56 protein-coding genes (2 of these 56 running past the window's edge) are annotated in these 55,266 nt (G+C 70.2%); 37 read left to right on the top strand and 19 right to left on the bottom strand.

The annotated features are described in order from the left end of the window. From ABMA10_RS07785 to ABMA10_RS07810, 6 genes are all read right to left on the bottom strand, one after another. Positions 1 to 996, bottom strand: the 5' portion of a protein-coding gene (locus ABMA10_RS07785; protein WP_347870188.1) for a FecCD family ABC transporter permease. Its footprint begins 69 nt before the window's first position; the window shows 996 of its 1,065 coding nt (coding positions 1-996); it begins with the start codon at positions 994 to 996; its stop codon lies off the left edge, out of view. Further along, on the bottom strand, positions 993 to 2,060 hold the full coding sequence (locus ABMA10_RS07790) for a FecCD family ABC transporter permease (protein ID WP_347870189.1): 1,068 nt from the start codon (positions 2,058 to 2,060) through the stop codon (positions 993 to 995). Before ABMA10_RS07790 ends, ABMA10_RS07785 begins: the two co-directional genes overlap by 4 nt. After that, positions 2,057 to 3,004, bottom strand: coding sequence for an iron-siderophore ABC transporter substrate-binding protein (locus tag ABMA10_RS07795; RefSeq protein WP_347870190.1), 948 nt, complete (start codon positions 3,002 to 3,004; stop codon positions 2,057 to 2,059). The genes ABMA10_RS07790 and ABMA10_RS07795 overlap by 4 nt, the downstream gene beginning before the upstream one ends. A 69-nt stretch (positions 3,005 to 3,073) precedes the next feature. Then, positions 3,074 to 3,931, bottom strand: a complete 858-nt coding sequence (locus ABMA10_RS07800; RefSeq protein ID WP_347870191.1) for a siderophore-interacting protein — start codon at positions 3,929 to 3,931, stop codon at positions 3,074 to 3,076. A 128-nt stretch (positions 3,932 to 4,059) separates the two neighbouring features. Beyond that, positions 4,060 to 4,443, bottom strand: coding sequence for an MmcQ/YjbR family DNA-binding protein (locus ABMA10_RS07805; protein WP_347870192.1), 384 nt, complete (start codon positions 4,441 to 4,443; stop codon positions 4,060 to 4,062). Between the two features lie 92 nt (positions 4,444 to 4,535). Then, the gene (locus ABMA10_RS07810; protein WP_431031402.1) at positions 4,536 to 5,732 is read right to left on the bottom strand and encodes an MFS transporter; all 1,197 of its coding nucleotides are present in this window, start codon (positions 5,730 to 5,732) and stop codon (positions 4,536 to 4,538) included. A gap of 122 nt (positions 5,733 to 5,854) precedes the next feature. Here ABMA10_RS07810 and ABMA10_RS07815 point away from each other — a divergent pair, with 122 nt between their 5' ends. The 4 genes from ABMA10_RS07815 (at position 5,855) to ABMA10_RS07830 (ending at position 8,658) form a co-directional block, all read left to right on the top strand. Next, the gene (locus tag ABMA10_RS07815) at positions 5,855 to 6,241 is read left to right on the top strand and encodes a MerR family transcriptional regulator (RefSeq protein WP_347870194.1); all 387 of its coding nucleotides are present in this window, start codon (positions 5,855 to 5,857) and stop codon (positions 6,239 to 6,241) included. Positions 6,242 to 6,361: 120 nt separating this feature from the next. Continuing rightward, on the top strand, positions 6,362 to 6,988 hold the full coding sequence (locus ABMA10_RS07820) for a TetR/AcrR family transcriptional regulator (RefSeq protein WP_347870195.1): 627 nt from the start codon (positions 6,362 to 6,364) through the stop codon (positions 6,986 to 6,988). A gap of 19 nt (positions 6,989 to 7,007) precedes the next feature. Further along, positions 7,008 to 7,841 (top strand): hypothetical protein, encoded by an 834-nt coding sequence (locus tag ABMA10_RS07825; protein WP_347870196.1) that lies wholly within the window; start codon positions 7,008 to 7,010, stop codon positions 7,839 to 7,841. Between the two features lie 16 nt (positions 7,842 to 7,857). Further along, positions 7,858 to 8,658: an SDR family NAD(P)-dependent oxidoreductase gene (locus ABMA10_RS07830; RefSeq protein ID WP_431031403.1), complete on the top strand. Its 801-nt coding sequence runs from the start codon at positions 7,858 to 7,860 to the stop codon at positions 8,656 to 8,658. A gap of 15 nt (positions 8,659 to 8,673) precedes the next feature. Here the strand turns inward: ABMA10_RS07830 and ABMA10_RS07835 are convergent, their stop codons facing one another. After that, complete coding sequence (locus tag ABMA10_RS07835; RefSeq protein ID WP_347870198.1) at positions 8,674 to 9,159, bottom strand: VOC family protein; 486 nt, start codon at positions 9,157 to 9,159, stop codon at positions 8,674 to 8,676. Between the two features lie 108 nt (positions 9,160 to 9,267). On the opposite strand from ABMA10_RS07835, the gene ABMA10_RS07840 reads away from it, so the two are divergent. Together ABMA10_RS07840 and ABMA10_RS07845 are read left to right on the top strand one after the other, a co-directional pair. Further along, positions 9,268 to 10,230, top strand: coding sequence for an alpha/beta hydrolase fold domain-containing protein (locus tag ABMA10_RS07840; RefSeq protein WP_347870199.1), 963 nt, complete (start codon positions 9,268 to 9,270; stop codon positions 10,228 to 10,230). A gap of 150 nt (positions 10,231 to 10,380) precedes the next feature. Next, positions 10,381 to 12,192, top strand: a complete 1,812-nt coding sequence (locus ABMA10_RS07845) for a glycoside hydrolase family 3 protein (protein WP_347870200.1) — start codon at positions 10,381 to 10,383, stop codon at positions 12,190 to 12,192. Between the two features lie 39 nt (positions 12,193 to 12,231). Here the strand turns inward: ABMA10_RS07845 and ABMA10_RS07850 are convergent, their stop codons facing one another. Then, positions 12,232 to 12,537, bottom strand: a complete 306-nt coding sequence (locus ABMA10_RS07850; RefSeq protein ID WP_347870201.1) for an ArsR/SmtB family transcription factor — start codon at positions 12,535 to 12,537, stop codon at positions 12,232 to 12,234. A 69-nt stretch (positions 12,538 to 12,606) separates the two neighbouring features. Between ABMA10_RS07850 and ABMA10_RS07855 the strand changes: the two genes are divergently transcribed. The 3 genes from ABMA10_RS07855 (at position 12,607) to ABMA10_RS07865 (ending at position 13,944) form a co-directional block, all read left to right on the top strand. Then, positions 12,607 to 12,921 carry a putative quinol monooxygenase gene (locus ABMA10_RS07855; protein ID WP_347870202.1) on the top strand — a complete coding sequence of 105 codons (315 nt, stop codon included), beginning with the start codon at positions 12,607 to 12,609 and terminating at the stop codon, positions 12,919 to 12,921. Between the two features lie 62 nt (positions 12,922 to 12,983). Next, positions 12,984 to 13,310, top strand: coding sequence for a hypothetical protein (locus ABMA10_RS07860; protein WP_347870203.1), 327 nt, complete (start codon positions 12,984 to 12,986; stop codon positions 13,308 to 13,310). Between the two features lie 109 nt (positions 13,311 to 13,419). Further along, positions 13,420 to 13,944, top strand: a complete 525-nt coding sequence (locus ABMA10_RS07865) for a hypothetical protein (RefSeq protein WP_347870204.1) — start codon at positions 13,420 to 13,422, stop codon at positions 13,942 to 13,944. Positions 13,945 to 13,947: 3 nt separating this feature from the next. On the opposite strand, the gene ABMA10_RS07870 is transcribed toward ABMA10_RS07865, so the two are convergent. Together ABMA10_RS07870 and ABMA10_RS07875 are read right to left on the bottom strand one after the other, a co-directional pair. Beyond that, entirely contained in the window at positions 13,948 to 14,991 is a 1,044-nt protein-coding gene (locus ABMA10_RS07870) for a LacI family DNA-binding transcriptional regulator (RefSeq protein WP_347870205.1), read from the bottom strand. A 109-nt stretch (positions 14,992 to 15,100) separates the two neighbouring features. Further along, entirely contained in the window at positions 15,101 to 16,180 is a 1,080-nt protein-coding gene (locus tag ABMA10_RS07875) for a carbohydrate kinase family protein (protein ID WP_347870206.1), read from the bottom strand. Positions 16,181 to 16,311: 131 nt separating this feature from the next. On the opposite strand from ABMA10_RS07875, the gene ABMA10_RS07880 reads away from it, so the two are divergent. Both ABMA10_RS07880 and ABMA10_RS07885 read left to right on the top strand, forming a co-directional pair. Further along, complete coding sequence (locus tag ABMA10_RS07880; RefSeq protein ID WP_431031404.1) at positions 16,312 to 17,154, top strand: class I fructose-bisphosphate aldolase; 843 nt, start codon at positions 16,312 to 16,314, stop codon at positions 17,152 to 17,154. Further along, positions 17,151 to 18,326, top strand: a complete 1,176-nt coding sequence (locus ABMA10_RS07885) for a Gfo/Idh/MocA family protein (RefSeq protein WP_347870208.1) — start codon at positions 17,151 to 17,153, stop codon at positions 18,324 to 18,326. The genes ABMA10_RS07880 and ABMA10_RS07885 overlap by 4 nt, the downstream gene beginning before the upstream one ends. On the opposite strand, the gene ABMA10_RS07890 is transcribed toward ABMA10_RS07885, so the two are convergent. Next, positions 18,262 to 18,525: a GIY-YIG nuclease family protein gene (locus tag ABMA10_RS07890; RefSeq protein ID WP_347870209.1), complete on the bottom strand. Its 264-nt coding sequence runs from the start codon at positions 18,523 to 18,525 to the stop codon at positions 18,262 to 18,264. The genes ABMA10_RS07885 and ABMA10_RS07890 overlap by 65 nt on opposite strands. Before the next feature lie 290 nt (positions 18,526 to 18,815). Here ABMA10_RS07890 and ABMA10_RS07895 point away from each other — a divergent pair, with 290 nt between their 5' ends. Further along, a complete protein-coding gene (locus ABMA10_RS07895; RefSeq protein ID WP_347870210.1) occupies positions 18,816 to 19,367 on the top strand; it encodes a GIY-YIG nuclease family protein in 552 nt (183 codons plus the stop codon). Between the two features lie 79 nt (positions 19,368 to 19,446). Here the strand turns inward: ABMA10_RS07895 and ABMA10_RS07900 are convergent, their stop codons facing one another. Together ABMA10_RS07900 and ABMA10_RS07905 are read right to left on the bottom strand one after the other, a co-directional pair. After that, entirely contained in the window at positions 19,447 to 20,454 is a 1,008-nt protein-coding gene (locus tag ABMA10_RS07900; protein WP_347870211.1) for a LacI family DNA-binding transcriptional regulator, read from the bottom strand. A 24-nt stretch (positions 20,455 to 20,478) separates the two neighbouring features. Further along, positions 20,479 to 21,207 carry an SDR family oxidoreductase gene (locus ABMA10_RS07905; protein WP_347870212.1) on the bottom strand — a complete coding sequence of 243 codons (729 nt, stop codon included), beginning with the start codon at positions 21,205 to 21,207 and terminating at the stop codon, positions 20,479 to 20,481. A gap of 220 nt (positions 21,208 to 21,427) precedes the next feature. Here ABMA10_RS07905 and ABMA10_RS07910 point away from each other — a divergent pair, with 220 nt between their 5' ends. Both ABMA10_RS07910 and ABMA10_RS07915 read left to right on the top strand, forming a co-directional pair. Then, the gene (locus tag ABMA10_RS07910) at positions 21,428 to 22,129 is read left to right on the top strand and encodes a nucleoside/nucleotide kinase family protein (protein ID WP_431031405.1); all 702 of its coding nucleotides are present in this window, start codon (positions 21,428 to 21,430) and stop codon (positions 22,127 to 22,129) included. A gap of 83 nt (positions 22,130 to 22,212) precedes the next feature. Beyond that, entirely contained in the window at positions 22,213 to 23,706 is a 1,494-nt protein-coding gene (locus ABMA10_RS07915; protein ID WP_347870214.1) for a mannitol dehydrogenase family protein, read from the top strand. Between the two features lie 125 nt (positions 23,707 to 23,831). Here ABMA10_RS07915 and ABMA10_RS07920 read toward each other — a convergent pair whose 3' ends face one another. Beyond that, complete coding sequence (locus ABMA10_RS07920) at positions 23,832 to 25,040, bottom strand: HAD-IA family hydrolase (protein ID WP_347870215.1); 1,209 nt, start codon at positions 25,038 to 25,040, stop codon at positions 23,832 to 23,834. Positions 25,041 to 25,387: 347 nt separating this feature from the next. Here ABMA10_RS07920 and ABMA10_RS07925 point away from each other — a divergent pair, with 347 nt between their 5' ends. From ABMA10_RS07925 to ABMA10_RS07950, 6 genes are all read left to right on the top strand, one after another. Beyond that, positions 25,388 to 26,404, top strand: coding sequence for a LacI family DNA-binding transcriptional regulator (locus ABMA10_RS07925; RefSeq protein ID WP_347870216.1), 1,017 nt, complete (start codon positions 25,388 to 25,390; stop codon positions 26,402 to 26,404). Further along, positions 26,401 to 27,486: a class I mannose-6-phosphate isomerase gene (locus tag ABMA10_RS07930; protein ID WP_347870217.1), complete on the top strand. Its 1,086-nt coding sequence runs from the start codon at positions 26,401 to 26,403 to the stop codon at positions 27,484 to 27,486. Before ABMA10_RS07925 ends, ABMA10_RS07930 begins: the two co-directional genes overlap by 4 nt. A gap of 154 nt (positions 27,487 to 27,640) precedes the next feature. Next, complete coding sequence (locus tag ABMA10_RS07935) at positions 27,641 to 28,402, top strand: ATP-binding cassette domain-containing protein (RefSeq protein ID WP_347870218.1); 762 nt, start codon at positions 27,641 to 27,643, stop codon at positions 28,400 to 28,402. Further along, positions 28,399 to 29,484, top strand: a complete 1,086-nt coding sequence (locus ABMA10_RS07940; protein ID WP_347870219.1) for an ABC transporter permease — start codon at positions 28,399 to 28,401, stop codon at positions 29,482 to 29,484. The genes ABMA10_RS07935 and ABMA10_RS07940 overlap by 4 nt, the downstream gene beginning before the upstream one ends. A 72-nt stretch (positions 29,485 to 29,556) precedes the next feature. Next, positions 29,557 to 30,549: an ABC transporter substrate-binding protein gene (locus tag ABMA10_RS07945; protein ID WP_347870220.1), complete on the top strand. Its 993-nt coding sequence runs from the start codon at positions 29,557 to 29,559 to the stop codon at positions 30,547 to 30,549. A gap of 248 nt (positions 30,550 to 30,797) precedes the next feature. Continuing rightward, positions 30,798 to 31,463: a DUF402 domain-containing protein gene (locus ABMA10_RS07950; protein WP_347870221.1), complete on the top strand. Its 666-nt coding sequence runs from the start codon at positions 30,798 to 30,800 to the stop codon at positions 31,461 to 31,463. A 103-nt stretch (positions 31,464 to 31,566) separates the two neighbouring features. Here the strand turns inward: ABMA10_RS07950 and ABMA10_RS07955 are convergent, their stop codons facing one another. Together ABMA10_RS07955 and ABMA10_RS07960 are read right to left on the bottom strand one after the other, a co-directional pair. Further along, the gene (locus ABMA10_RS07955) at positions 31,567 to 32,385 is read right to left on the bottom strand and encodes a class II fructose-bisphosphate aldolase (RefSeq protein WP_347870222.1); all 819 of its coding nucleotides are present in this window, start codon (positions 32,383 to 32,385) and stop codon (positions 31,567 to 31,569) included. A gap of 137 nt (positions 32,386 to 32,522) precedes the next feature. Continuing rightward, positions 32,523 to 33,302, bottom strand: coding sequence for a DeoR/GlpR family DNA-binding transcription regulator (locus ABMA10_RS07960; RefSeq protein WP_347870223.1), 780 nt, complete (start codon positions 33,300 to 33,302; stop codon positions 32,523 to 32,525). Between the two features lie 147 nt (positions 33,303 to 33,449). Between ABMA10_RS07960 and ABMA10_RS07965 the strand changes: the two genes are divergently transcribed. Genes ABMA10_RS07965 through ABMA10_RS07975 form a run of 3 tightly spaced genes read left to right on the top strand, consistent with a single transcriptional unit; the run spans position 33,450 to position 36,873 of the window. Next, positions 33,450 to 35,102, top strand: a complete 1,653-nt coding sequence (locus ABMA10_RS07965) for an FGGY-family carbohydrate kinase (RefSeq protein ID WP_347870224.1) — start codon at positions 33,450 to 33,452, stop codon at positions 35,100 to 35,102. Further along, complete coding sequence (locus ABMA10_RS07970) at positions 35,099 to 35,896, top strand: DeoR/GlpR family DNA-binding transcription regulator (protein ID WP_347870225.1); 798 nt, start codon at positions 35,099 to 35,101, stop codon at positions 35,894 to 35,896. Before ABMA10_RS07965 ends, ABMA10_RS07970 begins: the two co-directional genes overlap by 4 nt. After that, the gene (locus tag ABMA10_RS07975) at positions 35,893 to 36,873 is read left to right on the top strand and encodes a 1-phosphofructokinase family hexose kinase (RefSeq protein WP_347870226.1); all 981 of its coding nucleotides are present in this window, start codon (positions 35,893 to 35,895) and stop codon (positions 36,871 to 36,873) included. The genes ABMA10_RS07970 and ABMA10_RS07975 overlap by 4 nt, the downstream gene beginning before the upstream one ends. Before the next feature lie 38 nt (positions 36,874 to 36,911). On the opposite strand, the gene ABMA10_RS07980 is transcribed toward ABMA10_RS07975, so the two are convergent. Beyond that, complete coding sequence (locus tag ABMA10_RS07980; RefSeq protein ID WP_347870227.1) at positions 36,912 to 37,709, bottom strand: DeoR/GlpR family DNA-binding transcription regulator; 798 nt, start codon at positions 37,707 to 37,709, stop codon at positions 36,912 to 36,914. Between the two features lie 175 nt (positions 37,710 to 37,884). Between ABMA10_RS07980 and ABMA10_RS07985 the strand changes: the two genes are divergently transcribed. The 10 genes from ABMA10_RS07985 to ABMA10_RS08030 all read left to right on the top strand — a co-directional run bounded on the left by ABMA10_RS07985 (position 37,885) and on the right by ABMA10_RS08030 (position 49,645). Further along, positions 37,885 to 39,462: a rhamnulokinase gene (locus tag ABMA10_RS07985; RefSeq protein ID WP_347870228.1), complete on the top strand. Its 1,578-nt coding sequence runs from the start codon at positions 37,885 to 37,887 to the stop codon at positions 39,460 to 39,462. Then, positions 39,459 to 40,319 (top strand): class II aldolase/adducin family protein, encoded by an 861-nt coding sequence (locus tag ABMA10_RS07990; RefSeq protein ID WP_347870229.1) that lies wholly within the window; start codon positions 39,459 to 39,461, stop codon positions 40,317 to 40,319. Before ABMA10_RS07985 ends, ABMA10_RS07990 begins: the two co-directional genes overlap by 4 nt. Further along, the gene (locus tag ABMA10_RS07995) at positions 40,316 to 41,116 is read left to right on the top strand and encodes an SDR family oxidoreductase (protein WP_347870230.1); all 801 of its coding nucleotides are present in this window, start codon (positions 40,316 to 40,318) and stop codon (positions 41,114 to 41,116) included. The genes ABMA10_RS07990 and ABMA10_RS07995 overlap by 4 nt, the downstream gene beginning before the upstream one ends. Positions 41,117 to 41,167: 51 nt before the next feature. Then, entirely contained in the window at positions 41,168 to 41,935 is a 768-nt protein-coding gene (locus tag ABMA10_RS08000; RefSeq protein WP_347870231.1) for an SDR family oxidoreductase, read from the top strand. A 120-nt stretch (positions 41,936 to 42,055) separates the two neighbouring features. Next, positions 42,056 to 43,108, top strand: coding sequence for a DUF4432 family protein (locus ABMA10_RS08005; RefSeq protein WP_347870232.1), 1,053 nt, complete (start codon positions 42,056 to 42,058; stop codon positions 43,106 to 43,108). Between the two features lie 179 nt (positions 43,109 to 43,287). Next, the gene (locus ABMA10_RS08010) at positions 43,288 to 44,703 is read left to right on the top strand and encodes an FGGY-family carbohydrate kinase (RefSeq protein ID WP_347870233.1); all 1,416 of its coding nucleotides are present in this window, start codon (positions 43,288 to 43,290) and stop codon (positions 44,701 to 44,703) included. 114 nt (positions 44,704 to 44,817) lie between these two features. Then, a complete protein-coding gene (locus tag ABMA10_RS08015) occupies positions 44,818 to 45,738 on the top strand; it encodes a hypothetical protein (protein ID WP_347870234.1) in 921 nt (306 codons plus the stop codon). Between the two features lie 76 nt (positions 45,739 to 45,814). Further along, positions 45,815 to 46,807, top strand: a complete 993-nt coding sequence (locus ABMA10_RS08020; RefSeq protein ID WP_431031406.1) for a LacI family DNA-binding transcriptional regulator — start codon at positions 45,815 to 45,817, stop codon at positions 46,805 to 46,807. 597 nt (positions 46,808 to 47,404) lie between these two features. Next, on the top strand, positions 47,405 to 48,013 hold the full coding sequence (locus ABMA10_RS08025) for a lysostaphin resistance A-like protein (RefSeq protein ID WP_431031407.1): 609 nt from the start codon (positions 47,405 to 47,407) through the stop codon (positions 48,011 to 48,013). Positions 48,014 to 48,184: 171 nt separating this feature from the next. After that, a complete protein-coding gene (locus ABMA10_RS08030; RefSeq protein WP_347870237.1) occupies positions 48,185 to 49,645 on the top strand; it encodes an LCP family protein in 1,461 nt (486 codons plus the stop codon). Here the strand turns inward: ABMA10_RS08030 and ABMA10_RS08035 are convergent. After that, positions 49,642 to 50,562, bottom strand: coding sequence for a LysR family transcriptional regulator (locus ABMA10_RS08035; protein ID WP_347870238.1), 921 nt, complete (start codon positions 50,560 to 50,562; stop codon positions 49,642 to 49,644). The two genes, ABMA10_RS08030 and ABMA10_RS08035, sit on opposite strands and share 4 nt — an antisense overlap. An 87-nt stretch (positions 50,563 to 50,649) precedes the next feature. After that, a complete protein-coding gene (locus tag ABMA10_RS08040) occupies positions 50,650 to 51,513 on the bottom strand; it encodes an endo alpha-1,4 polygalactosaminidase (RefSeq protein WP_347870239.1) in 864 nt (287 codons plus the stop codon). A 164-nt stretch (positions 51,514 to 51,677) separates the two neighbouring features. Here ABMA10_RS08040 and ABMA10_RS08045 point away from each other — a divergent pair, with 164 nt between their 5' ends. The 4 genes from ABMA10_RS08045 to ABMA10_RS08060 form a co-directional block, all read left to right on the top strand. Continuing rightward, entirely contained in the window at positions 51,678 to 52,517 is an 840-nt protein-coding gene (locus tag ABMA10_RS08045) for a MurR/RpiR family transcriptional regulator (RefSeq protein WP_347870240.1), read from the top strand. Between the two features lie 256 nt (positions 52,518 to 52,773). After that, positions 52,774 to 53,502: a tyrosine-protein phosphatase gene (locus ABMA10_RS08050; protein WP_347870241.1), complete on the top strand. Its 729-nt coding sequence runs from the start codon at positions 52,774 to 52,776 to the stop codon at positions 53,500 to 53,502. Next, entirely contained in the window at positions 53,499 to 54,311 is an 813-nt protein-coding gene (locus ABMA10_RS08055) for a metallophosphoesterase (RefSeq protein ID WP_347870242.1), read from the top strand. The genes ABMA10_RS08050 and ABMA10_RS08055 overlap by 4 nt, the downstream gene beginning before the upstream one ends. A 60-nt stretch (positions 54,312 to 54,371) precedes the next feature. After that, positions 54,372 to 55,266, top strand: the 5' portion of a protein-coding gene (locus ABMA10_RS08060; protein WP_347870243.1) for an ABC transporter substrate-binding protein. Its footprint extends 143 nt past the window's final position; only the first 895 of its 1,038 coding nucleotides appear in the window; it begins with the start codon at positions 54,372 to 54,374; its stop codon lies beyond the right edge, outside the window.

The following is a 55,266-nucleotide window of genomic DNA, read 5'->3' on the forward strand; positions in this document are numbered from 1 at the left end:
CACGACGCCGACCGGCACCGTGAGCGGAATGAGGTGCTGTGCGACGAGATCGGACGCGAGGAGGAGGAATCCGCCGATGAGGGCCGTCAACGTCAGTGGGATGCCGGGAGCCGCTGCCAGCCGTCTGGCGATCTGCGGAGCCGCCAGCGCGATGAACGCGATCGGCCCGGCGACCGCGGTCACGGCACTCACCAATGCGACGGCGAGCCCGATGAGCAGCGCACGCTCCCGGGTGAGCCGGACGCCGGTCGATGCGGCGACGTCGTCGCCGAGTTCGAGCTGCCGGAGTGGCCGAGCGGCGAATGGCGTCAGCGCGAACAGCACCACGAGGCAACCGAGTGCCGGCCAGACGACGGTCGCCGTCGCCGTGTTGAGCGTGCCTGCGCCCCACGCCGCGGCGAACAGTGCCACGTCGAGATCGGCGCGCAGCAGCAGCCAGCTGTTGCCGGCTGCGAGCATGGCCGAGACGCCGATGCCGACGACGATGAAGCGGAACCCGGACAGTCCCTGTCGCAGGGCGAGGAGGAAGATCGCGACCGCGGCAACGAGCCCGCCGAGGAGTGATCCTGCCATGAGCGCCGGCCAGCTGCCCCCGAGGACGAGCAATGCGACGAGCATGCCGGTGAACGAACCGTTCGCGAGACCGATGATGTCGGGGCTCGCGAGTGGGTTCCTCGTGAGGGTCTGGAAGATCGCACCGGACACCGCGAGCGCGGCGCCGAAGCCGATCGCGGCGAGGATGCGGGGAAGCCGCCAGTCGAGTACGACGGTGCGCGCCAGCCCGTCGGCCCTGCCGGTGAGCACTGCCAGCACCTCGTCGATGGTGAGCGGGAAGTCGCCGAGTGCGAGCCCAGCGAGCGCGGCGACGACGATCCCGAGCACGGCTGCGGTGCCGACGGCGAGCATCCGCGGCGTCGGTCGACGCCGTGGAGCGCTCGTCCTCAGGGATCGCGCGAGCTTGCCGACCGCTCCCGCTCCTGGTCGCGTCCCGCTCACAGCCCCGACGCCGTCCTGCGCCGTGCGAGCATGATGAGCACGGGCGCGCCGACGAACGCGGTGACGAGGCCGACCGGCATCTCGCCCGGGAGCACCGCGACACGTCCGATCACGTCCGAGCAGATGACGAGGATGCAGCCTGCCAGCACCGAACCGGCGAGGATCCGCCGCTGATCACTGCCCACACACCAGCGCACGACGTGCGGGACCACGAGCCCCACGAACGCGATCGGGCCGGCTACGGCGGTCGCCCCGCCGGCGAGGAGCGTCACCGCTGCAAGGACGAGGAGGCGGTTCCGCGTGATGCTGACGCCCTGCGAGCGGGCGACGTCGGGTCCGAGGGCGATCGCATTGAGGCTCCGCGCGCTGGCCGCTGCCAGGAGTAGGCCGACCGCCACCATGGGCAGCACCGGGGCGACGACGCTGAGGTCTCGTTCGAGCAGACTGCCCGCGTTCCATCCGCGCATGCGGTCGAAGGTGTCCGGGTGGGTGAGTGCGATGCCCGTGGTGAGTCCGGCGAGCACTGCGCCGAACGCGACGCCGGTCACCGTGAGCCGCGCGTTGGACGACTGCTCATGTCCGCCGGAGCCGATCGCAGAGACCACGAGGGTCACGACGAGCGCACCGCCGCATGCGAGCCAGGCGGTGTCGGCTGGTGAGGTGACGCCCAGGAAGGCCATGCCTGCGGCCACCGCGAAGCCTGCGCCGGCGTTCACCCCGAGGATGCCGGGGTCGGCGAGCGGGTTGCGCGTGAACGCCTGCATGAGTGCTCCGGCGACACCGAGAGCCGCGCCGACGACGATGGCTGCGATCGTCCGCGGCACGCGCTGACCCCAGACGACGTATCGGGCCTCGTCGGTGCCTGCGCCGGCGAGCACCGCGCGGATCGCCTCGGGGGAGAGCGGATTCGCGCCGACGAGGAGTGACACCCCGATGGCCAGGACGAGCGCGACCATCGCGGCGACGAGCGGGAGGAGGAGTCGATGCCGACTCGTCGGCCGCTTCACACGTTGCGATGTCGCTGACGCACCGGGCGCGCCACGGGACGCGGTACCGGTTGTCACGACCCGTCGGAGAGCAGCCGGTCGAGGTCGTCGAGCACCGCCATGCCGCCGAGCGGTCCGACCCCGGTGATCCAGAACGACTGGTCGACGAGGTGCGGTCCGGGGAACGCTGCGGCATTCGCCGTCAGCGACGCCGGCATCGTCGATGCGTCGTCGACGTCGACGGTCGTGACGAACACCTGATCCGCTCTCGCCTCGAGGACGCGCTCTGGGGAGAGGTCCAGCGAGATGTCCTCCCACGGCTGATCGGGGGTGGTGAAGCCGGCGCATTCGAGCGTGCTGCCCGCGAAGGAGGTGGGTCCGTAGAGGGTCAGGATGCCGTCGCGCGGTCGGATGAGCTGGGCGGTCTTCCCCGCGGTGTCATGCTCCTCGGCGATCTCAGCGCAGCGCGCGTCGTAGGCGTCGAGCAGATCATCCGCGCCGACTGGATCGCCGAGCGCCTCCGCGACGAAGCGTACGTTGTCGCGCCAGGGGTCGGTCTGGGTCGCCATGAACACGGTCGGCGCGATCTCGGAGAGCTGGTCGTACAGGGCGGAGTGCCGTGATTCGGTGCCGATGATGAGGTCGGGTCTCGCCGCAGCGATCAACTGGACGTTGGGCTCGGCGACGGTGCCCACCGTCGCGATCTCGGCGGCGTCCGCACCCAGGTAGGCCGGAACGCCGGCGGTCTCATTGAGCACTGCCGCGCCGACGGGGATGACGCCCATCGCGACCGTCGTGTCGAGCTGTACCGGTTCGAGGACGACGACGCGCTCCGCGGCGCTCGGGATCGTGGTCTCGCCGTGTGCGTGCTCCATCACCCTCGTGTCAGCGCTGCCGGTTGCGGCATCCGATGCCGTCGGGGCGCTCCCGCCGCTGCAGGCGCTGAGGGCGAGGGCGGCGACCGAGAACGCGGCGACCGCGATGAGGCGCGAGCGACGGCGAAGCGTGAGGGGGAGGGGCACGTGCGACCTTTCGACAGGATCGCAGCGAGCGATCGGGTAAGGCAAGCATAACCTTCCTCACTCAGGTGGTCAGAGCCGCGGCTCTTGGACTGGCCGCGGCCGGGCGTTCCAGTAGCCCTGCGCATGCACCCGGTCCGGATCGATCCCGTACCTCGCGGTCGCCTCCCGGAGCGCCGGGATCCGGGAGCTCTCGGTCACGAGCCACGCCGCGAAGCCCTCGGCACGATCCGCCGCTGCGGACCCGTGCACGGCGAGCCACCGTTCGACGGCATCGACGAGTGCCGGAGCGCCCGTGCGCTCCGACCGGACGACGATCTCGCACGCGTGTCCGGAGAGGACCGGTCCGAGGAGGACGGTGTCTGCGGGGTCACCGACCTCGAGGAGCACCGTCGCCTCGACGCCGACGTCCAGCGAGTTCAGGATGCCGAGCACCGCCGGGAAGGCGGTCTCGTCGGCAGCGAGCAGGACGGACGTCGCGGAGCTCCCCTCCCACTGGATGCCGTGCATCGGGTCTCCTCGCCGGACGTCGGGGCCGGAGACGAGCAGGGGGTCACCGGGAACGGCGGACAGCGCCCACCGGCTCGCCGGTCCGGCCGGTTGGTGCACGAAGACGTCGAGGTCGAGAGCGCACTCGTCGGGCCGGACACGGTGTGCCGTGTAACTCCGCATCACTGGCCGCGACGAGACCGGGAGGTCTCGCCAGGCACGACGCCACTCGTGCTCCGGCATGCCGCCGTGCAGAGCGACCGGGGCGGACGCGCCGGGCGGGATCAGGATCTTGATGCGTTGATCTCGCTCGTAGGGTGCGAAGAAGGCGAGGGAGTCGGCGACGAGCGTGATGCGGAGAAAGCCGGGCGAGAGCCGCTCGGTGCGACCGACGACCGTGTCGAACAGGACGTTCGGTGAGCGCAGGAACGGGACGGGCATCGCTCCGAGCGTACCTGGTGCGATCGAGCCGATCTGGGATGGAGCGGAACATCACGGCAGTGGCTGGAGTCGGCCGCTCGGACGCGAGAGCCCGGACGTGACTGCTCGGAAGGATCGTTCGCCTGGGTTCAGGCGTTCCGGGGGACTCCTGGGCGCTTGGCCTTCGGCATGAGTTCGACGACGAGTTCGTAGGCGTTCGTCACGATCTCCGTGACGAGCTCCTCGGTGATGCCCGGCCCGACACCGATCGAGATCCAGTGCTGCTTGTTCATGTGGTACCCGGGCGTGATCGTCGGGTACTCCTCGCGCAGCGCCAGGCCGAACGGCGGTTCGCATTTCACGGTGACGATCGGCTCGCCGGCGCGCTCGCCGCCGTGCGTCCCGCAGACCATGAAGACGCGGTCGACGACCTTGCAGACGTCGGTCTCGGGACCGAACGGGAAACCGTGCGTGACGACCGGCAGCGCGAGCGCCGTCCGCAATGCGACCTCGTGGAGCGTTCGTTCGTCCATGCGTCCTGTTCCTGTCCTCGCCGGTCGGTTCGAGCCTAGACGGGACCGCCGACGGAACCGGCCGAGTGAACCGTCCGCTTGCTCGCCGTGGATCAGTGTCGGTGACGGACGCTGCGGGCGATGAGGACGCAGAGTGGGATGGCGACGACGCTCACGAGCGAGGCCACGGGGAAGAGGCTTCCGGCGCCCCAAGTGCCGAGGATGAGTCCACCGGTTGCGCCACCGACGGCGATCGAGGTGTTCCACACGGTCACGAGCGCGGACTGGGCGGCGTCGGCAGCATCGCCGGCCACCCGGGCGATGGCGATCTGGAACAGCACCGAGTACGCGCCGAAGGCCAGCCCCCACCCGGCCGCGGCGAGCAGGAGCGCCCAGACCGGTGGGGCGGAGCCGACGACGGCCAGACCTGCCGTGCCGAGGAGGGCCGCGGCGACGACTGTCGCGCCGAGCCGCGCGTTGGCGAGTCGGCCGGCACCGAGGGTGCCGACCACCGAGGCTATGCCGAAGATCGCGAGCACCAAGCCGAGGGGGACCGCGGTCCCCCGGAAGATCAACACCGGTGCGAGGTAGGTGTACGCGATGTTCTGGCCGATGATGCAGGCGGCGAGGGCGATCAGGATCGTCATGACCGTCGGGATCCTGAGCGCCGTCAACATCCGTGCCGACCGAGCTGGTGCGGCTCCGGCCACACGTGGAGCGACGGCTGCCGCGATGACGCCGAGCACCAGCGTGAGTCCAGCGACGATGCCGAACACCGTCCGCCAACCGAGCTGCTCGCCGACGATCGTGCCGACCGGGACGCCGAGTGCGAAGCCGAGCGTCGCGCCCGACAGGACGACGCCGAGGGTGGAGCCGAACCGCTCCGAGTCGGTGAACCCTCGCGTGTAGCCGGGGAGCATGGCCCAGACCAGCCCGGCGACGAGCCCGGCGAGGAAACGTGTGGCGAGGTGCGACACGAGCTCGGGAGCGACGGCGGTTCCCGCGTTCGCGAGCGCGGAGACGATGAGGGCGATGAGGATCACCGTGCGACGGTCGAATCGAGCGAACGCCCGGGAGAGTGGGATCGCCGCGACGATGCAGCCGAGCGCGAAGACGGCCACGCTCTGGCCGGCGAGCGACTCCGAGACGCCCAGGTCGGCAGCCATGGCCGGAAGGACGCCGGCCGGGAGGACCTCGGTCAGGAGGGTGACGAACCCGACTGCGGCGAGGAGCAGTGCGGCGGGGAGCGGGGATCGGAGACGCACCGACGGTGGGTCCTGCCGGCGCGTGTTGCGGGTCTCAATGGTCATGAGGGTGAGTGTGAGCGCCTGCCACTAGTGGCATGGTCAAATCAACGTCTCGACAGCGGGAATATCCGGCCCCGGTCCATGGCTGCTGAGAGAGTACACGGTCCGGACGGAAGGAGCCTCGCGTGCGCATCGGCGAGTTGGCGGCGGCGACGGGGAGCACTCCGCGACTGTTGCGGTACTACGAGGAGCAGGGCCTGCTCCGACCGACCCGCGGTCCGAACGGCTACCGCGAGTACGGAGATCACCTGGTCGCCAAGGTGCAGCGCATCCGCGAACTCCTCGCCGTCGGGATGACGAGTTCGCTCATCCTCGCGATCCTGCCGTGCTTCGAGGACGACGACACGATCTACCAGGTCACGCCCTCGCCGGAGGTGCTGGAACGGTTGCTCGAGCACCGCGCGCGGCTCGATGCGAAGGTCAGTTGCCTCCAGTCGAGCCGTGACGCGATCGACACCTATCTGGGCCGGGTCGGCGTCGGTTCGATTGTCAGCGGCGAGGCCGTGGTCTGACGGTTTCGATGACCACTGGGGTTTCAGAACCGGCCTCGAAAGATAGTTGCCCGTATTGCTTTGACGCGCGCTATTCTCGGTTCACCCGATCCCACTCCGGAACGAGAGAGAATGGCACTCATGGCCGAGGATCACACATCGCCGACCGGGCGCGTACCGCAGCAGCGCTCCATCGCCACGCGGAGCGCGCTCCTCGAAGCCGCGGGCCGCGTCTTCTCGAAGCGGTCCTTCGCTGAAGCCCGCCTGCGGGACATCTCCGCTGAAGCCGGCATCAGCCAGGGTTCGCTCTACTTCCACTTCGGGAACAAGGAGGACATCGCCGCGGCGGTCCTCGCCGCGCAGCAGGAACGCATGGCGGGTCCGCTCGAAGCGGTGCTCTCCAGCGAGCTGACGGGCCTTGAGAAGATCCTCGGCTTGAGCGACGGCCTCGCCGCGATCATGTCCTCGGACACCATCGTGCAGGGTGGCATCAAGCTCGCAACACAACCTGGCACCGGGTTCGAGGCGGCTGCCCGCGAGCCGTACTTCGAGTGGATCCAGACGGCGAAGATGCTCATCGAGCTCGGCATCGGCGATGGTTCGATCGATCCCGGCGTCGATCCGCAGGGTGCCGCCGAATTCGTCAACCAGCTGTTCGTCGGTGTGCAGGTGCTGTCGGAGATCGACGACTCCTGGAAGTCGATGCCCGGCCGGATGAAGGGCGCCCAGCCCTACCTCATCGCCATCCTCGCACCGCACCAGCACTGATGCAGGACCGGTCCATGACATGGACGACGACTGGCGGATCGTTCCCGAGAGCGCGCACAAACGTGATGCGGGACACCTCTGGCTCGGCACAGCCCATGAGGACCACGACGCCCTGACGGCGACCTTCCGCACGCCGGCGGTGCGCGACGGTGGGGTGTTCGCTGAACTCATGGAGGTGCAGCGGCAGGCGGGCATCGTCTATGCGCATCGTGCGCTCGCCGTCCCCGCCGATGCGGTGTTCATGCTGACCTCGATCTCCCTCGACCTGCGACCCTCGATTGCGGGCGCCCTCGAGCATCCGGTGCAGGGAACGGTCCGCGTGACGCGCGCGGCAGAGGCCGGAGCAGTACGGATGGCCCGGGCCGCCGCCCTCAGGTTCGTCCTCGAAGCGCCCGGTGCCCGGCTCGGCAGTGGTGCCGCGAGCGTGAAGTTCCTGCCCATCGCCCTGTACGACCGGGTGAGGCACGGGGTCGCCATCGCGCCAGATGTGCGGGGCACTGACGAGACCTCGGCCGCGATCCTGCGCCGCGCCGCGCGCTCTGATCCGGCGCGGATCCGGGCGCGGGAGGTGCGGTCGAACCCTGCCGACCCGATCCTCGCCGACCACACGGGCGACCATCTCTCGGCGATGGCGATGGTGTGCGAGATCGAGGACGCGGTGCGCTCCGATGCCGAACCGCGGGCGCTCGTCTCGCTCCACATCGCCTTCATGAGCTATGCCGAACTGTCACCGGTGCCGACGCTCGTGTTCGTCGTCGCAGCCGACGGCGCGATCGAGGGTGCGGTTCACCAGTCGGGCCTGCAGCGAGCCGTCTTCACCGGGCGGACGGCCAGGATGTCGACGCACCACTGAAGCGGAGGGACGCAGAATGGCTGGAGCGGGAACGGTCGTCGTGACCGGGGCGACGGGCGGGATCGGCGCGGCGATCTGTCGGCGGTTGAGCGCCGACGGGTATGGGATCGTCGCGCAGTACCGGGATCGGAGCGAGCGCGCCGCATCGCTGGCGGCCGAACTCGTCGCGGCTGGAGGCGTCTGCGTGCCGATCGCCGCCGACCTCGGGACAGACGAGGGCGTCACGGGTTTCGGTGACGCGGTCGAGTCGGCGCTCGCCGATGCGTCGACGGCGCCACTCGTCGGGCTCGTGAACGGTGCTGCCCGGATGCTCGGGCCATCCTTCCACGGCGCGACGCCCGCGTTGTTCGACGCGTACTTCGCGCTCAACACGAAGGCGCCCTTCTTCCTCACGCAGCGCCTCGTCCCGCTCATGCGCGACGGCGGGAGCATCGTGAACATCTCCTCGGCAGGCGCGCACTTCTCGAGCCCGGGGGACATCGTCTACGCGATGAGCAAGGCCGCACTCGAATCGATGACGTCGAACCTCGCTGAGGCGCTCGCCGAGCATGGTGTCCGCGTGAACAGCGTGGTGCCCGGGTTCACCGACAACGGGCATCCGGCGTTCTCGACACCGGCAGTGCGTGACTACATGTCGTCGTTCGCGGTGCTCGGGGGAGTAGCCGATCCGGCGGCGGTCGCGGAGGCTGTGGTGTTCCTCATCTCGGGGCGGTCGAGCCGCACGACGGGATCGATCGTCGATGTGAGTGGCGGCAGCACCCTCGGTGCGCGTGGCCACCGTGCGGGGTCAGTGTCCGAGCTCATCGGTCCGCACTGACGATCCGCGCTCGGCTCAGGGGTCGACGATCTCGAGCGCGACGAGGCCGTCCGCGTCGACCGACCATCCAGGGTTGAACGCGACCTCCCAGTGGACGCCGTTCGGGTCTGCGACGTGAGCATGGTAGCCGCCGAATGCGGCTGTCTGCGGAGGCTTCACGAGCGTGCCACCGGCGGCGATCATCGTCTCGACGACCTCGCGGACTTCGGCCGGTCCGCCGACGTTCCTGGACAGCGTGAGGCCGGAGACGGTCGGCGTCGGGGCGTCGGTGGGTGTCGGAGCGCCGTCGAGGTTCGGCGTCGCGTCGGCGGCCGAGGCGAGATCGGCACCGAACTGCACGGCGTCGAACAGGCCGAGCACCTGGCCGAACCCGATCTGGAAGAAGATGATCTCGCCGGGGACGTCGAGGAGCGGCTCCCACCCGAGGCCGTCCCGGTAGAACCGGCGTGCGGCGTCGAGGTCCGGCGTGGCGAGGGTGAGGAAATCGACTCTGGGTTCCATGTGTTCCATGCTCGCATCCCCCGCCGACGAAGGCACTCACGTCCGCGACCGGCCGACACGACGCGGGTAGGCTCGATCGGATCGTCGACGCGCCGACTCGGAGGAACCATGCCGCTGCACCCCTACTACCGTGACCGCTTGAGCGTGTTCGACGGTTTCTCGAACACCGAACGGCTGGCGGCTGCCGGTGCGCTCGATGACGCGTTCGCCCTGCGACTCGCAGAGTACGCCGACGACGGCGAGTGGAAGGCACCTGTCGGTGTCACGATCACCGATGAGGTCGTCGACGGTCCGCACGGATCGATCCCGATCCGCCGGTACGTTCCGGACCTCGCGCCCGCCGCTGACGGTGTCGCTCCGCTCGCCCTGCTCTGGGTCCACGGCGGAGGCTTCGCCGCTGGAACGCTCGACTGGCCCGAGTCGCACGTCGTGAGTGCCGAGCTCGCTGCCCGCGCGGGTGCGGAGGTCGTGTCGGTCGACTACCGGCTCGCGGACGGGGTGACCCGGTATCCCATTCCTCTCGACGACGTGACCGCGGTGTGGGACTGGCTCGCCGATGTTCGGGCCGGTCTGCCCGATGCGCGGACCGCGATCGGTGGCGCGAGTGCTGGTGCGGCGCTCGCCCTGGCGACCTCGCTGCGCAGCGGCCGCCGACCGGACGCCGTGCTCCTCGCCTACCCGTTCCTGCACGCCGAGGTGCCGTTGCTGCCGTCGGGCGTCCTCGCCGAACTCGACGTGCTCCCGGACTTCATGCGCTTCCCTCGTGAGTCGATCGACTGGATGGTCGAGAACTACGTCGGCCGCCTCGACGAGCTCCCGCCGCTCTCGCTGCCGGGTGACGTCCCGGTGACCGCCGATCGGCCGCCGCTCTCCGTCCTGCTGGCTGAGTTCGACGACCTCCGTCCATCCGGCGAGTTGCTGGTCGACGCGTCGGAGGCCGTCGGTGCACCGGTGCGTCGGCGTCTCGAACCGGGCGTCGCGCACGGACATTTGAACCGGCTCCCGGTCGCGCCGGGGGTCGTGCCCTCGCTCGAGTGGCTGGCGGTCGGACTTCGCGAGATGCTCGGCTGAGCGACGCCTCGCCGGACAGGTGGTCGGTGCTTGCGCGGAAGCTCGCGACAGGCATACTAGGGTGATGCTCCGTTCCCGAACGGAGTTCGGTTTTCGTCCCACGGGGTCGACACCGCGCCCGCCATCACTCATCGACGAGAAACGGACACCATGAGCGCTCACGAGACCGCGACCACCGAGTCGGCCATCGACCAGGACGCCCGTCCGCGCAGGGTGCCCCCGTACCGAGACGCCTCCCTGCCCGTCGAGACTCGGGTCGACGACCTCCTCGCACGGATGACCGTGCCTGAGAAGGCCGGTCTCCTGTTCCAGACGATGATCGTGCCCGGACCGATCGACGAGGCGAACCCGCACATGGGCATCGCGAGCGGCGAGCAGATGATCGGCGACCAGCACATGACCCACTTCAACGTGCTCGGGACCGCACCGGACACGCGGGCGCTCGCCGAATGGACGAACGCGCTCCAGGAGCGCGCCGCGCAGACCCGCCTCGGCATCCCCGTCACCCTGTCGACGGACCCTCGCAACCACTTCACCGACAACCTCGGCACCGCGGCACGGGCCGGCGCCTTCTCCCAGTGGCCCGAGACGCTCGGGCTCGCGGCGATCGGCTCCGTCGACCTCGTCGAGGCGTTCGCCGACACCGCACGCCAGGAGTACCTCGCGGTGGGCATCCGGCTCGCCCTGCACCCGCAGATCGATCTGGCGACCGAACCGCGCTGGTCGCGCATCGGCGGCACCTTCGGTGAGGACGCCGAGCTGAGCGGTGCACTCGTCGCGGGCTACATCCGCGGGTTCCAGGGCGCCGAACTCGGTCCGCAGTCGGTCTCGACCATGACCAAGCACTTCCCGGGCGGCGGTCCACAACTCGACGGGGAGGACCCGCACTTCCGCTACGGCCGCGAGCAGGTCTACCCGGGTGGCAACTTCGACTACCACCTGGTGCCGTTCCGGGCCGCGATCGCCGCCGGTGCCGCACAGATGATGCCGTACTACGGGATGCCGATCGGGACGGAGTACGAGGAGGTCGCGTTCGCCTTCAACCACGGGATCATCACAGGGCTGCTCCGGGAGGAACTCGGCTTCGCGGGCATCGTGTGCACCGACTGGGGGCTCGTCACGGACACATCGATCATGGGGCAGGACATGCCGGCGCGGGCCTGGGGCCTCGAACACCTCGACGAGCTGTCCCGCGTCGAGCGCATCCTGCAGGCCGGGTGCGACCAGTTCGGTGGCGAAGCGCGACCGGAACTCGTCGTCGAACTCGTCGAGCAGGGACGCATCAGCGAAGACCGTATCGACGCCTCCGTCCGACGCCTGCTCCGGGAGAAGTTCGTGCTCGGACTCTTCGAGCAGCCGTATGTCGACGTCGAAGCGGCGAGCGGGATCGTCGGGAATCCGGCGTTCATCGAGGCGGGGGAGGCGGCGCAGCGTCAGGCGTTCACGGTGCTGACGAACGTTGAGCAGACGCTGCCGGTGCGCTCGCCGCGGCCCCGCCTGTATCTCGAGGGCGTCGACCCGGAGGTTGCGGCGGGCTACGGCGAGGTCGTCACGGATCCGGCCCAGGCGGATCTGGCGCTGCTGCGGCTGCAGACACCCTACGAGCCGCGACCGGGCGGGTTCGAGGCGATGTTCCATGCGGGGTCCCTCGACATCCCGGCCGATCAGCTCGCGCATCTCCACGAGGTCGCGGCAGCCGTGCCGACCATCCTGGACATGCATCTCGACCGCCCGGCGATCCTCACGGGCATCGTCGACCAGGTGGACGCACTGGTCGCGAGTTTCGGCGGCAGTGATGCGGCGTTCCTCGACGTCGTATTCGGTCGGGCGCTGCCGGAGGGCAAGCTGCCATTCGACCTCCCGTGCTCGATGGCGGCCGTCGAAGCGAGCAGCTCGGACGTCCCCTACGACACGGTGGACCCGTTGTTCCGCTTCGGGCACGGACTTCGTTACGACGCCTGAGTCGGGGGCGGTCCGGCCTCGGCCGCCGGCCCGCCTCGGTCACCGAGCTTGTCGAGGCGCCGCGCGGAGGAGTCCGAGCAGTCCGGGCAGGTCCCGCTCGATCTCCGCGCGGCGGAGTGTGATCGCGCTGCCGTTGCCGTGGTCGCGCTGGGTGATCAGGCCGGCTTCGCGGAGCACCCGGAAGTGGTGCGTCTTCGTCGCCTTGGTGACCGGTAGGTCGAAGCTGCCACAGGCGCGCTCCTGTTCGGCGTCGGCGGGAAGGCGAGCGAGCTCGGCGATGATGCCGCGGCGCAAGTCGTTCGCGAGTGCGGTGAGTGCTGCGCCGAGGTCGAGATGGTCGCCCATGCGTGCTCCTGTGTGACGGAAATTAGGTATGACTTGCATCATACGTGGTGTCGTCGCTACCGTGCAGGTATGACGATAGACATACCTCCTCGCGACGGCGTGATCGCTCTGGTCGGAACAGCGAAACCGCTGCCGCATCGAGCTGCGGAACTGCGGGCGCTCCTCACCTCCTTCGTCGAGCCGACACGTGCGGAGCCAGGGGCGCTCGCCTACGACCTCCATGAGGACGACGCCGGCGACCTCGTCTTCACGGAGCGGTGGCGTTCGGAGGCTGATCTGCGGGCGCACCTCGCGCTGCCGCACATGGTCGCGTTCCAGACGTCGCGGATGGAGTACCTCGCGGAAGACCTGCGCATCTCCTGGTTGACGCCGATCGAACCCTGACGACAGGCCGCCCGTCGTGCATCGGCGTTGCGTGACCATCCACTCGTGAGGAGAATCGCGGGATGGATGAGCGCGCGGAGCAGCAGGGCGTCTATGAGCGGCTGCTCGCGTCCCGGGCGGGCGCCGACGTCGAGCGCGGCACACTCTTCGGTGCACTGTCGTTCCGCGTGAACGGGCACTCGGTCGGCTGCATCATGCGCGGCGTGGTCGCGTTCAAGCTCGCCGGTGACAGTGACGAGCTGGTGGATGCGCTCGCGATCCCGGGAGCGGAACTCTTCGATCCGTCGGGGAGGGGTCGCCCGTTCCGGGAGTGGGTCGCGCTCCCGCTCGCCGAAGAGCCGCACTTCGAGCGTCTGCTCGAGCAGGCCGTCGCGATCGCTCTCGCCTAGCTGGGTCCGCGGCTCCGCTCGCCGAGCCTGTCGAGGTGCACCCTGAGGTGTCCTGCTCCGCTCGCCGAGCCTGTAGAGGTGCACGCGAGGGAGCCGCGCAGTAGGCGGCATGTGTCGTATAAAAACCCTGCTCAGAGGCATTTTTCGACCGACTTCGAATGTCGGTGGTCCATGGTTCGATGGTCCTCTGTCCACCACCACCACACCGACCGCGGCACTCGCGCCCGACCCCATCGCGGCCGACCCCGCGGGGTCGTTCGCGGCGGCGGCGGCAGCGTTCCTGGCGACCTGGGCGGGCGCGCTGGACACGATCCGCCCGGGCGACGACTGCGGCGAGCAGATCGAGGGCATGGCGGACGACGGCCTCATCCGCGTGCTGGACGGGCTGGGGCTGGTGCGCCACATCACCGACGTCATGGCGGCGCGCCTGATGGGCGCCGTTGCGGAGCGCTCCCGTCCGGCGGTGGGTCGTACCGAACTCACCCGACAGCACGGGTGCGCGAACCCGACGGTGCTGCTCGCTGAGCGGTGGAGGATCCCGCGCGGTCAGGCGTCGACCCGTCGCGTTGCCGTTCTGAACGGCCCGCAGAGTCGTGCCGTGCACTCGGTCCCTGAGCGTGTCGAAGGGCGATGACGATCAGCGCTCGGAACCGCGCAGTTCCAGATGGGTGTCGAGCGTGTGTGTGACAGCCGGACCAGCGTCCCCGCCGATCAGGGCAAGCAGGGTCTCCGCCGCGACCTGCCCCATGAGCGCCACATCCTGGGCGACCACGGACACAGCAGGCCGGACCAGAGGCGCGGCCTCGAAGTCGTCGAACCCGACGAGCGGCAGACGACGACCCGCTGCAGCGAACGCCTGGACCGCACCGATCGCCGCACGGTTGTTCGCGGCGAACACCCCATCGACCGCTCCGTCCGCGAGGAAGCCCGTGACGACCCCCGCGGCATCCTCCACAGAGTGGGCGCCGTCCGAGACGATCGGTTCCAGACCCCGGGCACCGGCCGCCCCTGCCCCCGTCCCAGTGGCCTCATCGATTCCTGCTTCAGCGAGCGCCCGGTGATAGCCGGCGAGCCGCTCCCGCATCGTGTACAGCTTGAGCGAGTCTCCGAGGAACGCCACCCGACGGGCTCCCGCATCCAGCATCGCCCTCGTCGCACCGGCGGCACCCCCGGCGTTGTCCGCAAGCACCGTGTGCACGTCGACCGATTCCAACGGCCCGGTCGGACGGTCGACGAGCACCATCGGCACGTGCTCCGCGGTGCGGGTCGCCCAGGGCGTCGTCGCGTGTCGAGGTGGCACGACGACCAGACCGTCGACGCGCTGCGCCACGAGTCGGTCGACGAGGAGGCGGTGCCGCTCCGCGTCCTCCTCGGAGCTCGCCGACATGAGGAGGTACCCGTGCTCCGTGCACACCCGCTCGACCGACCGGGCGAGCACCGAGTAGTACGGGTTCGCGAGACCGCTGATGATGAGGCCGATGACCTTGCTCGATCGCCCCGGCCGGATGCTGGCGGCCGCGAGGTTGTGCCGGTAGCCGAGGGCGTCGATCGCCGCACCGATGCGCTCCGAGAGATCGGGGTGGATGTTCGTGGCACCGTTCACGAACCGCGAGACCGTCTTGAGTCCGACACCTGCGGCGGCCGCGACATCGTTCATGGTCGGAGGCCTGGAGCTGCGCATGGTCACCATCCTCGCGTATGCCGGCACCGACGCGTGGTCGCGGCCTGCGTCCGAGGGGTGCGGGCCGTGGGCGTGCGGTCCGGTGCCGCCCTGGTGCTGCCCGGGTCGATCATCGGCGGGCGGGGTCGTGCACGACACCCTCGAACACTGCGCTGAGCCGAGGCCGCAACCGCAGGAGCTCGGCTGGGGTCGGTCGGCGTCCGGCGATCACCAGCGCCGCGCTTGCGCCCGCGAGCTCGGTGGCGAGTTCCGGACCTGCACCACGCGACAGGGCGAACAGCAGGGCTGCGGTCGAGGTGTCGCCGGCCCCGTTCGTCGACACGAACTCGGGAGCGGGTACCGGGGGAGCGACGAGGGTCACATCGGCCCACATCCGGGCGAGTGGTTCGAGCAGGCGTCCTGCGTGCTGCAGCCGCCCCGCATCGGCTGTCCGCAGCAGCAGCCCAGCCTCGCCGGCGGAGATCGCCACGACTGCAGCGCCCCACTCGAGCAGGAGTTCGGCGAACATCGCGGCTTCGGCGAGTGGGTCGGTCGCTGCACCTGCACCTGCACCTGCTCCGGCACCCAGTGCAGAGCGGAGGTCGTCGATGCTCGGGCTCACGACGTCCGTCAGCGGCAGCACGCGGCGCAGGATGCGCTCCCAGTCGAGCGCGCCGATTGCACTGTCCGGGTCGACGACCGCAAGGTCCATCGACGTCGTCGCGCCGCCGCGACGCACCCGGTCGAGAAGCGCGACGAGCGGCCGTGCATCGTCGGCCACGATGCCTGGCAGCAACGGCGGATAGCCGAGATGGACCAGGTCTGCATCGCCGACCGCGAGGTGCTCACCGGTGAACAGCTCGTTCGCGCCGGTGTGGTGCCAGAAGGTGCGGTCGAGTCCGGCCGGTTCCACGACGACGCTGTAGGAGGTGGCGGCCTGGTCGGTCACCTCGAGAGCCGGGTGCAGTCGTTCGTGGGCAGCGATGCGTGACGCGACGATCGACCCGAGCTCGTCATCGCCGACGGTCGCGTGCAGTCGGACGTCACTGCCGAGGTCGGCCAGGGCGAGACCGGTGTTGGCCACGCAGCCGCCGAGCGAGATGCGCAGCGGGCCCGTGTCGATGAGGCTGCCGGGATCGATCCGTGCGCTCGCGCTGAGTGCAGGGGCCAGGTCGACACAGATGTGACCGGCGACGACGATCCCGCCCATGGATACTCCTTCTCCGCCTCGGGAGTGATCCGCAGCGATCTAGACAACGTTGTCTCAGGGCACTACTGTGACACACCGAGGGACGATTCGGAAGTCGCTCAGCAGACCCGCCACGATCAGGAGTCACCGCAATGACGCCGTACCGCCTCAATCGTCTCTTCAACGCCCGGTCGCACCGTGCCCTCGACGTCGCCGTCGATCACGGGTTCTTCGGAGAGCGTTCCTTCATCACGGGCATCGAGGACATGGGCAAGGTCGTCCGCACGCTCGTGGCGGCGGGGCCCGACGCGGTACAGCTCACGCTCGGCCAGGCCCGCTACCTGCAGCAGGTGCCCGGCAAGGAGAAGCCGGCGCTCGTCCTCCGGACCGACATCGCGAACGTCTACGGCAACCCGCTCGACTCCATCCTGTACAGCCACCACGTGCCGCATGCAGTCGAGGAGGCCGTCCGTCTCGACGCCGTCGCCGTGTGCGTCAACCTCATGCAGCTGCCCGACCACCCGGAGGTGCGCGAGGCGAACATCCGCTCGATCATGGCGCTCCGTCGCGAAGCCACCCGGTACGGCATGCCGCTCATGATCGAGCCGCTCGTCATGCAGGACAACGCCACCGCGGGCGGTTACCAGGTCGACGGCGACATCGAGAAGATCGTGACGCTGGTGCGCCAGGCGGTCGAGCTCGGTGCCGACCTCATCAAAGCCGACCCCAGCAGCGACATCACCGAGTACGCCCGCGTCGTCGAGGTGGCGGGGGACATTCCGGTGCTCGTCCGCGGCGGCGGCCGGGTCGACGACCGCACGCTGTTGGAGCGCACCGTCGCCGTCCTCGACGCCGGCGTGAGCGGCATCGTCTACGGCCGCAACATCGTCCAGCACGAGGATCCTGCCGCGATCACGGCAGCCCTCATGGCGATCCTGCACGACGGCGCGGACGTCGAAGCGGGCCTCGCCATCGTCGAGGCGGCGCGCGCATGAGCGGCGACGGCGCGTCGACGAGGCCGGTGGCGGAGCGCGTCAACGTCGCGATCATCGGAGGTGGCCTCATGGGCCGCGAGATCGCTGCAGCCATCCAGCGGTGGCCCGCACTCATCGATCACCCCGTGCGTCCACGGCTCACCGCGGTCTGCGACATCAACCCGGCCGCCCTCGACTGGTTCGACGAGATCGACACCGTCGTCACGAAGACGACGGACTACCACGACCTCCTCGACGACGACTCGGTCGACGTCATCTACGTCGCTGTGCGGCACGACCTGCACGAACAGATCTACACCGATGTCATCCGGGCTGGGAAGTCCCTCCTCGCGGAGAAGCCCTTCGGGATCGATGCCGCCGCGGCGCAGTCGGTGCTCGCCGCGATGGCCGAGCACCCCGAGAGCTTCGTGCGCTGCTCGAGCGAGATGCCGTTCTTCCCCGGTGCCCAGCTCGCGATCGACTACGTACGCTCCGGCGCACTCGGCACGATCGTCGAGGCGCGGAACAGCTTCCTGCATTCGAGCGACATCGACCGGAACAAACAGATCAACTGGAAGCGTCAGACCCAGTTCTGCGGGGAGGCCGGTGTCCTGAACGACCTCGGCATGCACACCTGGCACGTCCCGCTCCGCCTCGGTTGGAAGCCCGAGTCGGTGTACGGCGTGCTGCAGAACATCGTCACCGAACGTCCCGGTCCGGACTGCTCCCTCGTGCCGTGCGACACGTGGGACAACGCGGTCCTGCACAGCTGGGCCTCTCACGAGGGCGTCCGCTTCCCCCTCACCACCGAGACGAAGCGCATCGACCCCGGCCAGAAGAACACCTGGGAGTTCGAGGCGATCGGCCTCGACGGCGGCGTCCGGTTCAGCACGAAGAACCCGAAGCTGGTCGAGGTGTTCGCCGTGCGGGAGATCCCGGGTGGTGGCACGGAGCAGGTGTGGCAACAGATCGACTCCGGAAGCCAGTCCGTGTGGCCGACGGTCACCGGACCGAACTTCGAATCGGGCTTCTCGGACACGATCCTCCAGATGTGGGCGGTGTTCCTGGCCGAGCGCCACGGTTCCCTCGGCGACCGCTTCGGTGCCGCCCGGCCCGAGGAGGCCGCGCTCACCCACGACATCTACCGAGCCGCGATCCGTTCGAACGAGGAGGGTCGCGCGATCGCGCTGTGAGCTGCGCGCCGGCTGGGAGGCCACCCGACCACTTCCCAGCCGGATGGCGCGCGGTCGTCGCCGCCTGTCCGCGAGCGCGCTCCCGCGTGTCGTTCGCTCCGTCACCGGTGTGATGTTCGTGCAGGCGCCGAGCGAGATCGACCGTGGAGCCCGTGTAGAAGGTCCCGTCGGCGCAGCGAAGGATAGAGGCGTGAGGCATCTGGACAGGCTCGCAGCCGCTGACCGCTCTCGTTCGTGGATCCGGCCGATGGGCTGGCGATCCACACCACCCGCAGGCTGTGGAGGACGCTCGGGTGGTGCACCTCGACAGGCTCGGCGAGCGGATTTCCGGGTCTGAGCGGGCTACGGTCCCCGAGAGGTTCCGGTTCCCGAGCGGGTTTCGGTCCCCGGGCTTGTCGAGGGGTCTTGGGGTGGAGCGTGCGGGCCTGGGGCGGCGGAGGTCGGTGACCGAGACCGACGGCTGTCGGAGGGGTGGAGGAGACTCGCCTCATGCCCAGCGTCCGTTGTCTGCAACCCGAGTGCGACGGTTCGGCGGACGACTCGTCACCGATCGCCCTCTGTGAGCACCATCTCTCGCTCGCAGCCGAGTGGGCGGGACGCGAATGGGGGCTCGTCGACGTCCTGCCGTCACCGTGCGTCGCATGCGGATCACGGCTCGGGCGGCAGTACCCCTCGGGATGGTTGTGCGCGACCTGCGAGTGGCGACACGGAGAGTACCCCGACAGCGACCTGGTGCCGCAGCGCATCGACATCGTCTACTACCTGCAGCACGGTGACCGCATCAAGATCGGGACCACCACGAACCCCCGCCAGCGCTTCGCAGCGATCTGGCACGACCGGTTCCTCGCCCTGGAACTCGGCGACCGCCACGTCGAACGGGCTCGCCACGAACAGTTCGCGACAGAACGGCTCGAACGTTCGGAGTGGTTCACGGCCTCGCCGCGCCTGATCGCGCACGTCGACACCGTCGCGCGCGGCGTCGACCCGTGGGACCTCTACGCCAGATGGATCAGCGAGGCGGCTGCGCTCCGAGGGCGGTGACTCCCGTTCGTACCGCGCTCGCCTGCGTGTGGCCGCCGCCGACCGTGTCGAGGGCGCCCAGCCGTGCGGACGTCCTCGGTCAGGGCGCGGTGACGGCACAGGAGTCGCGCTCGATCAGGCGCACAGGCAGGATCGTGCTGCGTCGATGGCGGCGGGCGGGGTGCGTGAGTCGATCGATGATCCGTTCGGCCGCCAGCCGTCCCAGGGTGTCGGGCTCCTGCGCGATGACGGTGATCGACGGCTGCAGGAGATCAGCCAGGGGGAAGTCTCCGAACGCCACGAGGCTGATGGGCTGCCGGACATAGCTCGGGAGTATCGCCATCGTGCAGACGGCGTTCGACGAGAACACCGCCGTCGCCGGCCCGGTGCCACCGGGCGCACCGAGGTCGGGGGAGCGGACCGCCGAGAGCGCGGTGGCGGCACCAGGCTCCGAGGCGGCCCCCAACACGATCAGTCGTTCGTCGACCACGATGCCGGCCTCCGCAAGCGCCGCCCGGTAGCCCTGGAGCCGCGCGGCCGTCGTCGGCAGTGACAGCGTGTCACCGATGAACGCGATGCGCCGATGGCCGTGGCCGACGAGGTGCATCGTCCCGTCGAACGCGCCGCCGAAGTCGTCCTGTGTGAAGGAATCGGCTGCGAGCCCCGACGGAGCGCGGTCCACGAACACGAACGGCGTCCTCGACGCCCAGGACACGAGGTCGCGCTGGTCCTCCGTGATGGGCGCGATCACGAGACCGCTGAGCTGCCGCCGCAGCATCGATTCGAGCACAGGGCGTTCGCGCACCGGATCGTCGCCGAGACTCGTGACGAGCGTGGACATCCCGGCACCGAGGGCCGTGCGCTCGACGGCCCTCGCGATGGCCGCGAAGAAGGGGTCGACGATGTCCGGCACCGCCACGCCGATCACCGACGGCCTCCCGGAACGGAACGTCGTCGCGAGCGTGTTCGGCACGTAGTCCAGCTCGCGCATGACCGCCTCGACGCGGGTCCGAGTCTCAGGGAGCACGTGCGGGTCGTCGTTGAACACCCGCGACACCGTCTTCGCGCTCACGCCGGCCGCTGCTGCGACATCGCGCATCGTCGCCATCGCTCGTCCCCTTGTCCGGGCTGCCTACCGCGCCGTGTAGCCGCCGTCGATCGGCAGCGAGACGCCCGAGATCATGCCGGCGGCGTCGCTCAGCAGGAAGGTGATGGGGCCGGCGATGTCGTCTTCGGTGGCCCACTTGCCGAGCGGCATCGCCTCGAGGAACGGGCCTTCGATGTCGGGGCGACCCCAGTACCAGGCCGACATCGGCGTCATGACGACCGTCGGGTTCACGGCGTTCACCCGGATGCCGTACTTGCCGAGCTCCAGCGCCGACACGCGCGTGATGTTGTCGAGGGCGGCCTTCGAGGAGCCGTACGAGATGTGCCCGGAGAGGGCGACGAGGCTCGCCTGGCTCGACACGTTGACGATCGCACCGCCCCGGTCCTGTCGGATCATCTCGCGCGATGCGTATTTGGTGACGAGCAGCGAGCCTCGGGCGTTGATGCTGATGACCTTGTCGAAGACGTCGATGTCGGTGTCCTGCGGGGAGGCGATCTCGCCGCCCCATCCGCCGGAGTTCACGACACCCCAGATGTCGCGGCCCTCGATGGCGTCGCGGATGCTGTCCTCGGAGGTGAGGTCGAAGGGCAGCGGCTCGGCGCCCGTCTCGGCCGCGATCGCGTCGAGGTGCTCGACGTTCCGTCCGGAGGCGATCACCGTGGCGCCGGCTGCGACGAGGTGTCGGACGGTCGCGCCGCCGATGCCGCCGCTGGCTCCCGTGACGAGGATGGTGCGGCCGTTGAAGTCAGTCATGTGGTGTTCCGATCGACGTGAGTTGGCCCGTGCGTCGGTGCTCCGGGTCTGCAGCATCATATCCACGGAACGACGGCCATGTCACCCGTGACATGGACATTGGTCGGCAATCCGTGTCACCGGTGACATGCAGTGTTGACAGTCGTGCTGCCTGGACCTACCGTGAGTCGGGCGACGACGCGACCACGAGCCGTCCCGAGACGAGAGGTCAGGCATCACGATGAGCGGAAGCACCACGGAACCCGGCATCGACGAGCTGATCGAGCGGGCTCGATCGCTCATCGCCGACGGCTCCCGCCGCATCCTCGGCATCATCGGTGCGCCGGGTGCCGGGAAGTCCACGGTGAGCGATGCGCTCGCGCGCGCCCTGGGCGACGATGCCGTGATCGTGGGCATGGACGGCTTCCACCTCGACAACGACGAACTCGTCCGTCTCGGGCGGCGCGACCGGAAGGGGGCCCCGGACACCTTCGACGTCGACGGATACGTGTCCCTCCTCGCGCGCCTCGCCGCAGCGGGCCGTACCGCCGGACATCCGAGGTCGGCGGGCACCCCGATCTACGCGCCGCGGTTCGACCGCTCCCTCGAGTCGTCGATCGGGAGCGCAGTGCCCGTGCGGCCGGAGGTGCCGCTCATCATCACCGAGGGCAACTACCTGTTGCTCGAGGAGCACGGCTGGCAGGCTGTCGCGGCGCACCTCGACGAGTCCTGGTACGTCGACGTCGACGACGAGGTTCGCCGCGACCGCCTCATCGCCCGACGGCTCGGCCACGGGCACCCGCGCGAGGAGGCGGAGGCGTGGGTGCTCGGTGTCGACGAACCGAACGCCCGTCTGGTCGACGCCACGAAGCATCGTGCCGATCGCATCGTCACACTCGGTCCGCTGGCCCCGCAGCTCACCGAATCCACGCACTCGGCGTGACTCCCGGACGTCCGTCCGGAGCCCCGTCAGCACGACCGCCCACCCACCCGCCACCAGCTCACCGACGAGAAGGCAGCACGCACATGACCCAGCTCACCTCCGAGACCATCGACACCCTCGAGCCCGGTGTCGCCGTGCCGTCCTACGACCGCTCGCTCGTGCGGCCGGGCATCGTGCACTTCGGTGTCGGAGCGTTCCACCGCGCCCACGGCGCGATGTTCATCGACCGGGTGCTCGCGCTCCCCGGGGAGGAACACGCGTCCTGGGGCCTCGTCGGTGTCGGCACCCTGCCGGGCGATGCGGCCATGCGTGACGCGCTCGGCGCTCAGGACCGGCTCTACACGCTCGTGACGACGAGTCCGGACGGCGAGGTCGAGGCCCGGGTGATCGGTTCGATCGTCGAGTACCTCTTCGCGCCCGACGACCCGGAAGCGGTCCTCGCCCGCGTGACAGACCCGTCGACGCGGATCGTGTCGCTCACGATCACCGAGGGCGGGTACGGGGTGAACGATGCGACCGGGGTCTTCGAGCCGAGCGATGGTGCCACGCTCGCGGATCTCGACGGTCTGCCGGCAGGAGCCACTCCGCAGAGCCCGCTCGGGTTCATCACTGCGGCCCTCCGTGCCCGACGCGACGCCGGTGCGGTCCCGTTCACGGTCATGTCCTGTGACAACATCCAGGGCAACGGGCACGTCGCCCGTGCGGCGATCCTCGCCTTCGCCGAGCGCATCGACCCGTCGCTCGCGCAGTGGATCGCTGCGTCGGTCAGCTTCCCGAACTCCATGGTGGACCGCATCACGCCCGCCACCACCGACGAGCAGCGTGCGTCGGTCGCCGCGCGCTTCGGGATCGAGGACCGCTGGCCGGTGCTCTCCGAATCGTTCGAGCAGTGGGTGCTGGAGGACGACTTCACCGATGGCCGGCCGCCGTACGAGCGGGTCGGGGTGCAGCTCGTCGCCGACGTGGAGCCCTACGAACTCATGAAGCTCCGGCTCCTGAACGCCTCCCATCAGGCGATGAGCTACCTCGGGTTGCTGGCGGGGGAGACGTACGTGCACGACGTGTGCCGCGACGAGCTGTTCTCCCGGTTCCTCCTCGGGTACATGCACGAGGAGGCGAGGCCGACGCTCGCGCCGGTGCCTGGCATCGATATCGACGCGTACTGCGCGGAGCTCATGCGCCGTTTCGGCAGCGAGGCGATCAAGGACACGCTCGCGCGGCAGATCGTCGACGGCTCGGAGCGCATCCCCAAGTTCCTGCTCCCGGTGGTGCGTGAGCAGTTGCGGACCGGTGGCGGGATCGCGCGCTCGGCGCTCGTGCTCGCCGCGTGGAGTCGTTTCATCGAGGGCGTCGGAGACGACGGGCGGGAGCTTGCGCCGGTCGACAGGCGTCTGGCCGAGTTGCAGTCGGCAGTCGCGCTGGAGGCGTCGTCTCCGGGAGCGTTCCTCGACCTGGAGGCGGTGTTCGGCGACCTCGGATCGGACGGGAGACTCCGCGAGGCGTTCATCGCGGCGCGCGCGAGGCTGGCGGCCGTCGGTGCGCGGGTGGCTGTCGAAGAGGTCGTCGCCGCGGGGTGAGCCCGTGGGGTCGGCAGGCGCCCCGCGGGCCCGTCGACCGGCTGAGGGGTGATGCGCTCGGTCGCTGAGCGATGCTTGTCGTCGAGGGTGGCTGAGCCTGTCGAGGTGCCGCGCGCGTGACCTGTTCAGCCGAGCTGCGCCGGCACCAGGCGGAAACCACCCTCGGCGACGGGCTCGAGTCGCAGCTGGAACAGACCGTCGATCACGAGGTCGGCGTCGAGCTCATGCGCTTCGTGCGTCCCCGCGATCCCGACCGTCCAACACCCGGCGGCCTTGGCCGCAGCGAGTCCGGCAGGAGCATCCTCGAAGACCACGCAGGTCCGCTCGTCCATCCCGAGCCGTGAGCGTCCGAGCAGGAACGGCTCCGGGTCCGGCTTTCCCTTCGTGACGTCGTCGAAGGTCACCACGACCTCCGGCCGCACGAGCCCGGCGGCGGCGATCCGGTTGCCGGCGATGAGCCTCGTGCCGCTCGTCACGATCGCCTTCGCGTCGTCACCGAGCGCCGCCAGGGCCTCCGCCGCCCCCGGGAGCGCGATGACGTCGGCGACCTCGTCGGCCTCGATCTCGATGATCCGTGCGAGCGCACCGGCGACCTGCTCGGGCGGGAAGCTCGCGGCGAGCACCTGTGCAGCGGGTTGGCCGTGTCCCGCGGCGAGCAGGTCGCCCTCGAGGCCGTATTCGCGGGCGAGCTGCGCCCATGACCGGTTCACGGCCGGCGTCGAGTCGATGAGGGTCCCGTCGAGGTCGAAGAGTCCGGCGGCGAAGACCTGGTCGAAGATCGGGGCGAAGGCCTCGATGGTCCGTCCGAGGCCGAGCGCGCGTTGGACGGCGGCGAGCTGCTGTGAGGTGGACAGCGCCGCTTCGATGGACAGGTGCTCGATGGCGGGTGGGGCGTCGGATGACGGGTCCACGATGTACGTGTCCCGCTCGGCACCGCGTTCGGCACGGCGGACCGCGAGGGTGGCGGCGTCGGCGTGCAGCCAGACGACCCTCGGGGTGGCGCCCGCCGCCTCGACGAGCGCGTCCCATTCGGCGCCGCCCCGCAGCTCTGCGGTGAAGGGCGCGACGAGCACCGCGCCGACACCACTGTCGCGCTGGTCGGCGAGGACTGCTCGGAGGGCGGCGTACCGTGCCGGGCGCATCGTCGGGCGCAGCTTCGCGTCGTTCCAGTGGAGCGGTTCGGCACCGTCAGGATCGGCGACCGCACCGAGACCGTCGAGCAGGGGATTGGTGATGGTGTCGAGGTCGAGGAGCGGGAGTCGGAGAGCCCGCGCGAGCTCTCGTCCGAGGGTGGTCTTGCCGCTTCCGGCTGCTCCTGCGACGACGACGATCACGCTGACTCCTCGATGATTCCGGGGTGGCGACCCGCATCCGAGGGGCCTGAACGCCTCTTCGGTGCGAGTTCCGAATGAATTTGATCTCTTTCGGACAACGTTGCTTGACAACGTTGTCGGTCTGCGGTCAGTATAGGCGCACCAAGGAACGACGGGGTTCTGCACCAGCACCACTCCGAACAATGACAACGCTGTCAGGAGGTGGAGCCCATGGGCACCTGCAACCCCGCGAACACCGCGCCGCATCCCTCGATGAGCCCCCGCTCCGAGCACACCGCCGGCACCACCGGTCCCGTTGCGCTCCACGTCCGGGGGGATGACTGATGCGGCCTCCAGGAATCAAAGACGTGGCTGCGCAGTCCGGCGTCAGCATCAAGACCGTCTCCCGGGTCGTGAACGGCGAAGCGTCCGTCCACCCCGAGACCCGAAGCCGCGTGCTCGAGGCGATCGATCGCCTCGGGTACGTGCCCAACACCGCAGCACGCTCGCTGAAGTCCGGGACCGGCGGTGCGATCGGCGTCCTGATCGACTCGCTCGCCGACCCGTTCTTCGCGTCGCTCGTGAGCGCCATCGAGACCCGCGCGCTCAAGGAGGGCCTCAGCGTCCTCGTCGCGAGCACCGGACTCGATGAGCGCCGCGAACGCGACCAGCTCACGGGTTTCATCGCCGGCCACCAGGTCGCGGGCGTCATCATCGCACCGGTCGCGGGGGAGTTGCCCTACCTCGAGGCCTTCCGCCAGGTCACCCCGGTGGTGGCCGTCGACCGGGCGCTCACCGCGTTCGACAGTGTCGTCGTCGACGACTACGCCGCGACGCAGCTCGCGATCCGTCAGTTCGTCGAACTGGGTCACACCCGCATCGCCTTCTACGACCGCGACGAGCGCTTCCTCACCATCCGTCGCCGCTACCAGGGCTACACGGACGTCCTCGCCGAGGCCGGCATCGAGGTCGACCCGGCACTGGTGTCCTGGACGATCGACGGTTCCCTCGACTACGCCGCCGAGACCGACCGACTCCTCGGCCTGGACGATCCGCCAACGGCGCTGTTCGCGTCGAACGCGAAGGCGGCGATCGGCCTCACGACCACGCTCCACCGCATCGGCCGCGAGGGCATCGCGCACATCGCGTTCGGAGACTTCTCGCTCGCGGACGTGCTGCGTCCGGCGGTCAGCTGCATCAACCAGGACCCGTTCGTCATCGGCACCGCCGCGATCGAACGCCTGCTCGAACTGCGCGAGTCGCCGTCGAACGAACCACGGGAATGGGTCGTCCCCACGTCCCTCACCCAGCGCGGTTCCGGGGAGATCCCCGGCCCGAACGCCGCAGTCACGTCTACCAGCACCGTCGGAGGAACCGCAGCATGAGCACCGCCCAGCCCACCCGCCTCGCACCGAACCTCATCGAGCACTTCTACCGTGGGGGCGACCGCATCGCCGCGCTCCGAGGCATCGAGCAGCAGAGCGAGTTCCAGCCCGAGGAGTGGCTCGGGGCGACGGTGAGTCGTGCGGACCAGGAGCCCGGCGGCGCGATCGGCCTCGCCAGGACCATCGAGGGTGAGTTGCTGCGTGACCTCGTCGCCGCCGACCCCGCGGAATGGACGGGGGCAGGCGCCGACCACGGCACCGACGCCGCCGACACCGGCATCCTCGTGAAGCTGCTCGACGCCCGCCAGCGTCTCCCCGTCCACGTGCACCCGGACCGGGCCTTCGCGGTGTCCCACCTCGACTGCCCATACGGCAAGACCGAGGCCTGGTTCATCCTCGATGCCGAGCCCGGTTCCGCAGTGCACCTCGGCTGGAGTGAGGACGTCGACCCCGAAGAACTCGACCGCCGCCGCGACGCACAGGACAGCGAGTGGATGCTCGCCCACATGAACCGCATCGTCGTCGAGCGCGGCATGGGGATCCTCGTCCCGGCCGGCACTGCGCACGCGATCGACGGCGGGATCTTCCTCGCCGAAGTGCAGGAGCCGACCGACCTCTCCATCCTGCTCGAATGGTCGGTCACGACCTCGACCCGCGAGCAGTCCCACCTCGGTCTCGGCTTCGACGCCGTGATGGGCGCCGTGTCGACGAAGGCCCTGCCGCAGGCGGAGCTCGAGCAGCTCGTCGTCCTCCACGACCTCGACGCCCGCACCTCGGCGCCGGTGAGCCTGCTCCCCGAGGCAGCCGACCCCTACTTCCAGCTGTTCGCCGTCGCTCCGGAGGCTGTCGCGTCCAGCGACGTCGTCCCGGTCGACGCCGGCTTCTCCGTCGCGCTCGCCCTCGGCGGTGACGGGGCGCTCGTCTCGGAGGCCTCAGGAGACACCGTCGACTTCACAGCGGGCGAGGTCTTCGCCGTCCCCGCCGGGTTCGGTCCCTGGACCGTCACCGGCCGAGGCTCCGTGCTCGTCGCCGGCCCCGGCGCGGGTTGGCCGGCATCCCTCGGCGCTGGAGACATCCGATGACGCCACCGCACACCGCAGGCCCCAGTCGTTCCACGCAGCACCAGCGTCCACCGCATCACCCGAACACCCTCGACCACTGCCCGACAGGGCGGTTCCCCAGCCACCACTCGCCGGCCCCGTCCAACGGAACCGGCTGGAAAGGAAGCAGAACGACATGACGACTCCCGTCTTGGAGGCCCGAGGCCTCTCCAGGCAGTTCGGGCACGTCCGCGCCCTCGACGAAGCGGACTTCGAGGTCTACCCCGGTGAGGTCACCGCCCTCATCGGCGACAACGGCGCCGGCAAGTCGACGCTCGTGAAGGCACTCTCCGGCAACCTGTCGGTCGACACCGGCGTGATCAAGTTCGAAGGCGAACCGATCACGCTGACCAGCCCCATGCAGTCGAGCGCGCTCGGCATCGAGACGGTCTACCAGGACCTCGCACTCGCCCCGCACCTCGACCCCGTGCAGAACGTGTACCTCGGTCGCGAGATCATGCGGCCAGGGCTCGGCGGACTCCTCGGACTCATGAACGTGAAGGAGATGAGCAAGCAGTCCCGCCACGCGTTCGACGAACTCGGCGCGACGGTGCGTTCCCTGACCGACCCGGTCGGCGCGATGTCCGGCGGCCAGCGCCAGGCGATCGCCATCGCCCGAGCCGTCCACTGGGCGAACAAGGTCGTCTTCCTCGACGAGCCCACCGCGGCGCTCGGCGTCCGGCAGACGAAGAACGTCCTGGAGACGATCCGACGGGTGCGCGACAAGGGCATCGCCGTCGTCTTCATCTCCCACTCCATGCCGCACGTGATGGAGGTCTCCGACCGCGTCCAGGTGCTACGACTCGGCCACCGTGCCGCGGTCGTGGACACCAAGACCACCAACATGGAAGAGCTCGTCGGTCTGATGACCGGCGCGAGCACGAGGAACGCAGCATGAGTACCGTGAAGCAGGCCGAGATGGGGCCGGAGACGACCGCCATCGAGACGGCGAAGGAGCGGGACACCCCGTTCAGGAAGCTCTTCAAAGCGCAGGCGTTCCAGATCTTCATCGTGCTGCTCGTCGTCATCGCGATCTTCTCCGCGCTGGCTCCGGACACGTTCGCCCAGCTGTCGAACCTGCGCCTCGTGGTGCAGAACGCCTCGATCCTCGCCGTGCTCGGTGTCGGCATGACGTACGTCATCATCACCTCCGGCATCGACCTGTCGGTCGGCTCCGTCCTCGTCTTCTCGGGCGTCGTGTCCGCCACGACGATGCGGGCCCTCGGCGGCGACGACTGGGGCACCGCCACGATCGGCATCGTCGTGTCGATCGGCGTCGGCATCGTCTGGGGCACGTTCAACGGCATCCTCATCTCCAAGGCCAAGGTGCCGCCGCTCATCGTGACCCTCGGTAGCCTCGGTATGGCACTCGGACTCGCGCAGATCATCACCGGTGGCGTCGACATCCGCGAGGTGCCGTCGGTCCTCACCGACTCGATCGGCTACGGCAACATCCTCGGTGCCGTCCCGATCATCTCGGTGATCGCCCTCGTCGTCGTCATCATCGGCGCCCTGGTGCTGCACAAGACCAAGTTCGGCCTGTACACCTACGCCGTCGGTTCGAGCGAGGAGGCCGCGCGTCGCGTCGGCGTGAAGGTCGACCGTCACCTCATCCGCATCTACGCGATCTCCGGTGGACTCGCCGGACTCGCCGGCATCCTGTCGCTGTCGCAGTTCGGCACGACCGCGATCGCCGGTCAGTCGCAGACCAACCTGAACGTCATCGCGGCCGTCGTCATCGGCGGAACCTCGCTGTTCGGCGGCTACGGCACGATCTTCGGCACCGTCGTCGGTCTGTTCATCCCCGCTGTCCTGCAGAACGGCTTCGTCATCACCGGCGTCCAGCCCTTCTGGCAGCAGGTCGCGGTCGGTGCCGTCCTCATCCTGGCCGTGTACGTCGACCAGGTCCGTCGTTCCTCCGCAGCCCGCGGCGGATCCACCAACTTCTGGCGAGCCCTCGTCAGTAGGAAGAAGAAATAACCACCACCCGCACCAGTTCAGCCAGCATCACCTTCAGTAGTCCAGCTATTCAATGAGAAACGGGTAATCACAATGAAGTGGAAGAAATCAGTTCTCGGCGTCCTCGCCATCGGTGCCTCGGCGGGCCTCGTCCTCACCGGTTGTTCCGGCGGATCGAGTTCCGGCGGCAGCAGCGACGCGGGCTCCGACGGCTACAAGATCGCCTTCATCCAGGGCGTCGCAGGCGACGAGTTCTACATCTCGATGCAGTGCGGGATCGAGGCGGCGGCGAAGGATGCCGGCGCCACGGTCACCACGCAGGGTCCCGAGAAGTTCGACCCGACGCTCCAGAAGCCGCTCGTCGACTCCGTCGTCGCCTCGAAGCCGGACGCGATCCTCGTCGCCCCGACCGATGTGAAGGCCATGGAGGCGCCGCTGAAGGCTGCAGCCGACGCGGGCATCAAGATCGTCCTCGTGGACACCACGGTCGACGACCCGTCGTTCGCGGTCTCGCAGATCTCGAGCGACAACAAGGGCGGCGGCGCTGCGGCGTTCGACGCGATCAAGAAGGCCCACCCGGATGGCGGCAAGGTGCTCGTCGTCTCGGTCGACCCCGGTATCTCCACGACCGACGCTCGCGCCGAGGGCTTCCAGGAGGCTGTCGCTACGGACAGCAACTTCACCGACCTGGGTGTGCAGTACAGCCACAACGAGCCGGCCACGGCCGCTGAGATCGTGACCGCTGCGCTCCAGAAGGACCCCGACATCGTGGGTATCTTCGCTGCGAACCTGTTCGCCGCGGAGGGTTCCGCGACCGGTGTGAAGCAGGCCGGGAAGACGGACTCGGTGACCATCGTCGGGTTCGACGCTGGTCCCGCCCAGGTCAAGCAGCTCAAGGAGGGTACCGTCCAGGCGCTCGTCGCCCAGGAGCCGGCCACCATCGGCAAGGACGGCGTCACCCAGGCGATCGCCGCTCTGAACGGTGACAAGGTCGAGGCCAAGATCCAGACCGGCTTCACCATCATCACGAAGGACAACGTCGACGGCGACGCGAAGGATGCCGTCTACCAGTCCTCCTGCGGCTAGGTCGTCAGACCGCCCCGCACCATCAGACCGCGTCGGCGTCGGAGCTCACTGCTCCGGCGCCGTCGCGCTGTCCGTGCCCCCAACCCTGCCTCTCCCTGTGCCTGGGCCAGCGCGGTGCGCTGGACCGAGCGCGCCCCTGTGGCGCGAGCGCGGGTCTCCAGAGGGGCACGCTCGCGCCACAGGCCAGCACCTGCGGCTATTGGCACGGGCTCGGTCGGGCGCACCGCGCTGGCGGCTAGGCTCCCGGAATGGGCAGCGCACAACCGGTCGAACCGTTCGCAGCAGGACACCCCGTCGCCCTCCGGAGCATCCGAGAGTTCGGACGGTTCGGTGTCGCAGTCGGGTTCGCTGTCGCCGGCGTCGTCCTCGTGGACTCCCCGGACCTCACCGTCGTCTGCACGCCCGTCGGCTCCGACGTGCGGACACGAGCGGGCAACGGTGGTGGCCCGAACGGTCGCCTGGTACTCGCCGAGTCCTGGACCGGCGAGTACGAACAGCGCACGTGGCAGGGACACGCGGTCGTGCGCGTCCACCGCGCCGGCGACCCGTGGTCCATCTGGCGGTGGCACGACGGTCGGGACTGGACCGGCGAGTGGTACGGCAACCTGGAGACGCCGTGGAGGCGCACCCCGCTCGGATTCGACTCCCCGGACTGGGCGCTCGACGTCGTCGGTGCAGGCGACCCGGCGAGGGAGTCATGGAGCGTCCGGTACAAGGATGAGGACGAGCTGGCCTGGCTTGCAGAGGTCGGGGCGATGTCGGAGCCCGAGGTCGACGCAGCTCGCGACGCCGGCCGACGTCTCACGAGCATCGCCCAGGACCGTGCGTGGCCCTTCGACGCCGACTGGGTCCCGTGGACTCCCGCAGCCAGGCTGTCGGCGATCCCGATGCCGGCCGGCTGGGATCGCGTCTGAGAGTTTGAGACCCGCGCGACAGCAGGAGCCCCGTGCTCGACGTCTCCTGCTCGGGAGCGGATCTCCTGCTGTGGCGCGGCGCGACGGAACGGAGGCCCGCGACTCAGGCGACCAGGGTGAGCAGCCGCGCGACCTCTGCGGCGACCGCCTCGCGCGCCGGCCCGAAGTACTTGCGGGGGTCGACGAGAGCAGGGTTCGCGTCCAGCTCGGCTCGCACGGCGCGCGTGAAGACGCCGTTGATGTGGGTGGAGATGTTGATCTTCCGCATGCCGTGCTCCACCGCGCGGACGAGGTCGTCGTCCCCGACGCCGCTCGAACCATGGAGCACGAGGGGGACGGGCACAGCAGCGGCGAGTTGGGCGATGAGTGCGAAGTCGAGAGACGCGCTGCGGGAGGTCATGGCGTGCGAACTGCCCACCGCGACCGCCAGCCCGTCGACACCCGTCCCTGCGACGAAGGCGACGGCATCGCCGACGTCGGTCCGGACGCCCGGCGTGTGCGCCCCGCCCTTACCGCCGATCGCTCCGAGCTCGGCCTCGACCCAGACGCCCGCCGCCTGCGCCGCTCTCGTGACCGCCGCGGTGCGGGCACGGTTCTCCGCATCGGGCAGCGTCGCAGCATCGAACATCACCGAGGTGAAGCCCAGCCGGACCGCCTCCTCCACGAGGGCCTCGTCCTCAGCATGGTCGAGATGGACGGCCGCATCGACGGCTGCGTCACGCGCGAGCTGCAGCGTCGCAAGCCCGATCGGGCCGAGTCCGCCGTGATACCTCGCCGCGTTCTCCGACAGCTGCAGGATCACGCCACGGCCGGCACGCGCGGCGCCCTCGAGGATCGCTTCGCCGTGCTCGAGCTGGATGACGTTGAACGCGAGGACGGCGCGCTGGCGTTCGAGGAGGTCGCCGGTGGTGACGAGGGTCATGGGTGGTTCCTCTCGGAGTTCCGCATCGGTGCGGATCGGGTGGACGGGGTGGTCGAGGCAGTCGTGACGGTTTGGGTGGGAGGAGTCGACGGGGGGGGGGGGGGAGTGCACGGGAGGCCCGGGCTGCAGCAGGCGGGTCAGCCGACTGAGGCGAGCAGGATCTCTGGGCCATCGGCGAGCTCGGCCAGCTCGGCGATCGTCACGGGGTCGAGGCGGTCGTCGGTGACGATCGTGCTGAACTCGTCGAGGCCGGCGGCCCGATGGAACGAGGTCGTTGCGAACTTCGGCGAGGTGACGGCGAGGATGCTGCGTCTCGCGGTTCGGAGCATCGCCCGCTTCACCTCGGCCTCCTCCGGCAGCGTCGTCGTCGCGCCGGCCGCTGCGTCGACGCCGTTGGCACCGATCACCGCGACGTCGGCGTGCAACTCGGCGAGACGCGCGACGGTCCATGCCCCGACAGCGGCCTGCGTGACGGCGCGCACCCGACCCGGGAGGGCGAGCACGGTGAGCCGCGGGCGGTCGGCCAGCAACGCGACGATCGGCAGGCTGTTCGTGACCACGAGGAGCCTACGGTCGTCGGGGAGGAGCGCGGCGATCTCGAGGGTCATCGATCCGGAGTCGAGCACGATGACGCCCTCATCCGGCAGCTGCTCCACGACGAGACGGGCGACCGCAGCCCGCTCGGCGTGCTCGCCTTCGCGGCGTCGCTGGAGTGTCGGTTCGAATGCGGTCCGGCGTGTGAGCACTGCACCACCATGATGCCGTCGGACGAGGCCCCGGCGTTCGAGCACCGCGAGGTCGCGGCGGACGGTCTCGGCGGCCACCCCGAGCCGTTCGCTCAGCTCGGCAACAGTGAGTGCACCGTCGCCGCTGCGGGCGCTCGCGATGATCGCAGCCTGTCGCTCTGCTGGATACATGACCACTCCGTCCCGGTGTGCGGCTACTGTATCCGAATTCGCCCGACGGTACTTCCGAATCGGTGGGAATGGTGGCAGGATCAACATGATCGGACGTGCAACGAGGTCGTCCGCACCCCGAAACGAAGACGACGAACGGACGCCACGATGGCCGAGCACCCAGCGCACGAGCCAGGCGATCACGCAGGTGGCCCATCCGCCCACCGATCGGCCGCTCGGGCAGTCCACGAGCCAGCTGACGAGCCAGCGGGCCGGGCGCCTGCGCGGCTCCTCCTCGGGATCGACGTCGGCCAGACGGCAGTGAAGGCCGTGCTGCACGACGAGCACCTCCAGCCGATCGCCGTGGCACGCCGGGCGAGTCCCGTCGACCGACCGGCGGCACGGCATGCCGAGCGCTCGCAGGACGCGCTCTGGGCCGCGGTCGCCGAAGCCGTCGCCGAGGTGGTCGCCAGAGCGGGTGTCGACGCCGCCTCGATCGCCGCGGTCGGCATCACCGGCCACGGCGACGGTCTGCACCTCGTGACGTCGAGCGGCGAACCGGTCGGTCCGGCGATCACGGCGATGGACTCCCGTGCCCACTTGGAGGCTGCGGCCCTCGCGGCGGATCCGGAACGCCTCCGCGTGGTCCTCGAGCGCTCCGGCCAGCTGCCGACGCCGGGTGCATCCGGGAACCTCCTGCGGTGGTTGTTGCGGCACGATCCGGAGCGAGTGGCGCGGGCCGACGCGATGCTGTTCTGCAAGGACGTGATCCGCCTGCGCCTCACCGGCGACATCTCGACCGACTACTCCGACGCGTGCGCCTCCTTCCTCGATGTCGGAACGGCGACGTGGAGCACCGAGGTCCTCGAGGCCTACGGACTCCCGGCGGACCTCGTCCGTCTCCTCCCGCCGATCCACCCGAGTGGCGCGATCGTCGGCCACGTCCTCCCCGACGCAGCGGCTGTCACGGGGCTCGTCGCCGGGACGCCGGTGGTCTCGGGCCTCCACGACGTCCAAGCCTCGTCGATCGGCATGGGCGCGTTGGTCCCCGGCCGCCTCGCCCTCGTGGCGGGTTCGTTCAGCACGAACGGCGTGACGACGACGCGGCCCGACGTCGATCCGCGGTGGCAGTCGCGGCTCTCGATCACGCCTGCACTTCGTATCGCGATGTCGACCTCGGCGACCGCCGCTCCGTCGTTCGACTGGACGCTCCGCCTCCTCGGTGTCGACGGCGCGTCCGAGCGGGACGCGCTGATCGCCGAGGCAGCGCAGCTCGACCCGGAGGAGGGTGTGCCACTGGTCCTGCCGTTCCAATCGGACTCGCCGCTCGGCGCCGCCAGCTCGGCGACCCTCGCCGGTGGACGCGACTGGCACACGCGGGCACACGTCCTCCGCGGAGCGCTCGAGGGGATCGTGCTGATGCACCGGTGGCACACCCGGGCGCTCGGTGAACGGTTCACCTGGGACGAACCGATCGTCCTCGGCGGCGGGCTCGCGCGCTCGCCGCTGTATGTGCAGCTGGTCGCGAACGCCCTCCGTGCACCGGTGACGGTCGTCGACTCCGAAGAGGCCGGAGCGTTCGGTGCCGCGGTCGTCGCCGGTGTCGCGGTCGGTCTCCTGTCGTCGGTGGAGGATGCGCAGCGCGAGTTCGTCCGCGTGGCGCCTGCGGTGCTCCCGACCGACGCGTCCGCCGGGTACTGGGACGGCGTCGGGCGCTCGTTCGACGACCTCGTCGAACAGCTCGACCCGTGGTGGCGGCATCGCGCCGCCGAGGTCCCCTCCTCCGCACAAGCACAGGACGAGCAGGGGACCGTCGGATGAGCGGCTCGACACCGAGCGGCACCGTCCTGCGGAGCACGGTGGAGGTGCGGCGAGACGACATCCTCGCGCGGCTCACCGAGCACGGACGGGTCGAGGTCGGCGCCCTGGCCGGCTCGCTCGGCGTGACCGAGGAGACGATCCGACGCGACCTCCGCGTGCTCGAACTCGACGGTCTCCTCCAGCGTGCGCACGGCGGCGCCGTCCGGGCCGGCACCGGTGTGACGGACGGTGCGGACACGGCAGCGGCCCTGGCGGCCCGTGCTGCGGTGCTGGTGCAGGACGACTCGACGGTCTTCCTCGGCAACGGCAGTGCGTGTGAAGCCCTCGGCGCCCTCCTCGCCGTCGTGCCCGGTGTCGTCCTCGTCACGGCGTCGGTGCGCGTCGCCCTCGCGGCCGCGCTCGCCGACGAAGCCGCGGTCGTGCACCTTGTCGGCGGAGAGGTGGACCCACACGGGAGGCTGACGGGGGCATGGGCCCGGTCGCAGCTCGCCGGTCTGCGGGTCGACGTCGCCGTGATCGAGGCGCAGGGCATCGGCGTCGGCGGACGGTTGCTCCACGCCACCCCGGAGGAGGCGGCCGTCGTCGATGCAGCGACCTCCGTTGCCGCGACGACGATCCTGCTGGGCGACGCGCCGACGTTCGAACACGGCGGGCTGGCCGCATCCGTCCCTGCATCCAGCCTGGGCGCCGCGGTGCTCGCGATCGGTGTTCCTGCACGCATCGTGGAGTCGCTCAGCGCGGCAGGGGTCCGTATCGAGGCGGTCGGTGCAGACCGCACGGGTGTCGAGGCATGACCGGCATCGTCACGGTGACGCCGGCTGCCGCGATCGACCAGACTTATCGCGTCGACGGCCTGCGCATCGGAGATGTGAATCGGGCAGTGGGCGTCTCCTCGGAGTTGAGCGGGAAGGGCGTCAACGTGGCGCGCGCGATCACGCTCTCGACGGTCCCTGTCCGTGCAGTCGTGCCGCTCGGCGCGGACGGCCGGATCCTCGCGTCGGCGCGGGAGCTCCAGCCGCTGCTGGCCGTGGTCCCGACCGACGGTCGCACGCGGGTGAACACGACGATCCTCGATCCGTCGACCGGCACCACCAAGGTCAACGAGCCGGCGATTCCCCTGTCGCCCGCGGAGTGGGAAGCCGTCGTCACCACGGCCGGTGCGGAGATCGATCGGATGGGTGCCGACTGGCTCGTCCTCTCGGGCACGATCCCGTCGCTCACAGGGGGCAGCGCCCCGGTCGACATCCTGCAGCTCCTCGGACAAGCGGCGGACAGGGGGGCCAGGGTCGCCGTCGACACTGCGGGCGCTGCGCTCGAGACGGCCGTCGCGAACCTCGACCTCGTGCACCTCCTGAAGCCGAACGCGCATGAACTCGCCGAACTCACAGGCCGCGAGCTGCTCACGATCGGCGACGTCGCCTCAGCCGCCGACGAACTGCAGCGGGCTGGGTGCGACCTGGTCTACGTGAGCATGGGCGCGGACGGTGCGCTCGTGCGGTCCGCCGCCGGACTCTGGCACGCGCATGCCAGCGCGACGGTGGTGAACACGGCGGGAGCCGGTGACGCGTCGCTCGCCGGTTTCCTCGTCGGTCTCCTCCGCAGCGACGGAACGGATGATCCGGCCGCGGCAGCAGCGTCGGCGGCAACGTGGGGTGCGCTCGCGGTGTCGAGCGCGACGACCATCCTCAGCTCGCTGGCCGAGGCGCCGACCCCGGTGGTGGTGCAGGATCCGGACCCGTCGACGCCCCTCCGCGAGCCTGCCGGACCATGACTGGCCGGACCGGGACGCGCGAGACGCCGACCGGTGTCCTACAGGACCGTTCCGACGAGCGGTCGGTACGGGTCGAGCCGCGGGTCGTCCGGGTCGAGCTCCGTCACCAGCGTGTCGATGCGCGCGGTCGCCAGTGCTCGTACCCGCGAGTGGGACTGCAGCTTGGTCGAATCCACCACGAGGATCACTCGGTCGGCCGCGGACGCCATCGACGACTTCACCGCGGCCTGCGCCAGGGTGCTCTCGCTCGTCCCGCTCTCGGCGTGGACGCCCATCGCGGAGACGATGCTGCAGTCGAGGTGGAAGGCGCTGAATGCCTGTTCGGTGAGCGAACCCACGAGACTGAGGTTGTGCTCCTCCCGCTCGCCGCCGGTGAGGTAGGTGCGGAGCTCGGGCGAGGCAGCGAGGGCGTCGAAGGCGACGAGTCCGTTGGTGACGATCGTCAGGGGCGGCGGCGAGGCGGTCGTCTGCACCGCGGCCGGGGTCTGCGAAGCCGCCAGCAGTTCGGCCAGCACGTAGACGGTCGTGGAGGCGTCGAATCCGACCGCGCCGCCCTGGGGCAGGAGTGGCAGGACCTTCCGGGCGATGCGCTCCTTGGCTGCGCGCTGCTGGGAGCGCCGGATGGAGAAGGGGTCGGCGAGCGCGGGCACGACGCCGCCGCGGACCCGGCGGACGACGCCGGCCCGCTCGAGCGCCTCGAAGTCGCGGCGGATCGTCATCTGGTGGACCTCGTAGCGTTCGGCGATCGCGTCGAGGGCGACGGCTCCCTCGCTGCGGGCGAGCTCCAGGATCTCGGCGCGTCTGGCTTCGGCATCGAGGGTGCTGCGGAGGGCCATGACCCGTCCTTCCGATTCGCTTGCCACCTGTGTGCTTCGGTGCTAACTTCACACACAATAACATTGCTCGATGCTCAGCGGGTGTTCTCCACCGCAGCGTGACCCACCGGGCAATGACACCGCCCGGTGGACTCCGGGCAGGACCGCGGATGCAGACACGAGGATGTGAGCAGCGATGAGCGAGGGACCCCTGGATCGCTTCCACGCGGCCGTGGACCTCGGTGCGTCGAGCGGGCGGGTGGTGCTCGGGCGCTGGAACGCGTCCGGCCTGGAGCTTCTGGAAGTGCGTCGTTTTCCGAACGGCCCGATCGAATCAGACGGTCGCCTGATCTGGGATGCCGAGCGCCTGTTCGACGAGACACTGCTCGGACTCGCCGAAGCCGTCCGCGTCGCGCAGGACGCGGGCGCTCAGCTGGACGGGATCGGCATCGACAGCTGGGGCGTCGACGTCGGGCTCGTGGACGACGGGGCCATCGGCGTCGGGTCCGCGGACGTCGGGCGCACTGCATCGGGACCGGCCGCCCCCGCTGCTCCCGCCGTCCCGACGGTCCACCATCATCGCGGGGCCGATGCACTCGGCCCCGCAGTCGCAGCCGGGCTCGTGGACGCCGCGACCGCCTACGGGATCACGGGAGTGCTCGAACAGTCGATCAACACCTCCTACCAGTTGCGGTCGCGGGCGGTGGAGGCCGCCGAGGGGGCTGCGGACGTCACGCGCCGGACGGTGCTGCTCGTCCCGGACCTCTGGGTGCAATTGCTGACGGGGATCACCGGCGCTGAGCGGACGATCGCCTCGACGACACAACTGCTCGACCAGCGCACGGGGGAGTGGTCCGTGGAGCTCATCGATCGGTGGGGGCTCAGTGGCTTCGACTTCCCGACGATCGTCGCGCCGGGCACGCTCGCCGGACCGACGACCCCCGCGGTCACGGAACGACTCGGCGCCGCAGCGCCGATCCCGGTCTACCGCGTGGCCGGTCACGACACCGCCTCGGCTCTCGCGTTCGCGCGGCCGGCGAACGCCGAGCTGCTCGTCTCGAGCGGGAGTTGGTCGCTCGCCGGTGTGTGTCTGGAGGAGCCGGTGCTCACCGAGTCTGCACGGATCGCCGGCTTCACGAACGAGGCGGGCGCCGACGGCTCATCCCTCCTGATCCGCAACCTCGCGGGCATGTGGCTGCTCACGGAGTGCGCCCGCGGGTGGTCGGAGGAGGACGGCCGCCGGATCGATCCGGTCGAGCTCGTCGAGGAGGCGACCGAGCAGTCCGAACGATCCGAGCGCGACGTCACCGCAGTGCCGTCACCCGTGTTCGACGTGGGAGATCCCAGCCTGCTCGTCCCTGGCGACATGCCCGCTCGCATCGCCGCGCTGTGCCGCGCGGCCGGCCAGGATGCACCCGTCGGTCGCATCGGCGTCGTGCGGAGCATCATCGAGAGTCTCGCCGTCGCCTACGCCGAGACGGTGCACGCCTGCGAGACGATCACCGGGACGCCACTGCGCTCCGTCCGCATCGTGGGTGGCGGTTCCCGGAACAGACTCCTCTGTCGACGCACGGCCGAACGCACGGGACTGCCGGTCGCCGCAGGACCCGCAGAGGCGTCAGCCCTCGGCAACCTCGCGGTGCAGCTCGTCGCCGCAGGCGCGGCACCCTCGGTCGCCGAGGTCTACCGTGTCGGCGGCAGTGCGATCACCGGCAGCACCGGCGTCGACGCTCCCGCGGTCGACGCACGCCATCACGACAGGGAGTCAGCATGAGCCAGACGATCGAGCGGCAGACCGCCGAGTCGGTGCGCGACCGCCTCGTCGACTTCTCGCACGAGCTCGGCCGACCGGACCGTGCGTGGGCGCTGCTCGCGGAGGGGAACACGTCGATCCTCCTGCCGGATGCCGGTGACGGCCACGCGGCGATGCTCGTGAAGGCGAGCGGCGCGTCGATGGCCAGGGCTGCTCCCGACGACTTCGTCCGCCTCGACCTCGCCCCCGTGCTCGCGCTCGTCGACGGGACGGACGGCGGGGACCGGGAGGTCGCGGCGGTCTTCGAGGCCGCGGCGTCCGCCGAAGCCGGGAAGCGACCGTCCGTCGAGGCCATCCTCCATGCTGTCTGCCTCGACCTCCCCGGCGTCCTCGCCGTCGGACACACGCATCCCGTCCCGGTCAACGCCCTCCTCTGCTCGACCGGTGCGGAAGCGCTCGTCAGGGGGTCGTTGTTCCCCGATCAGATCGTCGTCCTCGGCACCAATCCGCTGCTCGTCCCCTACGTCGACCCGGGGCTCCAGCTCGCGCGCGTCGTCCGGACGATGCTGCGCGAGCACATGGCGGCCACCGGTCGGGTACCGAAAGTCGTCTACCTGCGGAACCACGGCATGTTCGCGCTCGGAGCGAGCGAAGCCGAGGTGCTGCAGATCACGGAGATGGCCGTCAAGGTCGCCGAAGTCGTGATCGGCGCTCTGGCCGCGGGTGGGCCCGTCTACCTGAGCGACGAGGCCGTCGCCCGAATCGACACCAGGCCAGACGAAGTGCTCCGCCGGACGGCACTGTCCACCCATCAGCCGAAGACGCACCGATACACCGACGCCGCCGCCCGATCGGCGACAGGAACCGAGCCAGCATGAACGCATCCGCCGACAACATCCACCCGGGAAGCGCCGCCGACGTCCGCGGCACGGTCGATCTTCGCGGCACCGTCGATCTCCGCGGCCAGGTCGCGCTCATCACCGGCGCATCGTCCGGCATCGGACGCTCCTACGCGCAGGCCCTCTCGGCGGTGGGGGTCCGGACCGTCCTCGTCGGACGCTCCACCGAGAAGCTCACCGCCGTCGCCGACTCGCTTCCAGCCGAGAGCGTCATCCTCGCCGGCGACCTCGCTGACCCTGCGGTCTCCGGGCAGGCTGTCGCCCTGGCGCTCGCCGCCTTCGGCCGTCTCGACATCGTGCTCGCCAACGCGGGCCTCTACGTCGGCGGCGACTTCGCCGAGACGCCGATGACCGCGATCGAACAGCTGGTCGGGGTCAACGTCCTCGGCGCGATGGCGACGGTGCGCGCCGCGCTGCCGCACCTCATCGCCCAGGGCAGTGGCGACGTGCTCGTCACGAGTTCCGTCTCGGGGCACCAGGACATCCACTGGGAGCCCGTGTACTCGGCGACCAAACACGCGATGCAGTCGTTCGTGCACACCGTGCGGCGGAACCTCGTCGGCTCCGGCGTGCGGCTCGGGGCCGTCGCGCCCGGCGTGGTCCTCAACGAGCTGTGGGGCATCGCCGAGGGGGCGAACGGGATCGACGACCAGATCGCCGCCCGCACCGGGATCCGCTCGGAGGATGTGGCGGACGCCGTGCTGTTCATGCTCACACGACCGCGCCACGTCACCATCCGCGACCTCGTCATCCTGCCCACCGACCAGGAGATCTGAGCGGTCGGCCCCGCTCCCGAACCGTCCACCCCATCACTCTGAGGAGTCTCCATGTTCTCTGATCTCCACGGTCGAACGGCCGTCATCACCGGCGGCGCCCGCGGGCTCGGCTACTCGCTCGCCTCGGCGCTCGCCGCACAGGGTGTGCACGTCGCGCTGCTCGACCTGCTCCCCGTCGTCCAGGAGTCGGCTGCCTGTCTCGCCGCCGAACATGGCGTGCGCGCCGCCGGGTTCACGGTCGATGTGAGCTGTGCCGATGCCGTCGAGGCGGCGTTCGCTGCTGCGGAAGCCGAACTGGGGGCGCCGTCCCTGCTCATCACCGCAGCAGGGATCACCATCTGGGGCGACAGCGTCGACGTCCCCGCCGACACCTGGCGCAAGGTGCTCGCCGTCAATCTCGACGGAACCTTCTTCGCCGCGCAGTCCTTCGCCCGACGGGCTCTCACCGCGGGTCGTCCGGCGTCGGCGGTGTTCATCTCCTCGATGTCGGCGTTCATCGTGAACCAGCCGCAGTTCCAGGCGTCCTACAACGCGTCGAAGGCGGCCGTCAGCCACCTCGCATCGTCGCTCGCGGTCGAATGGGCGCCTGCCGGTGTACGGGTGAACGCCATCGCGCCCGGCTACTTCCTCTCCGACATGACACGTGAGTTCACCGAGGCGAATCCGGAGCTCGCTGCCGAATGGACGGCCGACATCCCGGCGGGTCGCATGGGCCAGCCGGAGGACCTGCACGGTCTCGTCCTGCTCCTCGCCTCCGAAGCGTCCTCGTACCTCACCGGTCAGAGCCTCGTCATCGACGGCGGGTACACGGCGCTCTAGGAACCACGCCTCCGGTCCATGCGTGTCGACGGACCGACCTCCACCAGCACCCCGCCGCAGTCCCGGGACTGTCGACGGGTCCAGCCCCACACCCCCTACGAGCAGTCGAGGAGCTCCACGATGACGCGTGCAGTCAGCAGTCCGCCAGCCGATGACGCCGCCCCGTGGGGTGTCCGGCGTCGGCGCTTCGTCGAGGCGCGGTCCGGTGCGGTCGAACGCGCCTGGGCTCCGAGGTCGGTGCGGGTCGACGACGGCCCGTCGGTCGGGCGTCGCCAGGTCGAGCTGCGGCATCTGGGAGGGCTCGAGGTGACGGTGGAGGTCGACCAGTTCCTCGACCTCGGGGAGGCCTCCTGGAACGGCGAGGTGGTGTCGTTCGTCGCTTCGACGACCGCCCCGCACGCCGAGGGGTGGGCGCGCCGCTGGCAGGGTGGACTGCTCACGACGTGCGGGCTCACGGCCGTCGGCGTCGCACCGCCCGAGGACGGCGGCATGCACGGGCGCGCACATCTGATCCCCGCGACCGTCACCCGCAGTGAGGGCCGGTGGTCGGCCGAGGGGTGCTACGAGCTCGCCGTCGACGGTTTCCTCCGCGAGGGAGCGGTGTTCTCCCAGAACCTCACCGTCGAGCGCGGCATCCGCGCCGAGGTCGGCGTGGGGCGGATCCGTCTGCACGACATCGTCCGCAACGAGGGGTTCGTCGCCGAGCCCGTCCGGCTGCTGTACCACGTGAACCTCGGCTGGCCGATGCTGCACGGCGGCGCGGTCGTCACGGCGGAGGCGACCGCAGCCGTGACGGCCGGTGTCGACGCCGGGTCGCCGTCCGCCGTGTCCTCCTGGGAGCGCACTCTGGACGAGCCGGTGGCCGGGGCTGCCGAGCAGGTGGACGCGCTCGACGCCGTCATCGGCGCTGACGGATGGTCGACCGCGACGCTGTCCGGTGAGTCGGGGACCGTCGCGATCCGCTTCCGGGCGGAGCAGCTGCCGTTCCTCACCGTGTGGCGGAGTTCCGCTGCCGGCAGCTACGCGCTCGGGATCGAGCCGGGGACGTGTTGGCCGAGCCATGCGGAAGGACCGGAACGCGGCAAGCTCGGTCGGATCCTCGAGCCCGGCGAGTCGTTCGACATCGATCTGGAGATCGCCTTCAGCCCTGCCGACGGGCCGTTCGCCGACTGAGCGTGTAGGGGACCCGCGCCGTCCGAACAGCTTCGATTGTCGTTCGGCGACGATTCACGAGCAATTCCCGCCAGGGTATGTCATCGATGACATGATGCGAGTATGCTCACGATGACATCGATGACATGTGGTCATCGTCGGAACCCGACACGGACGTCGGATCTGAAACGGAACCCGCTGTGCACACTGCTGTGAACACCGACGCGACCATCACCCAGGCCATCCTCACGGACGGCCTGTTCGCCGGTCTCGACCTCGGCAGCACCGGCGTGAAGATCCTCGTGACCGACACGGACGGCACCGAGGTGCTCATCCACCAACTGCCCACCCCCTGGCTCGCCGGCGCCGGTGGCACCACCGTCATGGAGGCCCAGGCGCTCGTCGCGACCGTCCGCCGCTTGCTGGAGCACGTCGCCGACGAGCTCGTCGAGCGGTTCGGGCCGTCGGCGCAGGTCCGCGCCATCGCCGTGTCCGGCATGGGGGAGTCAGGCATCGTCCTCGGTGCCGACGGGTCGCCCCTCGCCCCGGCCGTCGCCTGGTTCGACCCGCGCGGTGCCGAGCAGGTCGCTGCACTCCCGCCGCAGATCGCTGCTGAATTCGCCGGGCGCACCGGCCTCCCGCTCGGCGTGCAGGTCTCGGTCGTCAAGCTCCTGCACCTGCGCGACAACGGCCTGGACCTCGCCGGCACACGCTGGCTCAACCTGCCGGAGTTCATCGTCGCGGCACTCGGTGGCGAGCAGACGGCCGAGTACTCGCTCTCCTCCCGCACAGGCCTGCTCGACCAGGACACGGGCGCCCCCTGGCCGGAACTGCTCGCCCACCTCGGCGTCGACGCCTCCTTCCTCCCGCCCTTCACCGACGCCGGAGCCCCCCTCGGACGCGCAACCCGGGAGTGGCTGCCGGACGTGTTCTCCGGAGCCGCCTTGACCGTCGCCGGCCACGACCACCTCGTCTCGGCCGTCTCCACCGGCTCGTTCCCGGCCGATCGCTACCACGTGTCGATGGGCACCGCCGAGGTCCTCCTCCGTCGACTCGACGAACCGCTTCCGTTCGCCGCCCGCGAGCGCCTGGCCGAGGTCTTCATCAACTGCGTGCGCCACGTCGTCCCCGGCACCTGGGTGCTCGTCGCCGGGGTGAAGACCGGGCTGCTCATGCGCCGCACGCTCCAGCTCGTCGGTGTCACCGACCGCGGCGGTCGCGATGCGCTCGACGATCAGATCATGGCGCTCCCGTTCGACGGGCTGCTCGGCGACGGCGACATCGACGTCTCGGGTGCCCGGAACGACGACGGCGTCCTCAAGCTGACCGTCCGTGCCGACGGAGCCGAGCCGGCGGAGATCTTCGGCGCGGTGCTCCGGCACGGCAACGACGAACTGCGCGTCCTCATCGAGGCCATGGACCGCGAAGTGACTCCGGCGACCTCGGCGCTGCTCACCGGTGGCTGGGCGAGCATGCGTTCCGTGCAGCGCGCACGTACCGCCGTCCTCACCGGCGTGCAGGTCTCGCACCGCACGCAGGACACCGCGTACGGGGCCGCCGTGTTCGCACGCGCCCTCCTCGAACCGGCCAACGCGATCGGCCGTCCCCAGCGCTGATCGCCCGGCCGACCGACCCCACGAACCCCGCACACCCGACCGACGAGACCACCCCATCCACCCGGCGCCACCGCTGCCGGCATCAGACCCCATCCGAAGCACAAGGAGTACCTCATGAACGCAGTAGCCACCAGGACCAACGAACTCACGACGCTCGAACGCCGCGCGATGAACACCATCTCCACGCCAGGCGGCGGCATGCTCATCGTCGCAGGCGACCAGCGCAACGGCATGAAGGCCGTCATGGACGATGCGCCGAACGGTGCCGCCGGCATCTCCAAGGACGAACTCGCCGATGCGAAGAGCGACCTCGTCCGGTTCCTCGGCAACCATGCCCCCGCGATCCTGCTCGACCCGGAGGTCGCGCTGCCCCTCGTCGTCGACGAGCGCACGCTCTCCCGCACGACCGGCCTCGTCGTCGGTATGGACTCCTCCGGCTTCGACACCGAGAACGGCCTGCGCCGTACGAAGTACGTGCCCGGGATGGACGCGCGTCGGGTGCGTGAGCTCGGCGGCGACGCCGCGAAGATGCTCTTCTACCTGCGTTCCGACCAGCGCGACGCCGAGCAGGTCGTCATCGACGAGATCGCCCGCCTCGTGACGGAGTGCACGTCCGAGGGCGTCCTGCTCATCGTCGAGATCCTCGTCTACCAGCTCGAAGGCGAGAGCGACGAGGACTACGCGGCGATCTTCCCCGAGCTCGTGCGTGGTGCCGCGGAGATCTCCGTCGCGGCCGGCTCCAAGGTCCTGAAGCTCCAGTACCCCGGATCCGCCGAAGCAGCCGCCGCCGTCACCGAGGCCGCGAACGGGGTGCCGTGGGCGGTGCTGTCCGCGGGAGTCGACCACGAGACGTTCGTCGGTCAGGTCCGCATCGCGGTGGAGAACGGCGCTGGCGGCGCGATGGCCGGTCGTTCGCTGTGGAAGGATAGCCTTTCGATCTCGTCCGCGAAGCGCGAGGAACTGCTCACGACCCGTGCGCTGCCCCGACTGCGCGAACTGCAGCAGGTGATCGAGACCGCACTCGCCGGCCGATGACGGCACGCGGGCGGCGACCTCGGTCAGCCGCCCGCAGCCCGTCCGGACGCCGATGCACCACCCCAGAGGAGCGCCCATGGCCACGATGCAGGACGTGGCGTCCCGCGCCGGTGTGAGTTCCAAGACGGTGTCACGCGTCTTCAACGACGACCCGCACGTCCTGCCGGAGACGCGCTCGCGCGTCGAAGACGCCATGCGTGAGCTCAACTACGTGCCGAACGTGCTGGCCCGTACCTTCCGCAATGGTCGCTCGTCGTCCGTCGGCGTCGCCGTCCCGGACGTCGTCGACCCCTTCTTCGCCGCGGTCGTGCGTGCGGTCGAGGAGGTCTGCTCGGTCAGTGGCATCACGACGCTCGTCACGAGCATCGGCGACGACCCCTCGCGGGAACGAGCGGTCCTCGACTCGCTGCTGCGCTCGCAGCTCATGGGGCTCGTGCTCGCACCGGTCGCCGAGGGCCAGTCGTGGCTCGCACCGTGGGCCGAGCACACGCCGATCGTCTTCGTGGACCGCGCGCCCGGCGGACTCGATGCCGACAGCTTCGTCGAGGACGACCACCGTGGGGCGTACCTCGCCACGAAGCACCTGCTGGAGCACGGCCACACACGGGTCGCCTTCGTCGCGGACTCCGCGCACCCGCCGAGCACCCGACGCAGGCTCGAGGGCTACCAGGCGGCGCTCGCCGAGGTCGGGATCGCGGTCGACGACGCGCTCGTGAGCCTCACCGCGACCGATCGCGCCCGCGCGGCTGCTGCGGTCGACGACCTCGTGTCGCTGTCGTCCCCGCCGACCGCGCTGTTCTCCGCCAACGCCCGCGTCACGATGGCACTCGTCCCAGCGCTCAGGGCCCGTGGCATCGCCTCGCTCGGCTTCGGCGACTTCCCGATGGCGGACCAGCTCGATCCCTCGGTCAGCGTCATCGAGCAGGATCCCGCCCGGCTCGGACGCCTCGCCGCCACGCGGGCCCTCGCGCGCTTCGGTGATGCGGACGAGGTGCACGAGCGCAGCACGGTCGTGCCCGTGGGACTCCTGCTGCGGGAGTCGTGCGGCTGCCGCCTGCCCGCGGCCTGAACCCCGCGCCGAGGATCCCCCGAGTGACGGATGCGCCGGCGGTCACCGGTCCGTAGCGTGGAGGGTCCAACGGACGTGATCGGGGGATCATCATGGGACGCACGGACGACGCGGCGCGCGAGCAGACGGCTTGGGCACCGCTCGAATCACCCGGGCAGGCCCCGACCGGCGCCGACGCCGCAGCGCCCTCGCTCATCGGTGCAGCAGGTCGGGTCGCTCTCACCGAGCAGCCGGAGACACCCGCTGAACGACAACGACGCCGCAACCGCGAGTTGTCACCGGTCCTGCCGAACCGCGTGCCGTGGCTCGCGGTCGCCGTCTTCACCGGCCTCGCCATCGGGCTCGCGTGGCTGGTGGCGCTGCCGCTCTGGTTGTCCGGCGACGGCCTCGCGAACCCCTGGTTCCAACTGATCGCCCTCGGCATGATGTACACACCGACGGTCGCCGCGCTCGTGGTGGTCCTGTTCGTCGCCCGGCCACACAGCATCCCCAGACTCCTCGGGCTCGGCCCGCTGCGCCCGCTCGCTCGGACTGTGCGCTGCCGCGTTCGTCGGGTTCCCGCTCCTGGCCTTCCTCTCGATGCTGCTCGGCCAGGCCATGGGACTGATCAGCCTCGACCTGGTCGATCTGTCGGGCCTCGCCGCGATCATGTCGGCCTCCGGCGTGGACGAACTCGGACGAGACGACCTCACCACGATCGCACTCGTCCAGGTGCTGTCGCTGCCCCTGAGCATCCTGATCGGCTCGCTGTCGGCCTTCGGTGAGGAACTCGGTTGGCGCGGTTGGCTGCTGCCGAACCTCCTGTCGCTCGGAACCTGGCCGGCGTTGCTGCTCTCCGGCGCGATCTGGGGTGTGTGGCACGCGCCGCTCATCCTGCTCGGCTACAACTATCAGCGGACCGACGTCGTCGGCGTCCTGCTGATGGTCGGCTGGTGCATGCTGCTCGGCACCGTGATCGGTTGGTTGCGGTTGCGCTCGGCCTCCGTCTGGCCGGCGGTGATCGCCCACGGTGCGGTGAACGCCGCGGCCGTCGCCTTCCTCATGTTCGCCACGCCCGACACGATGGCGACCGGCGTCTTCGGCACGCTCCTCGGATGGCCCGGATGGATCCTGCTCGGTGTGACCATCGCCGTCCTCGTCGTCACGGGTCAGTTCAGCACACGTGCACGTGCCGTCCCGGGGTTGCGCGCTGCGGAGGCGGACTGACGCTGCCCGAGGGCGGTGTCCGGTCAGCTGACCGGAGCTCGCCGGTCATCCGATCACGGGGCCGAACGGATGTCGTGCTGGGGTACTGACGCGACGTGGCATACGCGCGGTGCATGAGTCGCGACGTGCAGGCTGCTTGTCGCTTCACCCGGCACTTGGTGCACTGGGACGATGAGCGAATCCGAGCAGGCCGAGGCGTCGTTGCGTCCCCAGGCATCCCACGTCCGCCGGAGACGCGGCGGGCACCGTGGAGCCCCCGTGAGTCGACGGGTGCGCCGCCGTCGGCTGATCGTCGGCATCGCCGGCGGCCTCGTCCTCGCGCTGCTGGGTGGGATCGGCGTGTTGGCGCTGAAACTGCAGGGCAACATCACCTCGGAGGCCATCGCTGCGCCGAGCTCCACAGCGTCGGAGGCTGCCGCGCCGGGCGCACCGGATCCTGCGCTCAACATCCTGCTGCTCGGTTCGGACAGCCGGGACCTGGCCGACGGTGACTACGGCGAGGACACCGGAACCCAGCGCAGCGACGCCATGGTGCTCGTCCACGTGTCGGCGGGCAACACCCGTGCCGAGGCCGTGCAGATCCCACGTGACACCCTCACCGACCTGTCGATGTGCACGGACACGGGCCGTGGTGTGCCGGACGACTACGGCATGATCAACGGCGCGCTCAACTACGGTGCCGCCTGCTCGGTCGCAGCGGTCCAAGCGATGACCGGCGTGCCGATCGACCATTTCATCGAACTCGACTTCAGCGGGTTCCAGGCGATCGTGAACGGCATGGACGGCCTGGCGGTCTGCCTGCCAGAGGACATGGAGGACCCCTACTCGAACCTCGCACTCCCCGCGGGCGCACAGGTGATCGACGGGACGCAGGCGCTCGCGCTGGCGCGGACGCGTCATGCCGTCGGCGACGGCAGCGACATCGCACGGCTCGGCAACCAGCAGATGGTGATGTCCGCGATCGTCCAGCGCGCGTTGAGCGCAGAGGTGCTCACCCGTCCGGACCGCCTCATCCGCTTCCTCGACGCCGTGACCTCCTCGCTCACCGTCGACACGGATCTCGCCAACCTCGCAAGCCTCACCTCGCTCGCCCACCGGGTGTCCCAGGTGCCGACGGCCGCCATCACGTTCTTGACGATGCCGTGGACCGAAGCCCCGTCGGACGACAACCGCGTCGTGCCGAGTGACGATGCTGCAGTCGTCTTCAGCAGTCTCGCGGCCGACACCCCTGTCCCGATCGCGGGGGCAGCCGATGCGGAACCCGCCGCACCTGTCGAACCGGTCCGGGTGGAGGCGGTCAGCGTCCTCAACGGGTCCCAGACCGACGGGATCGCGTCGACGACGGCGGACCGGCTGACCGCGCTCGGGTACACGGTGGCGACGATCGCCGACGCCGAGACGGACACTCCCACGACCATCCTGCTCGCCCGTGACTCGGACGCGGCGCGAGCGACGGCCGCCTCGCTCGCGCAGGAGCTCGGCATCACGGTCGTCGTGAGCGGCGAACCGGATGCGGACGCAGAGGACGTCGTCCTCATCATCGGTGACGACTTCGCCTCTCTGGCGACGCCGGCCGCGGATGCTCCGATCGTCGTCGAGTCGCGCAGCGCAGCGGCAGACCTCTGCGGCTAGACCGTCTCGCCCGCGCCCCGCTCCGAGGTCGGGGCGTCGGCCAGCCGCAGGAAGGCGTGGATCGCCGGTGCATCGACCGCGTCGCGTCGCACGAGCAGGCCGATGCTCCTCGTCACCGGCGTCGGGAAGCGCCGTACCCGCGCGCCGTTCGCCGCCGCCCAGCCAGCGAGTCGTTCCGGGACGACGGTGAGCCCGACGCCCGCGGTCGCGAACCGCGTGAGCGCTTCGCGCTGGGTCGTCACGATCACACGAGGCGGTTGTACGCCGAGCCTCGCATAGGCCTCGTCGGTCACCGCCCGCATCGACGTCCCGCGGGGGAGCGTCACGAGGGAGTGCGCGCGGAGCTCCTGTGCCGTGACCGGTTCGTGCTGATCCTGGTCCCGCTCGCCGGGGTCGGCGATGCCCGGCAGGACGACTGCGAACGCCTGCTCCTCGAGCAGCCGGACCTCGACCCCGGGCCCGGCGTCCCGCAGGTCGGCCACGCCGATCTCGATGCGGCCGAGATCGAGTGCTTCGAGCAGCTCGCTCGAATCCGCGGCTCCCGTGACCTCGATCCTGACGTCGGGGTGTGCCTGGTGGAATCGCGCGACGAGCTCGGGCACGTGTGTCGCGACGAGCGAGGGGAGCGCACCGATCCGCAGGGTGCCCGTCGTGAGCTCGTGCTGTGCATCGACGAGGGCGCGCAGCCCGCTCGCCTCCCGCAGCATGCGACGCGCAGGGCCGAGCACCGATCGTCCGGCGTCGGTCACCTGCATGCGCCGACCGACGCGGGTGAAGAGCGCGAGACCGAGATCCGCCTCGCAGCGCTGGATCCGCCGGGTCAGCGAGGGTTGTGAGATGCGCAGCACGTCGGCGGCTGCCGCGTACGACCCGTAGTCGACGACGGCGACGATCGCCTCCAACTGCTCCAGATTCATCCCTCCACGCTACCCGGCCGCGCCAGGGCGGGAGCTGCGTGCGGGCGCAGGCGCTGCTCGCGAGCGCCGGCGGCAGCGAGCGGTGTGTCAGGCTGCGCAGGCCTCGAAGACGTGGTCTGCATCATCGGCGGGCGCGAGGTCGCGATCGCGCAGGATGGTCGAGGACGGCACCTGCGGGTCGTCGCACACCTCGGCGAACGTGCCGCTGAGGTCGTCGGTGTACTCGATGTCGATGACCGCGTCACCGTAGACGTCGGTGTAGGTGGCGCACTCGTCGAACCGTTGGCACTCCTCTGCCACGGCGAAGTCGAAGCCGACCTCGTCGCGGCCCCTGGCTCCGAGCTCGCCGGTGTTCTTCTGGCCGATCAGGAGTCCGGCATCGTGCGCGATGTCGGCGTATCGGGTGGCGAGCGCGACCGCGTCGTCGACGGTGAGGCGGCCCTCGGACCGCGTGTAGGAGTCGAGGTTGTCGATCTCCACCGCGTCGAAACCGGCGTCGGCGCAGCGTGTGATGCTCGCGCCGATCCGCTCCGCGATGCGTGCGCGGCGGTCATCGGTGGAGGCGTCGAAGATGAGCTCGTCCGGCCAGTTCTCGTCGATGATCGGTTCCCCGGCCGGGTCGACGAGCACGAGCTCGGGCTTGGCGAGCCAGGCGTCGCGGTCGGCAGGCTGGCTCTGGAACCCGTTCACGTAGCAGATGGAATAACGGTCCGGATCGGGGGAGTCGGTGCTGTCCCGGGCGACACCGCCGACGACGGAAGCCGGTTCGTAGGCGCCGCCGAGCTGGTAGTCGAACACCAGCTCGCCCGGGAAGGAGCCGTCCGTGTTCGTCGAGGACGCAGTCGTCCGCGGCCCGGCGGGGAATGTCGAGCAGCCGGAGGCGACGAGCGCCAGGACGACGGCGCCGAGAGCTGCGACGGTCTGGAGGGCAGCGGGGCGCGGGCGTGGCATGCCCCCACCCTAGGTCGTCCATGAGCTGCCGCCGATCTGCACGCCGTCACCCGCCGGCATCGGTCGGCAGCGCCCGTTCACCGGGGCGATCTCCCGATGGGCTAGGCTGCATCCACTTCGGCGGCACGGCATCCTGCGGCGCTGTCGACGAGCAAGGGAGCAGGATGGTCCTCATGCCGGGAGGCGCCGACAGCGGCGTCATGGCGAGGTTGCGCGCCGCCTCCCCGCTGCTCGGGCCGAGTGAGCGCCGCGTCTCCCAGGTGGTGCTCTCACGGCCGGCCGAGGTCGTCGAGTGGTCGACGACCGAGCTGGCCGTCGCAGCGGACACGTCACCGGCGACGGTGATCCGCGCGTGCCAGAGCATGGGGTTCCGTGGGTTCCAGCACCTGCGGCTCGAGGTGGCGAGGGCTGCCGGTGAACCTGAACACGATGCCCCGGACGACCTCGTCGGGAGCGTCTTCGCCGAGGCGATCGACGCCCTTCGGCTCGGGCAGGAGAGCGTCGACGGCGCCCGGGTCGAACGAGCGGCCGAGGCGCTCGCCGCCGCCCGGCGGATCGTGCTGCTCGGGAACGGATTCTCCGGGCCGCCCGTGCAGGACGCTGCACTCCGCTTCAGCACACTCGGTCGTTCGGTGGAGGCTCCGGTCGACATCCTCGCGCAACAGTTCGCGGTGCACTCGCTCACCGAGCGGGACGTGTGTCTCGCCGTCAGCTACTCCGGCGCGAACGCGCACACGCTCACCGCCGCCCGCGCCGCCGTCGCTCTCGGCGCGCAGGTGGTCGTCGTCACCAGTTACGCACGGTCGCCGCTCGCCCGGCTCGCGAGCATCGCGCTCGTGACCAGCCCGGCAAGTCGCGCCCACGACGTCGACCCGTTCCTGTCGCGACTCGGACACCTCGTCGTCCTGCACGCGTTGCACTCCGCCCTCTCGGCGCGGAGCGGCGGCGGTGACGTCGCGCACATGCGCCACGTGGTGGCGGACGCCCTCGCCGACGACGCGTAGCGCCCGTCCGCGGGGCGCCGGTGACGCTCGATCACGTGCGCCCGGACGCGCGACGACGGCGCGAGCCACTGTCGGTCGGCGTGCCGTGCGAAGCGTGGCCGAGCGTTCACCGCCCGGTCCGGGCGGCGTCACCGGCTGTTCACGGAACACGCGCACGCTGTCGGTGTAACGCGGTTTCACCCCTGGTGGAACGCGTGGAATGAACGCCGGAGACCATCGGCCGTCCGTCAGGACGTGCCCGAGCGAGGAGCACGACATGCGCACGATCGAAATCGACGGCACCTACAACGCCCGTGCCGCAGGATCGTCCACCTCACCGTGGCTCGTCCGCTCCGCGGCACCCGACCTCCTGTCCGACCGCGGCCGGGCGGTGCTCACCGAACTCGACGTCCGCCTTGTGGTCGATCTGCGCGAGACGGTCGAGCGGACACCGGGAGCGAGCGGTCCCGGTGTACCCGTCCGCAGCGTCCCGCTGTACGGGACCCCGGCCGGCCCGCCCGCGATCGGGTCGCTCGAAGCCGTCTACACCGCGCTGCTCACCACCCGCGGTCGAGCACTCGCGGAGGCGGTCGGCGCGATCGCCGACGCGCTCGACGAGAACGGCGGAGCGGTCCTCGTGCACTGCACGGCGGGCAAGGATCGCACGGGCCTCGTCGTCGCACTCGTCCTGCTCGCGGTGGGCGCCTCGGCCGACGAGGTCGTCGCGGACTACGAGGCATCCGGCGCATCGGTCGCGCTGCATCGCGCCGGGATCGTCTCGGCGGCGCTCGACGAACTCACCCTCGACGACGCGGCCCGGGCCGAGGCACTGCGGCTGCACCTCGAGAGCCCTGCAACGGTGATGCGTGATGCGATCGAGGCCATCGACGAGCTCGGCGGAGCGCACGCCTACCTGCGCGAACACGGCGTCACAGCCGAACAACTCGACCGTCTGAGCATCCGCGCGCGGAGCGCTGCCGTCGTCGACTCGGCGTTCCCGGTATGAGCATCGAGACCGGCCGGCTCACCATCCTGCACCTGAGCGACGTCCACGCGACCGAGGGCGAACTCCTCTACGGGTCCGTCGACGGCCTGGAGCGCCTCGACCGCGTCGGCGCATACGCACGGGAGACCGGCATCACGCCCGAACTGGTGGTCGTCACCGGTGACCTCGCCCAGCGGGGCAACCCCGGAGCCTACCCCGCGATCGAACGGGCACTGCGACGGCTCGAAGAGGCGCTCAGCGCACCGGTCCTGACGGTGCTCGGCAATCACGACGACCCTGTCGCCGCACGGGTACTGACCGGCCACGGTGCCGGTCACGCCAGGGTCGTCCACGTGGGCGGGCTGCGCGTCATCCTCCTCGACTCGTCCACCGGTGCTCTCGACGCGGTGCAGCTCCAGCTCGTCCGAGACACCCTGCGCCGGCCGTTCGGGCTCGGGACGGTCGTCGCTCTGCACCATGCACCGCTCGGTTCGCCGCTCCCGACGCTCGCGCAGGCGGGTCTCCGTGATCCAGCGGCGCTCCTCGACGCCCTCACCGGCGGCGACGTGCGCATCGTCCTCGCCGGGCACTTCCACCACGCACTGTCGGCGACGCTGCGCGGCATCGCCGTCTCGGTCGGTCCGTCCCTCGCCTACCACCAGGTGATGAACGCCGGCCCCGACCTCGTCAGTGGCCACGACGCCTCGATGTTCTCGCTCGTGCACCTCACCGAGCAGTCCGTCAGCACGTCCTCCTTCAGTCTGCGCGACGCCGTGCCGCTGTTCACCGCACCGGTGCGCCACGCGGTTCACACGCCGATGGCGTCCTGAGCGCCCCTGTCCCGAACCGACCACCCACCCATCACCCGCTCCACCGATCCAGAGGAAGTCATGTCCCGTCTCGCCCGGACCAGCGCCATCTCAGCACTCGCGTTGTCCACCGTCCTGCTCGCCGGCTGCAGCGCCACCGCAGCCTCCACCGATGACACCGCAGCGCCCGCCGCCGACGTGCTCGACGCAGCCACCATCACGCTCTACACCTCCGAGCCGCAGGAGAAGGCGGATGCCCTCGTGAGCGCGTTCAACTCCGTGCAGCCGAACGTCACCGTCGAGGTGTTCCGAGCCGGAACCGGAGACCTCACGGCACGCATCGAGGCCGAGCGCACGGCGGGAGCGGTCCAGGCCGACGTCCTGCTCGCGGCCGACTCGGGCACGTTCGAGGGTTACGCCGCCGACGACCTCCTGCTCGCCTACACCCCGGCCGACGTCGATGCCGTCAACCCGGACGTCGTCGACCCGGAGGGCTTCTACACCGGTACCCGCATCATCCCGACGGTCATCGCGTACAACACGGGCCTCGTCGACACTCCGCCGACCTCATGGAAGGAACTGACCGACGCGGAATATGCAGACAAGATCGTCATGCCGAACCCCGACGTCTCCGGCGCAGCCGCCTACAACGCCGCGGTGTGGCTCGACGACGACCAGCTCGGCGAACAGTGGCTGACGGCGCTCGCCGCCAACAACCCCGTCATCGCCGACAGCAACGGCCCGGTCTCGCAGGCCGTCGCAGCGGGGACGCAGCCGGTCGGCATCGTCGTCGACTACCTCGTCCGCGAGCTCGCAGCGGCCGGTTCGCCGATCGCGGTCGCCTATCCGGAGGAGGGCGTCCCGTACGTGTCGCAGCCGGTCGGCATCTTCGCATCGACCGACGAGCAGGCGGCATCCGAGGCGTTCGTCGACTTCCTCGTGAGCGAAGCGGGCCAGACGCTCGCGGTCGAGCAGT

This window comes from Plantibacter sp. RU18 (assembly GCF_050613355.1).
Classification (GTDB): Bacteria; Actinomycetota; Actinomycetes; order Actinomycetales; family Microbacteriaceae; genus Plantibacter.

Coding starts and splice junctions, on each gene's coding strand:
- ABMA10_RS07800 (WP_347870191.1), bottom strand. CDS start 3,931: ATGCCCGTCCCGTTCCTGCGCTCACCGAACGTCCTGTTCGACACGGTC.
- ABMA10_RS07805 (WP_347870192.1), bottom strand. CDS start 4,443: ATGGACGAACGAACGCTCCACGAGGTCGCATTGCGGACGGCGCTCGCG.
- ABMA10_RS07810 (WP_431031402.1), bottom strand. CDS start 5,732: ATGACCATTGAGACCCGCAACACGCGCCGGCAGGACCCACCGTCGGTG.
- ABMA10_RS07820 (WP_347870195.1), top strand. CDS start 6,362: ATGGCCGAGGATCACACATCGCCGACCGGGCGCGTACCGCAGCAGCGC.
- ABMA10_RS07825 (WP_347870196.1), top strand. CDS start 7,008: ATGGACGACGACTGGCGGATCGTTCCCGAGAGCGCGCACAAACGTGAT.
- ABMA10_RS07830 (WP_431031403.1), top strand. CDS start 7,858: ATGGCTGGAGCGGGAACGGTCGTCGTGACCGGGGCGACGGGCGGGATC.
- ABMA10_RS07835 (WP_347870198.1), bottom strand. CDS start 9,159: ATGGAACCCAGAGTCGATTTCCTCACCCTCGCCACGCCGGACCTCGAC.
- ABMA10_RS07840 (WP_347870199.1), top strand. CDS start 9,268: ATGCCGCTGCACCCCTACTACCGTGACCGCTTGAGCGTGTTCGACGGT.
- ABMA10_RS07845 (WP_347870200.1), top strand. CDS start 10,381: ATGAGCGCTCACGAGACCGCGACCACCGAGTCGGCCATCGACCAGGAC.
- ABMA10_RS07850 (WP_347870201.1), bottom strand. CDS start 12,537: ATGGGCGACCATCTCGACCTCGGCGCAGCACTCACCGCACTCGCGAAC.
- ABMA10_RS07855 (WP_347870202.1), top strand. CDS start 12,607: ATGACGATAGACATACCTCCTCGCGACGGCGTGATCGCTCTGGTCGGA.
- ABMA10_RS07860 (WP_347870203.1), top strand. CDS start 12,984: ATGGATGAGCGCGCGGAGCAGCAGGGCGTCTATGAGCGGCTGCTCGCG.
- ABMA10_RS07865 (WP_347870204.1), top strand. CDS start 13,420: ATGTGTCGTATAAAAACCCTGCTCAGAGGCATTTTTCGACCGACTTCG.
- ABMA10_RS07870 (WP_347870205.1), bottom strand. CDS start 14,991: ATGCGCAGCTCCAGGCCTCCGACCATGAACGATGTCGCGGCCGCCGCA.
- ABMA10_RS07875 (WP_347870206.1), bottom strand. CDS start 16,180: ATGGGCGGGATCGTCGTCGCCGGTCACATCTGTGTCGACCTGGCCCCT.
- ABMA10_RS07880 (WP_431031404.1), top strand. CDS start 16,312: ATGACGCCGTACCGCCTCAATCGTCTCTTCAACGCCCGGTCGCACCGT.
- ABMA10_RS07885 (WP_347870208.1), top strand. CDS start 17,151: ATGAGCGGCGACGGCGCGTCGACGAGGCCGGTGGCGGAGCGCGTCAAC.
- ABMA10_RS07890 (WP_347870209.1), bottom strand. CDS start 18,525: ATGCCTCACGCCTCTATCCTTCGCTGCGCCGACGGGACCTTCTACACG.
- ABMA10_RS07895 (WP_347870210.1), top strand. CDS start 18,816: ATGCCCAGCGTCCGTTGTCTGCAACCCGAGTGCGACGGTTCGGCGGAC.
- ABMA10_RS07900 (WP_347870211.1), bottom strand. CDS start 20,454: ATGGCGACGATGCGCGATGTCGCAGCAGCGGCCGGCGTGAGCGCGAAG.
- ABMA10_RS07905 (WP_347870212.1), bottom strand. CDS start 21,207: ATGACTGACTTCAACGGCCGCACCATCCTCGTCACGGGAGCCAGCGGC.
- ABMA10_RS07910 (WP_431031405.1), top strand. CDS start 21,428: ATGAGCGGAAGCACCACGGAACCCGGCATCGACGAGCTGATCGAGCGG.
- ABMA10_RS07915 (WP_347870214.1), top strand. CDS start 22,213: ATGACCCAGCTCACCTCCGAGACCATCGACACCCTCGAGCCCGGTGTC.
- ABMA10_RS07930 (WP_347870217.1), top strand. CDS start 26,401: ATGAGCACCGCCCAGCCCACCCGCCTCGCACCGAACCTCATCGAGCAC.
- ABMA10_RS07935 (WP_347870218.1), top strand. CDS start 27,641: ATGACGACTCCCGTCTTGGAGGCCCGAGGCCTCTCCAGGCAGTTCGGG.
- ABMA10_RS07940 (WP_347870219.1), top strand. CDS start 28,399: ATGAGTACCGTGAAGCAGGCCGAGATGGGGCCGGAGACGACCGCCATC.
- ABMA10_RS07945 (WP_347870220.1), top strand. CDS start 29,557: ATGAAGTGGAAGAAATCAGTTCTCGGCGTCCTCGCCATCGGTGCCTCG.
- ABMA10_RS07950 (WP_347870221.1), top strand. CDS start 30,798: ATGGGCAGCGCACAACCGGTCGAACCGTTCGCAGCAGGACACCCCGTC.
- ABMA10_RS07955 (WP_347870222.1), bottom strand. CDS start 32,385: ATGACCCTCGTCACCACCGGCGACCTCCTCGAACGCCAGCGCGCCGTC.
- ABMA10_RS07960 (WP_347870223.1), bottom strand. CDS start 33,302: ATGTATCCAGCAGAGCGACAGGCTGCGATCATCGCGAGCGCCCGCAGC.
- ABMA10_RS07965 (WP_347870224.1), top strand. CDS start 33,450: ATGGCCGAGCACCCAGCGCACGAGCCAGGCGATCACGCAGGTGGCCCA.
- ABMA10_RS07970 (WP_347870225.1), top strand. CDS start 35,099: ATGAGCGGCTCGACACCGAGCGGCACCGTCCTGCGGAGCACGGTGGAG.
- ABMA10_RS07975 (WP_347870226.1), top strand. CDS start 35,893: ATGACCGGCATCGTCACGGTGACGCCGGCTGCCGCGATCGACCAGACT.
- ABMA10_RS07980 (WP_347870227.1), bottom strand. CDS start 37,709: ATGGCCCTCCGCAGCACCCTCGATGCCGAAGCCAGACGCGCCGAGATC.
- ABMA10_RS07985 (WP_347870228.1), top strand. CDS start 37,885: ATGAGCGAGGGACCCCTGGATCGCTTCCACGCGGCCGTGGACCTCGGT.
- ABMA10_RS07990 (WP_347870229.1), top strand. CDS start 39,459: ATGAGCCAGACGATCGAGCGGCAGACCGCCGAGTCGGTGCGCGACCGC.
- ABMA10_RS07995 (WP_347870230.1), top strand. CDS start 40,316: ATGAACGCATCCGCCGACAACATCCACCCGGGAAGCGCCGCCGACGTC.
- ABMA10_RS08000 (WP_347870231.1), top strand. CDS start 41,168: ATGTTCTCTGATCTCCACGGTCGAACGGCCGTCATCACCGGCGGCGCC.
- ABMA10_RS08005 (WP_347870232.1), top strand. CDS start 42,056: ATGACGCGTGCAGTCAGCAGTCCGCCAGCCGATGACGCCGCCCCGTGG.
- ABMA10_RS08015 (WP_347870234.1), top strand. CDS start 44,818: ATGAACGCAGTAGCCACCAGGACCAACGAACTCACGACGCTCGAACGC.
- ABMA10_RS08020 (WP_431031406.1), top strand. CDS start 45,815: ATGGCCACGATGCAGGACGTGGCGTCCCGCGCCGGTGTGAGTTCCAAG.
- ABMA10_RS08025 (WP_431031407.1), top strand. CDS start 47,405: ATGGGACTGATCAGCCTCGACCTGGTCGATCTGTCGGGCCTCGCCGCG.
- ABMA10_RS08030 (WP_347870237.1), top strand. CDS start 48,185: ATGAGCGAATCCGAGCAGGCCGAGGCGTCGTTGCGTCCCCAGGCATCC.
- ABMA10_RS08035 (WP_347870238.1), bottom strand. CDS start 50,562: ATGAATCTGGAGCAGTTGGAGGCGATCGTCGCCGTCGTCGACTACGGG.
- ABMA10_RS08040 (WP_347870239.1), bottom strand. CDS start 51,513: ATGCCACGCCCGCGCCCCGCTGCCCTCCAGACCGTCGCAGCTCTCGGC.
- ABMA10_RS08045 (WP_347870240.1), top strand. CDS start 51,678: ATGGTCCTCATGCCGGGAGGCGCCGACAGCGGCGTCATGGCGAGGTTG.
- ABMA10_RS08050 (WP_347870241.1), top strand. CDS start 52,774: ATGCGCACGATCGAAATCGACGGCACCTACAACGCCCGTGCCGCAGGA.
- ABMA10_RS08055 (WP_347870242.1), top strand. CDS start 53,499: ATGAGCATCGAGACCGGCCGGCTCACCATCCTGCACCTGAGCGACGTC.